Source organism: Pseudomonas sp. MWU13-3659, from assembly GCF_023757525.1.
Taxonomy (GTDB): Bacteria; Pseudomonadota; Gammaproteobacteria; order Pseudomonadales; family Pseudomonadaceae; genus Aquipseudomonas; species Aquipseudomonas entomophila_E.
In genome coordinates this window covers 1-57,671 of the sequence record NZ_JAMSHW010000012.1, presented here as the reverse complement: position 1 = coordinate 57,671, position 57,671 = coordinate 1, and the positions used below count along the sequence as shown (strand labels likewise).

Below are 57,671 nucleotides of genomic sequence, written 5' to 3'. Positions count from 1 at the left end.
ATTGAGCAACCAGCGAACCTTCTGCAAGGCCGCGTTGGAGGTGAACCCCAACGGCTTGTCGAGCAGGATGATGCCGCTGACGTTGCGGCGGATACGTTTGACCTGGGCCACCGCTTACTCCTTGGTGTCCGGCTCGCCGGCATCCTGATGCAGACGGTCTTCGGCCACCGCACGCTCGATCAGCGCCGACAGATGGACACCGCGGCTGACGCTTTCATCGAAGTGGAAGTGCAGTTGCGGCACGCTGCGCAGTTGCATGACACGACCCAGGTGCAGGCGCAGGAAGCTCGCGGCACTGGTCAGGGCCTTGAGGGTCTGCGGCACGGCGTCGGTGCCGTCCTGGCCCATCACGGTGATGAACACCTTGGCGTGGCCCAGGTCACGGCTGACGTCGACGGCGGTGATGGTCACCAGGCCGACGCGCGGATCTTTGACTTCACGGCGGATCAATTCGGACAGCTCGCGCTGCATCTGATCGCCGATGCGTTGGGTACGGCTATATTCTTTTGCCATTCTTGCTACCTGTAACGTAAAGCGGCAAACGCCCGGTCAGGCTGAAGCCTGACCGGGCGCTACCTTGTGAGGCGCCGCCAACCGCCTTGCGACGGGGCCTGCGCCACGCTCGCCCCTTACAGGGTACGAGCCACCTGGACTTTCTCGAAGACTTCGATCTTGTCGCCGACCTTGACGTCGTTGTAGCTCTTGACGCCAATACCGCACTCCATGCCGTTACGCACTTCGGAGGCGTCGTCCTTGAAGCGACGCAGCGATTCCAGTTCGCCTTCGAAGATCACCACGTCCTCGCGCAGTACGCGGATCGGACGGTTGCGGTACACGGTACCCTCGATGACCATACAGCCGGCGATGGCACCGAACTTCGGCGAACGGAACACGTCACGCACTTCGGCGACACCCAGGATGTTCTCGCGAACATCGCTGCCGAGCATGCCGGTCAACGCTTTCTTGACGTCTTCGATGATGTCGTAGATCACGTTGTAGTAACGCATGTCCAGACCTTCCTGCTCGACGATCTTGCGCGCGCCGGCATCGGCACGCACGTTGAAGCCGAACAGTACTGCGTTCGAGGCCAGTGCCAGGTTGGCATCGCTCTCGGTGATACCACCGACGCCGCCACCGATCACGCGCACCTGAACTTCGTCGTTGCCCAGGCTGCTGAGCGAGCCCTGCAGCGCTTCGAGCGAACCACGCACATCGGTCTTGAGGACGATGTTGAGGGTCTTCTTCTCTTCCTGACCCATGGTCTCGAAGATGTTTTCCAGCTTGCCGGCGTGAGCACGGGCCAGCTTGACCTCGCGGTACTTGCCTTGACGGAACAGGGCAACCTCGCGGGCCTTCTTCTCGTCGGCGACCACGGACATCTCGTCACCCGCATCGGGGGTGCCGTCCAGGCCGAGGATCTCGACCGGGATCGACGGGCCGGCTTCCTTCACAGGCTTGCCGTTCTCGTCGAGCATGGCGCGCACGCGGCCATAGTTGGAGCCGACCAGGACCATGTCGCCCTGACGCAGGGTACCGTCCTGGACCAGGATGGTAGCCACCGGGCCACGGCCCTTGTCCAGGCGCGACTCGACCACGACACCACGACCCGGTGCGGTCGGGGTGGCCTTGAGCTCGAGGATCTCGGCCTGCAGCAGGACGGCTTCGAGCAACTCGTCGACACCGGTACCCATCTTCGCCGAGACCTTGACGAACGGAGTGTCACCACCCCAGTCCTCGGAGGTCACGCCTTCGACGGCCAGCTCGTTGCGGATGCGATCGAGGTCGGCACCCGGCTTGTCGATCTTGTTCACCGCGACAACCAGTGGAACACCAGCGGCTTTCGCATGCTGGACGGCTTCGCGGGTCTGCGGCATCACGCCGTCGTCCGCCGCCACCACCAGGATGACGATGTCGGTCGCCTTGGCACCACGGGCACGCATCTGAGTGAACGCTGCGTGGCCAGGGGTGTCGAGGAAGGTGACCATGCCGCGGTCGGTTTCCACGTGGTAGGCACCGATGTGCTGGGTAATACCACCGGCTTCGCCAGCGGCAACCTTGGCACGACGGATGTAGTCGAGCAGCGAGGTCTTACCGTGGTCGACGTGACCCATGACGGTCACGACCGGTGCACGGGACTCGCTCTCACCTTCGAACTTCAGCGATTCGGCCAGGGAGTCTTCCAGGGCGGTGTCGCTGACCAGAGTGACCTTGTGGCCCAGTTCTTCGGCGACCAGCTGAGCGGTTTCCTGGTCGAGCACCTGGTTGATGGTGACCGGGGTACCCAGCTTGAACATGAACTTGACGACTTCAGCGCCTTTGACCGACATCTGCTGTGCCAGGTCCGAAACGGTGATGGTCTCGCCGATGGTCACGTCGCGGATGACTGGACCGGTCGGGTTCTGGAAGCCGTGCTGGTTGCGTTTCTTCGGCTTGCCCTTGCCACCGCGACCGCGACGGAAACCATCGCTCTCTTCGTCGGTGGTGCGAGGCGCGGCACGTGGAGTCGGAGCCTTTTCCTTCTCCTTGACCTTGACCTTGATGGACACACGCGGCGCTTCGCCACGGCGCTCGCCGGCAACACCACCGCCACGACGATCATCGTCACGGGTGCGGCTTTCATTGCGACGGGCTTCGTCCTTCTTGCGCTCGGCGGCACGGGCGGCGGCGTCTTCGGACACCGGCGCGTCAGGCACTGCAGGAGCAGCAGGCGCGGCGACAGCCGGAGCTGGCTCAGCCTTGGCCACAGGGGTGGCGGCAGGCGCTTGCGCTGCCTGGCGACGAGCCTGTTCTTCGTTACGCTGGCGAACGTCGGCTTCAACCTTCTCGCGTGCGGCGTTCTCAGCGGCGCGGCGCTCTTCCTGCTCGCGCTTCTGCTCGGCCTGGATCTCTTCCGGGCTGCGCTGCACGAACACTTTCTTCTTGCGTACTTCTACGCTGATGCTTTTGCTACCGGCGACACGCAGAGTGCTGGTGGTCTTGCGCTGCAAGGTGATCTTGCGCGGCTCTTCCGCCTTGCTCTTGTGGCTGCTCTTCAAATGAGTCAGCAGGGTCTGCTTCTCATTGTCGGTCACTACCTGACCGGCGTCGGTGTGCGGCAGACCTGCCTCACGCATCTGCTGCAGCAGGCGCTCTACCGGTGCCTCGACCTCTTGGGCCAGTTCTTTCACCGTGACTTGCGTCATGCACTTCTCTCCTCAGGCCGCGCCTAATTACTCGAACCAGTGGGCTCGGGCGGCCATGATCAACTTGCCGGCACGCTCTTCGTCGATGCCGTCGATGTCGAGCAGATCGTCAATCGACTGCTCGGCCAGGTCTTCGCGGTTAACCACGCCGCGCACCGCCAGTTCGGCCGCCAGGTCCTTGTCCATGCCCTCGAGGGAGAGCAGGTCGTCGGCCGGATGGGCGTCTGCCAGTTTTTCTTCGGTAGCGATGGCCTTGGTCAACAAACGGTCCTTGGCACGAGCACGCAGCTCATTGACGATGTCCTCGTCAAAGCCATCGATGTTGAGCATTTCTTCCAACGGTACGTAGGCAATTTCTTCGAGGCTGGTGAAGCCTTCGTCGACCAGCACCTGTGCCAGCTCTTCGTCGACTTCCAGTTCATCGATGAAATTACGCAGGATGTCGCCGGTTTCCGCTTGTTGCTTGGCCTGGATGTCCTTCTCGGTCATCACGTTCAGGGTCCAGGCAGTCAGCTGGCTGGCCAGACGGACGTTCTGGCCGCCACGTCCGATGGCCTGGGCCAGGTTATCCTCGGCTACCGCGATATCCATCGCATGGGCGTCCTCATCAACGATGATCGCAGCAACCTCTGCTGGCGACATGGCGTTGATGACGAACTGCGCCGGGTTCTCGTCCCACAGGACGATATCCACACGCTCGCCACCCAGCTCGCCGGATACGGCCTGGACGCGCGAACCACGCATGCCGATGCAGGCGCCTTGCGGGTCGATGCGCTTGTCCTTGGAGCGGACGGCGATCTTGGCACGCGATCCCGGATCACGGGAGGCGGCCATGACTTCGATGAGGCCTTCGGCGATTTCCGGCACTTCGATGCGGAACAGCTCGATCAGCATCTGCGGCGCGGTGCGCGACAGGACCAGCTGCGGGCCGCGGTTCTCGGTGCGGATTTCCTTGAGCAGCGCGCGCAAGCGCACGCCGACCCGGAAGGTCTCACGGGGGATGATGTCTTCACGCGCCAGCAGCGCCTCGGCGTTGTTGCCAAGGTCGACGATGACGTTGTCGCGGGTGACCTTCTTCACGGTACCGGAGATGATCTCGCCCACGCGCTCGCGGTAAGCATCGACCACTTGGGCGCGCTCAGCTTCGCGAACCTTCTGCACGATGACTTGCTTGGCGGTCTGAGCGGCGATACGACCAAACTCGATCGACTCGATCTTCTCTTCGATCACGTCACCGATCTTGGCGTCCGGGTGCGTGTCCTGGATCTTGCTCAACCAGGTCTCGATGGCCGGATCGTCCAGGTCATTTTCGTCGACCACGGTCCAGCGACGGAATGTCTCGTAGCTACCGGTGTGGCGGTTGATTTCCACACGCAGGTCGACTTCGTCCTCAAAACGTTTTTTGGTTGCAGTGGCCAGGGCCACTTCCAGCGCTTCGAAAATGACGCCGGGTGGTACACCCTTTTCGTTGGATACCGATTCAACAACCAGCAGTACTTCTTTGCTCATCGTACGCCTCGCCTTGCGCAAGCCATTGGCCCCGGAAAGTCCTCCGGGCCCGGCACGTCTCAGTCAAAACTGGGAATAATATTGGCCTTGTCGATCGAGTCGATCGGCAACAGGAACTCGTGATTGTCCACCTGGACCACCACATCCTGCTCCTCCACACCACGGAGAAGGCCCTGGAAGTTACGACGACCTTCGAAGGGCGTACGCAGCTTGATCTTCACCTGCTCGCCGGCATGCGAAGCAAACTGTTCAAGGGTGAACAGCGGGCGGTCCATGCCTGGAGAGGACACCTCGAGGGTATATTCAGAGCTGATCGGATCTTCCACATCGAGGATGGCGCTGGCCTGACGGCTGACAGCTTCGCAGTCGTCCACCAGGATGCCGCCTTCCTTGTCGATGTAGATACGCAGTACCGAATGTTTGCCCTGGGAGACGTATTCGATCCCCCAGCATTGGTAGCCCAGACCCTCGACAACCGGGGCCAACAAGGCCTGCAACTGTTCTAGCTTGCTCGACACCTGAACCCCCTCGTGCATGCTGTGCAAATAAAAAATGGGCGAAGCGCCCATCCCTGAAAGCGCCGTCGGACAACGGCGCCGAAAACTGTTCGGCTAGCAAAAAGCCCCTGAAAAGGGGCTCTGCTGAAGCTGGTTGCGGGGGCTGGATTTGAACCAACGACCTTCGGGTTATGAGCCCGACGAGCTACCAAGCTGCTCCACCCCGCGACAAAGCTGGGGCGAAAGTATAAGACTGAACCCTTTGCTGGGTCAATCCGACCTCCACCTGCAAGAAAGCCCGCTTAAAGCGGGCTTTCATGCTTCAATTGGTACCGAGAAGGGGACTCGAACCCCTACACCCTATGGGCACAACCACCTCAAGGTTGCGTGTCTACCAATTCCACCACCTCGGCAATACTACTTCTTGAAACCCGTTACTGCTGCTCTTTGGCGGGAGGAGGTACATCACCGGAGTGGGTGGTGTCACTCTTCTGCTGTTGGAGCACCGGTACATCATCATTGACTGCCGGCTTTGGCTCTTTGACTTCCAGCACTGCTGGATCTGGCAGACCAGCTTGAGTCAGCTGGTGAGCTTGCTGCTTGGCGAAGTATCCTAACCCAAGAGCAGTCGAAAAGAAAGTGGCAGCAAGTATAGCAGTAACTTTACTCAAAAAGGTAGCGGAACCTTGGCTTCCGAACACAGTATTTGAAGCACCTGCGCCGAAAGATGCACCTGCTTCCGCACCTTTACCCTGTTGCAGCAACACCATTACAACCAGTGCCAACGCTGCCAACAGATGAAAAACAACTACGACTGTTTCCAGCATTTGTTCAGTTTCCTGCGGCGCGACAAATTGCACCGAATTCGTCTGCGTTCAGGGACGCTCCACCAATGAGCCCCCCATCGATATCCGGCATGCCGAACAGTTCAGCCGCATTGGCCGCCTTCACGCTGCCGCCGTAGAGAAGTTGCACATTAGCTGCAACTTCGGCGTCCTTCGCCGCCAACTGCTTGCGGATGGCTGCATGCACATCCTGGGCTTGCTGTGGCGAGGCCGTCAAACCAGTACCGATGGCCCAAACAGGCTCATAGGCAATTACTGCATTGGCAAAAGCCTTGATACCGAACACGTCGATAACACTGCTTAGTTGACGCCCTACAACTTCTAGCGTCTCGCCCGCCTCGCGCTCTGCGAGAGTTTCCCCTATACAGAGCACCGGCGTCAAACCACTTTGCTGAGCCGCTGCAAACTTCCGGTTCAGCACTTCGTCGCTTTCACCAATAATCTGGCGACGCTCGGAGTGCCCGACCAGCACATACTTGCAACCGACTTCAGCCAGCTGACTCGGAGCAACTTCACCGGTCAGCGCGCCTTGTTCAGGCTGTACAGCAGAATTCTGTGCGCCTACGTTGATTCCCTTGCCTTCCAGGCCATCAATCACCTGATTGATAAACAGCGAAGGCGGAAACACCGCGACTTCCACACCGCTGGGCAGGGACATATTGCCCAAGCCCTGAGTCAGCTCTACGACGCTGGCGCGGGTACCGTGCATCTTCCAGTTACCAGCTACCATGGGGCGACGCATGCTTTACCTCGTCGGTCAAAGTGGGCGCAGATCTTACCCAACCCGATCTGCGCTGGCAAGCCTATTTCAGGCACAAACTTCAGCAACGAGCTTTGCCAGGGCTTCGGCATGGCCACGCACCTGGTTTTCGTCGTCGCCTTCGACCATCACACGCACCAGCGGCTCGGTGCCGGATTTGCGCAGCAGCACACGCCCCCGCCCAGCCATGGCCTCGGTCGCCTTGTCGCTCGCCTCTTTCACCAACGGGTTTTTCAACGGGTCGCTTTTGCCCGCCTCGAAGCGTACGTTGATCAATACCTGCGGGCACTTGCGCACGCCCTGACGCGCCTGGGCAAGGGTCTCGCCTTTGCGCTTGAGGGCCATCAGCACCTGCAGCGCGGCAATGATGGCATCGCCGGTCGTGGTGTGGTTGCAGCACACGACATGCCCGGAGTTCTCGCCACCCAGCAGCCATTCGCGCTCGAGCAGCTCGGCCATGACATAGCGGTCGCCGACCTTGGCCCGCACGAACGGGATGTCCAGCTCCTTGAAAGCCAGCTCCAGGCCCAGGTTGCTCATGAGCGTGCCGACCACACCACCCTGCAGCTTGTTGCGGTCATGCAGGTCGCGACCGATGATGTACAGCAACTCGTCGCCGTCGACGATGGCACCGGTATGGTCGACCATCAGCACCCGGTCACCGTCACCGTCGAAGGCGATGCCCAGGTCGGCATGGCCCACCAGCACCGCAGCCTGCAACGACTCGATATGGGTCGAACCGCAATTCTCATTGATGTTCAGGCCATCGGGCGCTGCGTGCAGCACCGTCACTTCGGCACCCAGCTCACGGAACACGCTCGGCGCGACCTTGTAGGTGGCGCCATGGGCGCAATCCACGACGATCTTGAGCCCTTCGAAGCTGGTGCTGGTCGGCACGCTGCTCTTGCAGAACTCGATGTAGCGACCCGCCGCGTCGTTGATCCGCGACACCTTGCCCAGCTTGCCGGACTCGACGACGGTCATCGGCTGATCGAGCAGCTCCTCGATCATCAGCTCGACTTCATCGGGCAGCTTGGTGCCACTACCGGAGAAAAACTTGATGCCGTTGTCGTCATGCGGGTTGTGCGAGGCACTGATGACAATCCCGGCTTCAGCGTGGAAGGTGCGGGTCAGGTAGGCGATGGCCGGCGTTGGCATCGGCCCGAGCAGCATGACGTCGGCACCGGCCGCAGACAGCCCGGCCTCGAGCGCGGACTCGAACATGTAACCGGAAATCCGGGTGTCCTTGCCCACCAGCACACGGCAATGCCCCTGCTTGCGGAAGGCCATGCCCGCCGCCCAGCCAAGTTTCAGCATGAAGTCCGGGGTGATCGGGAACTGGCCAACACGGCCACGGATACCATCGGTACCAAAGTATTTTCTGCTCATGGGAACTCCAATGTTCTTATTCGGCGCCCTGCACGGCGGCGATCATACGCACCACATCGACGGTTTCGGCCACATCGTGCACACGCAGGATGCTCGCACCCTTGGTCATCGCCAAAGCCGCTAACGCGAGGCTGCCATAAAGCCGCTCTCCTACCGGCCGATCCAGCGTGAGGCCGATCATGCTCTTGCGCGACACCCCCACCAATAGCGGGCGCCCGAGGCGGTACAGCGCCTCCATGTGCTTGAACAGACTGAGGTTGTGCTCAAGTGTCTTGGCAAAACCGAAACCCGGATCGAGGATGATGCGTTCAGCGCCGATGCCAGCCGCCGCGCAGGCGGCCATGCGCTGCTCGAGGTAGCGCCCCACATCGGCGGTCACATTTTCGTAATGCGGGTTGTCCTGCATGTTACCCGGCTCCCCGCGCATATGCATCAGGCAAACGGGCAGGCCGGTGTCGGCCGCCGCGTCAAGGGCGCCGTCGCGCTCCAAGGCACGCACATCATTGATCAGGCCTGCGCCGAGGCGGGCCGATTCGCGCATGACAGAAGGTGTCGAGGTGTCGACGGAAATGACGACGTCCAGCCGAGCATTCAAAGCCTCGACGATGGGCGCGACACGCTCCAGCTCTTCGGTGGGCGATACCGCTCGCGCACCTGGACGCGTGGACTCTCCACCCACATCGATCAGTGTCGCACCGGCCGCCACCATCGCTTCGGCATGGCGCAACGCTTCATCGCGCTGACTGAAGCGCCCGCCATCGGAGAAGGAATCAGGGGTGATATTGAGAATACCCATGACATGGGTACGGGACAAATCAAGAACCCGGTTGCCGCAAGGCAACCGGGTCGGGTACTGCTGTGAGGTCATAGAAACCCTTAGTGTTGAGCCGCTGGACCGCCAATAGGCGATTCAGGACGATCACCCTGGGATGCCTGATTACCGGAGGTACCGGCATCGTTGTCCCAGTCGCGCGGCTCGCGTGGCGTGCGACCTGCCATGATGTCGTCGATCTGGTCGGCATCGATGGTTTCGTACTTCATCAAGGCCTCGGCCATGGCATCGAGCTTGTCGCGATTTTCCGTCAGGATCTGCTTGGCCGTCGCATAGCACTGGTCGATGATGCTGCGCACTTCCGAGTCGATCAGCTTGGCGGTCTCGCCCGAGACGCTGGCATGCTGGCTACCCGCGCTGCGACCAAGGAACACCTCGCCCTCTTCTTCGGCGTACATCAGCGGGCCGAGCTTCTCGGACAGGCCCCACTTGGTGACCATGTTCCGGGCAATCTGGCTGGCACGCATGATGTCGTTGGAAGCACCGGTGGTCACACCGTCGAAGCCCAGGGTCATCTCTTCGGCAATACGGCCACCATACAGCGAGCAGATCTGGCTGATCAGCGCGCGCTTGGAGAGGCTGTAGCGGTCCTCTTCCGGCAGGAACATGGTCACACCCAGGGCACGGCCACGCGGAATGATCGAAACCTTGTACACCGGGTCATGCTCGGGCACCACACGACCAACGATGGCGTGGCCGGCTTCATGATAAGCGGTGTTCTGTTTCTCTTTCTCGGACATGACCATGGTCTTGCGCTCGGCGCCCATCATGATCTTGTCCTTGGCCAGCTCGAACTCCTTCATCTCGACCACGCGCTTGCTGGAGCGTGCGGCGAACAGCGACGCCTCGTTGACCAGGTTGGCCAGGTCGGCACCGGAGAAGCCTGGCGTACCACGGGCAATGACCGCTGCGTTGACGTTCTCGCCAACCGGCACCTTGCGCATGTGCACCTTGAGGATCTGCTCGCGACCGCGAATGTCCGGCAGGCCGACAACCACCTGGCGGTCGAAGCGACCAGGACGCAGCAGCGCCGGGTCGAGCACGTCGGGACGGTTGGTCGCGGCGATGACGATGATGCCATCGTTCATCTCGAAGCCATCCATCTCGACCAGCAACTGGTTCAGCGTCTGCTCACGCTCGTCGTGACCGCCGCCCATACCGGCGCCACGGTGGCGACCGACGGCGTCGATTTCGTCGATGAAGATGATGCACGGCGCGTGCTTCTTGGCCTGCTCGAACATGTCGCGAACACGGCTGGCACCCACGCCGACGAACATCTCGACGAAGTCGGAACCGGAAATGGTGAAGAACGGCACCTTGGCTTCACCGGCAATGGCTTTGGCCAGCAGGGTTTTACCGGTACCAGGCGGGCCGACCATCAGCACGCCGCGCGGGATGCGGCCACCCAGGCGCTGGAACTTGCCCGGGTCGCGCAGGAACTCGACCAGCTCGCCGACTTCTTCCTTGGCTTCGTCGCAACCCGCGACGTCGGCCAGGGTGGTCTTGACCTGGTCCTCGGACAGCAGGCGCGCCTTGCTCTTGCCGAAGCTCATCGGGCCGCCCTTGCCGCCGGCACCGCCTTGCATCTGGCGCATGAAGAACATGAACACGGCGATGATCACCAGGATCGGGAAGCTGGCCACCAGCAGCTGGGTCCAGATGCTCTGCTGCTCAGGCTGCTTGCCTTCGACGGTCACGTGGTTGTCGACCAGGTCGCCGATCAGGCCGTTGTCGGTGATGGCCGGACGGACGGTCTTGAAGTTGTCGCCGTCGGTGCGCTTGCCGGTAATGATGTAGCCGTCGACGGTCACGCGCTCGACCTTGCCATCCTTGACCTGCTGGATGAAGTCGGAATAGTTGAGGGTCTGCGGCTCGTTAGGGCTGGAGAAGTTGTTCATCACCGTCACCAGGACGGCGGCGATGATCAACCAGAGGATCAGATTCTTTGCCATGTCGTTCAATTCGCTACCCTCTGAGGCCGGCGCACGACGCAGCCGTGCCTCGCATGATATTCATCGCCCTAACTTACTACATTACCCACGCATCCGCAGGCACCGTCTGTAACCCTTTGTGAAAGCTAGACTACACGAAGTTCGGACGATCCAGACGGGGTGACCGATTGGTTTTAACTATCGGAGCCCCCGCAAAACGCCGCTCACGCGCCTTTGAAACCTTTGCCCAACAGGTACTGTTCACGGGAACGGTCCCGCGAGGACGACGGCTTGCGCATCTGCACCTTGTCGAACTTGCTGCGCACGTCCTTCAGGTACATGTCGAAACCTTCGCCCTGGAAGATCTTGATCAGGAAATCCCCGCCAGGCTTGAGCACGCGGGTCGCCAGATCCAGGGCCAGCTCACAAAGGAACATGGCGCGCGGCATGTCCACCGCGGGCGTACCACTCATATTGGGGGCCATGTCGGAAATCACAAGGTCTACATGCGAATCACCGACCGCCTGCAGGATCTGCTGGAGCACTTCGTCCTGGGTGAAGTCGCCCTGGATGAAGGTAACATCCGGAATCGAGTCCATTTCCAGGATGTCCGAGGCGATCAGCCGCCCCTGGCCACCGATCAGACGACTGGTCACCTGCGACCAGCCACCCGGCGCCGCACCGAGGTCGATCACGCTCATGCCGGGGCGGATCAGGCGGTCTTTTTCCTGGATCTCCAGCAGCTTGTAGCTCGCGCGGGAGCGGTAGCCATCCTTCTGCGCCTGCTTGACGAAAGGATCGTTGAAATGTTCTCGCAGCCAGTTTGCGCTGCTTTTGGAACGTTGTACCACGGGGCACCTCGATGATATGCGTCGTGTTTGACTGGGCGGAGCCACAGGCCCTCGGGTAAAATGCCCGTCAATTTTACAGAATCAGACGAAAAGGGTCAGATTATGCCGCTCAATAACGAGCAGAAGAAGCAATACAAGTCCATTGGTCATGACCTGAAGCCGGTCCTGATCGTTGCTGGCAACGGTTTGAATGAAGGCGTGATCGCCGAACTGGAGCGCGCCCTGGTCGACCACGAGCTGATCAAGGTCGAGATTCGCTCGGAAGATCGCGAAGAACGCGCCGAGACCATCGCCGAACTGTGCAAGGCCGGCCGCGCCGAGCTGGTGCAGACCATCGGCAAGAAAGCGCTGATCTACCGCAAGAACCCGCAGCCGAACAAGCAGCTGTCCAATATCCACCGCTACAAGTAATTTAGCGTATGGGACTGCTGCGCAGTCCTTTCGCGGCACAAGGCCGCTCCTACAGGGGATCGCGCCTCTTGTAGCAGCGGCCTTGTGCCGCGAAAGGGCCGCAAAGCGGCCCCGGCGATCTTGAGCTGTTTACCGGCGCGCCCTGACCGGGACCGGCTGGGCCACCAGCACGATGCCGGAAAAGCCCAGCACCAGGAAACAGAACATCTGCCAACGCTCGCCCACGGAGATCCCGTAGCGCAGCGTGTAGTAACTGACGCAGGCACCAAAGCCGAGCAGCAGCATCTGGCCGCGGAACTGCCGCCACCAGGCCGCCAGGCCGTCCACCCTCGCCAGCACCGCCAGCTGGGTCAACAACCCAAGCATGGCCACGCCAATCAACCAACGGTCGATCTGCGCAGCCACGTCATGCACCAGCAACGGCGCAAGGCCGCTCACCTTGAGCGCCGGCACCAGCCCCACGTGGAACACCCACAGGCCGCCGACCCAGAACACCTGGGCCAGCTGCCAGAGGATACCCTCGAGGGATGGCGCCCGCAGGCGCCGGTCAGATGTGCTTGACTTCGACAATCTCGTACTCGACCGTGCCGCTTGGCGTCTTGACGACGACAGTATCACCTTCTTCCTTGCCGATGATGGCACGGGCAATGGGCGCACCGCTCGAGAGCTTGCCCTGCTTCACGTCGGCTTCATCTTCGCCGACGATCTGGTAGGTCACCTCTTCATCGGTTTCGGTGTTGGCCAGCACCACGGTGGTGCCGAAAATCACCTTGCCGGTGTGGGCGATGGTGGTGACGTCGATCACCACCGAGTTCTGCAGACGGCCTTCGATGTCGCGGATACGCGCCTCGACCATGCCCTGCTCTTCACGGGCGGCGTGGTACTCGGCGTTTTCCTTGAGGTCACCCAGCTCGCGCGCCTCACCGATCGCCTGGCTCAGGCGCGGGCGCTCGGTCTTGCTCAGGAACAGATGCTCTTCTTCCAGGGCGCGAGCGCCCTGGACGGTCATCGGGTACTTGGTAATGCTCATGCTTTGAGTCCTGCATGCAGATCCTGCAGGCGACGAACGGTCTTTTCCGGACCGAATTTCAGCGCCTCGCAGATGGCTTCACCAGCCGCAATGGTGGTCGTGCAGTAGATCTTGTGCTGCAGCGCATTGCGACGAATCGAGTAGGAGTCGGCGATCGACTGGCGGCCTTCGGTGGTGTTGATGATCAGCGACACTTCGTCGTTCTTGATCATGTCGACCACGTGCGGACGACCTTCGGTCACCTTGTTCACACGGCGCACTTTCAGGCCAGCCGCTTCGATGACCTTGGCGGTACCGGCAGTGGCGACCACTTCGAAGCCCAGGGCGATCAGGTCGCGGGCAACACCAGCCACTTGTGGCTTGTCGTCATCGCGCACGCTGATGAACGCGGTACCGCCGGTCGGCAGCACTTCGCTGGCGCCCATCTGGGCCTTGGCGAAGGCTTCACCGAAGCTGTCGCCGACACCCATGACTTCACCGGTCGATTTCATCTCAGGGCCGAGGATCGGGTCAACCCCTGGGAACTTGGCGAACGGGAAGACGGCTTCCTTGACGCTGTAGAAGTTCGGGATGATTTCCTGGGTGAAGCCCAGCTCTTTCAGGGTTTTGCCGGCCATGACGCGGGCCGCGATCATCGCCAGCGAAGTGCCGATGCACTTGGAGACGAACGGTACGGTACGCGAGGCGCGCGGGTTGACTTCGATCACGTAGATCTTGTCGCCCTGCAGGGCCAGCTGCACGTTCATCAGGCCGACCACGCCCAGCTCCAGGGCCATCTTCTTGACCTGGACGCGGACTTCGTCCTGCACTTCCTGGCTCAGCGAGTAAGGTGGCAGCGAGCACGCGGAGTCGCCGGAGTGAACACCCGCCTGCTCGATGTGCTGCATGATCGCGCCGATCACCACGTCGGTGCCGTCGCAGACCGCATCCACGTCCATCTCGATGGCGCAGTTGAGGAAGTGGTCGAGCAGCACCGGGCTGTCGTTGGACACCTGTACGGCTTCACGCAGGTAGCGCTTGAGCTCGTCCAGCTCGTAGACGATCTCCATGGCGCGACCGCCCAGCACGTAGGACGGGCGAACCACCAGCGGGTAGCCGATGCCGCCAGCGGCGCTGATGGCTTCTTCCTCGCTGCGCACGGTGGCGTTTGGCGGCTGCAGCAGGTTCAGGCGCTGAACCATCTGCTGGAAGCGCTCACGGTCTTCGGCACGGTCGATGGCGTCCGGGCTGGTACCGATGATCGGCACGCCGGCTTCTTCCAGGGCGCGGGCCAGTTTCAGCGGGGTCTGGCCGCCGTAGTGGACGATGACGCCTTTCGGCTTCTCGACACGGCAGACTTCCAGCACGTCTTCCAGGGTCAGCGGCTCGAAGTACAGGCGGTCGGAGGTGTCGTAGTCGGTGGAGACGGTTTCCGGGTTGCAGTTGACCATGATGGTCTCGTAACCGTCTTCACGCAGCGCCAGGGCTGCGTGCACGCAGCAGTAGTCGAACTCGATGCCTTGGCCGATACGGTTCGGGCCGCCACCCAGGATCATGATCTTGTCGCGGGTCGACGGGTTGGCCTCGCACTCTTCCTCGTAGGTGGAGTACAGGTAGGCGGTGTCGGTGGCGAACTCGGCGGCGCAGGTGTCGACGCGCTTGTATACCGGGAACACTTCCAGCTTGTGGCGGTGACGGCGCAGGTTCTTGTCGGTGATGCCCAGCAGCTTGGCCAGGCGCTGGTCCGAGAAGCCCTTGCGCTTCAGGCGCAGCATGTAGTCCTTGTCGATCGCCGACAGGGCCAGGGTCTTGACCTTCTCTTCTTCCTTGATCAGGTCTTCCATCTGAACCAGGAACCACATGTCGATGCCGGTCAGGGCGAAGATTTCTTCGCAGGTCATGCCGGAACGCATGGCGTCGGCGACGTACCAGATGCGCTCGGCGCCCGGCACGGTCAGCTCGCGCTTGAGGATACCGGCGGCTTCAGGGCTGGCCAGGTCGACTTTCGGGTCGAGGCCGCAGGCGCCGACTTCCAGGCCGCGCAGGGCTTTCTGCAGGGACTCCTGGAAGGTACGGCCGATGGCCATGACTTCACCCACGGATTTCATCTGGGTGGTCAGGCGGGCGTCGGCTTTCGGGAATTTCTCGAAGGCGAAGCGTGGCAGCTTGGTGACGACGTAGTCGATCGACGGCTCGAAGGACGCCGGGGTGCGGCCACCGGTGATGTCGTTCTGCAGTTCGTCGAGGGTGTAGCCGATGGCCAGCTTGGCGGCGATCTTGGCGATCGGGAAGCCGGTGGCCTTGGAGGCCAGGGCCGAGGAACGCGATACACGCGGGTTCATCTCGATCACGACCATGCGGCCGGTGTTCGGGCAGATACCGAACTGCACGTTGGAACCGCCGGTCTCGACACCGATTTCACGCAGCACCGCCAGCGAGGCGTTGCGCATGATCTGGTATTCCTTGTCGGTCAGGGTCTGTGCCGGCGCCACGGTGATCGAGTCACCGGTGTGCACGCCCATCGGGTCGAAGTTCTCGATCGAGCAGACGATGATGCAGTTGTCCTTCTTGTCGCGGACCACCTCCATCTCGTATTCCTTCCAGCCGATCAGCGATTCGTCGATCAGCAGTTCCTTGGTCGGCGACAGGTCGAGGCCACGGGTGCAGATTTCTTCGAATTCTTCACGGTTGTAGGCAATACCGCCACCGGTGCCGCCCATGGTGAACGACGGGCGGATGATGCATGGGAAGCCGAGCTTCTCGAGGACTGCGTTGGCCTCTTCCATGCTGTGGGCGATACCGGAGCGCGGGCACTCCAGGCCGATGTCCTTCATCGCCTTGTCGAAGCGCGAACGGTCTTCAGCCTTGTCGATGGTGTCGGCGTTGGCACCGATCATCTCCACGCCGAACTTCTCCAGAACGCCGTGGCGCTCCAGGTCCAGGGCGCAGTTCAGCGCGGTCTGGCCACCCATGGTCGGCAGGACGGCGTCAGGGCGCTCTTTCTCGATGATCTTGGCCACCGACTGCCATTTGATCGGCTCGATGTAGGTGGCGTCGGCCATGGCCGGGTCAGTCATGATGGTGGCTGGGTTGGAGTTCACCAGGATGACGCGGAAACCTTCCTCGCGCAGGGCTTTACAGGCCTGGGCGCCGGAATAGTCGAATTCGCAGGCCTGGCCGATCACGATCGGGCCAGCGCCGAGAATCAGGATGCTTTTGATGTCTGTACGTTTTGGCATGGTTGTCACTCAAATCCGCGGGTCAGTCGGCAAGCCGTCTTGAACAATCTGGGTCAGGCGCTTCCGGGCACGGCAATCGCCGGCCCGGGGCCTTGCTGCAGGATGCTCAGCGGCGCTTGGCCATGGCATCGATGAAACGATCGAACAGTGGCGCGACGTCGGTCGGGCCTGGGCTCGCTTCAGGGTGGCCCTGGAAGCTGAACGCGCTCTTGTCGGTGCGCTCGATGCCCTGCAGGGTGCCGTCGAACAGCGACTTGTGGATGGCGCGCACGTTGCCCGGCAGTGTGGCTTCGTCGACGGCGAAACCGTGGTTCTGGCTGGTGATCATGACCACGCCGGTGTCCAGGTCCTGGACCGGGTGGTTGGCACCGTGGTGGCCGTGGCCCATCTTCACGGTCTTGGCGCCGGAGGCCAGGGCCAGCAGCTGGTGGCCGAGGCAGATGCCGAATACCGGGATCTCGGTGTCGAGGATCTCTTTGATCGCCTGGATCGCGTAGTCGCACGGCTCGGGATCACCTGGGCCGTTGGACAGGAACACGCCGTCAGGGTTGAGTGCGAGGACTTCGCTGGCAGGGGTCTGCGCGGGCACCACGGTAACGCGGCAACCACGGGCGACCAGCATGCGCAGGATGTTCAGCTTGACGCCGTAGTCGAAGGCCACGACGTGGTACGGCAGGTCGGCGGCCTCAATGGTCGGGTGGCTGTCGGTCTTCAGTTCCCACACGCTGGAGCGCCACTCGTAGCGCTCCTTGGTGGAGACGACCTTGGCCAGGTCCATGCCTTTCAGGCCCGGGAAGGCGCGGGCGGCGGCGATGGCCGCTTCTTCGCTGATGTTGTCGCCGGCCAGGATGCAGCCGTTCTGGGCGCCCTTCTCACGCAGGATGCGGGTCAGGCGACGGGTGTCGATGCCGGCGATGGCGACGACGTTGTGTTCTTTCAGGTAGTCGGGCAGGGACTGGGTGTTACGCCAGTTGCTTGCCAGCAGCGGCAGGTCGCGAATGACCAGGCCGGCAGACCAGACGCGGTTGGATTCGGCGTCTTCCGGGGTGGTGCCGGTGTTGCCGATGTGCGGGTAGGTCAGGGTAACGATTTGCTGGGCGTAGGAAGGGTCTGTGAGGATTTCCTGGTAGCCGGTCATTGCAGTATTGAACACGACCTCACCAACGGTCTGACCGTCGGCTCCAATGGCTTCACCGCGAAAAATGCTGCCATCGGCAAGGGCGAGTATGGCTGGCTTAGTCAAGAAGACCTCCCGTAAATCAAGCCTGAAAGGGCGATCGCAGGTTGCAAAAAAGCGGAATGACGTATGGACACGTCACCCCGCTTTTATGCTGAATTAGTCTGCGCGCTTTTAGTGGACACACTAAAGCTGTAGCTTACAGAAAAATGCGTTTTGGGTCTACCTGGAATGTGCCTCTAAAACGCAGGATTGCGACAGAGGGAATTTGCGCAATCCATTGCAGGAGCGGCTTCAGCCGCGATCACCCGCGAAGCGGGTGCCAGGCACCGCGTCGCCTGCATCGCGGCTGAAGCCGCTCCTACAAAGGCCCTAGCGCAGCTCGAGCACATCCTGCATGTCATACAGGCCAGGCTCGCGCCCATCCAGCCACAGCGCGGCACGCACCGCGCCCTTGGCGAAGGTCATGCGGCTCGAAGCCTTGTGGGTGATCTCCAGGCGCTCGCCTTCGGCGGCGAACAACACAGTGTGATCACCGACCACATCACCCGCACGCACGGTGGCGAAACCGATGGTCTTGCGATCACGGGCGCCGGTCTGACCCTCACGGCCGTACACCGCTACTTCCTGCAGATCACGCCCCAGCGCATTGGCGACCACTTCGCCCATGCGCAGCGCGGTACCCGACGGCGCATCGACCTTGTGCCGATGGTGGGCCTCGATGATCTCGATATCCACGTCGTCACCCAGCACGCGGGCCGCCATGTCCAGCAGCTTGAGGCTGAGGTTGACACCCACGCTGAAGTTGGCGGCGAAGACGATCGGGATCTCCTTGCCCGCCTCGGCCAGCAACTGCTTCTCCTCGACGCTGAAACCGGTGGTGCCGATGATCATCGCCTTGCCCGCCTTGCGGCAGAACGCCAGGTTCTTCAGCGTCACCGACGGGTGGGTGAAGTCGATCAGCACGTCGAACTCGTCGACCACCTTGGCCAGGTCGTCGCACAGCAGCACGCCGATCCGCCCCAGCGCCGCCAGCTCACCGGCATCCGCCCCGACCAGTGAGCTGTCCGGGCGATCGATCGCCGCGGTCAGCCCGGCACCCGGGGTTTGCTGCACGGCTTCGATCAGGGTCTTGCCCATCCGCCCAGCCGCGCCCATTACCGCAATACGTCGCATAGCCTGTTCCTTCTCAGAGATCGCCGAAGAAGCGCTTCACACCCTCGAACCAGCCACTGGCCTTGGGCGAATGGGAGCTGTCGCCCTCGAGCGAGTCGCGCAGCTCTTCGAGCAGCTCACGCTGGCGACGGCTGAGGTTGACCGGGGTTTCCACCGCCACGCGGCACAGCAGGTCGCCCGCCGCGCCACCGCGCACCGGCGCCACGCCCTTGCCACGTAGGCGGAACTGCTTGCCGGTCTGGGTGCCTTCGGGGATTTTCAGCTTCACGCGGCCATCGAGGGTCGGCACTTCCAACTCGCCACCCAGGGCGGCGTCGGTGTAGCTGATTGGCACTTCGCAGTACAGGTGCTTGCCGTCGCGCTGGAAGATATCGTGCTCGCGCACGTTGATGACCACATACAGGTCGCCGGTCGGGCCACCGTGGGTACCCGCCTCGCCCTCGCCGGACAGGCGGATGCGATCACCCGTGTCGACACCGGCCGGCACCTTGACCGACAGGGTCTTGTACTCTTCGACACGGCCTTCGCCATGGCACGAAGTGCACGGGTCGGTGATGATCTTGCCCTGGCCATGGCAACGCGGGCAGGTCTGCTGCACGGCGAAGAAGCCTTGCTGCATGCGCACCTGGCCGATACCGCCGCAGGTCGGGCAGGTCGACGGGGTCGAGCCCTTCTTCGCGCCGGAACCGTCACACGGCTTGCAGTTGACCAGCGTAGGGACGCGGATGCTGACCGTGGTGCCACGCACCGCTTCTTCAAGGTTCAGCTCGAGGGTGTAGCGCAGGTCGCTGCCGCGCTGGGCGCCGCCGCTGCGCGAACCGCCACGGCCACCGCCGAAGAAATCGCTGAAGACATCACCGAAGATGTCGGAGAAGTTGGCGCCACCGAAGCCGGCACCACCGCCACCCATGCTCGGGTCGACGCCGGCATGGCCGTACTGGTCGTAGGCCGCGCGCTTGCTGGCATCGGACAACACTTCATAGGCCTCGTTGGCCTCTTTGAATTTGTCTTCCGACTCCTTGTCGCCCGGGTTGCGGTCCGGGTGGAACTTCATCGCCAGACGGCGGTAGGCCTTCTTGAGATCACCTTCGCTGGCGCCGCGCTCGACACCCAGGACCTCATAAAAATCACGCTTTGCCATAGGTCATATGCACTCTTGGGGGCGTTCGGCATACCTCTGCGCATCTGTGCGCCATGCCGCCAGCACCTGCCGCCATACGCGAATGCGCCCAGACAGATGCTGTAAATAATTCTCGTGTTCCAGACACGCCAACGCGGGAGCAAGCCCCCGCGCGGCGACATCCTACCAGCTCACCGCCAAACGGCGGTGAACCGGCCGACAACATGCAGGAATTACTGCTTGTTGTTGTCTTTCACTTCTTCGAACTCGGCGTCAACCACGTCATCGTGCTTGGCTTCCGGCTCGGCCTGCTGCTGGGCGCCGCCCTGAGCCTGCTCGCCTTGCTCGGCATACATCTTCTGGGCTACTGGAGCCGAAACCTTGGACAGCTCTTCGACCTTGGCGTCGATGGCAGCCTTGTCGTCGCCTTTGACGGCGGCTTCCAGGGCAACCACGGCCGCCTCGATGGCAGTTTTCTCTTCAGCGGTAACCTTGTCACCGGCCTCAGTGACCATCTTGCGGGTCGAGTGGACCAGCGCGTCACCCTGGTTACGGGCAGCGGCCAGCTCTTCGAACTTGCGGTCTTCCTCGGCGTTGGCCTCGGCGTCACGCACCATTTTTTCGATCTCTTCGTCGGACAGGCCGGAGTTGGCCTTGATCACGATCGACTGCGCCTTGCCGGTGGCCTTGTCTTTCGCGCCGACGTGCAGGATGCCGTTGGCGTCGATGTCGAAGGTCACTTCGATTTGCGGTACGCCGCGCGGTGCAGGCGGGATGTCAGCCAGGTCGAACTTGCCCAGCGACTTGTTCTGCGAAGCTTGCTTGCGCTCGCCCTGCAGCACGTGAATGGTCACGGCGCCCTGGTTGTCGTCGGCAGTCGAGAACACCTGCGACTTCTTGGTCGGGATGGTGGTGTTCTTCTCGATCAGCGCGGTCATCACGCCACCCATGGTTTCGATACCCAGGGTCAGCGGGCTGACGTCGAGCAGCAGCACGTCCTTCACGTCACCAGCCAGAACAGCACCCTGGATGGCGGCGCCCATGGCGACGGCTTCGTCCGGGTTGACGTCCTTGCGCGCTTCTTTACCGAAGAAGTCGGCAACGGCTTTCTGCACCATCGGCATACGGGTCTGGCCACCGACCAGGATCACGTCGTCGATCTTGCTGGCGTCGATGCCGGCGTCTTTCAGGGCGATGCGGCAAGGCTCGATGGTACGGTTGACCAGGTCTTCGACCAGCGCTTCCAGCTTGGCGCGGGAGATCTTCACGTTCAGGTGCTTAGGACCGGTCGCGTCTGCAGTGATGTACGGCAGGTTGACGTCGGTCGACTGAGCCGAGGACAGCTCGATCTTGGCTTTTTCAGCGGCTTCTTTCAGGCGCTGCAGGGCCAGCGGATCGTTCTTCAGGTCCATGCCGGACTCTTTCTTGAACTCGTCGACGAGGTAGTCGATCAGGCGCATGTCGAAGTCTTCGCCACCCAGGAAGGTGTCGCCGTTGGTGGCCAGTACTTCGAACTGGTGCTCACCGTCGACTTCGGCGATTTCGATGACCGACACGTCGAAGGTGCCACCACCCAGGTCATAAACGATGACGGTGTGGTCGCCCTTGGCCTTGTCCATACCGTAGGCCAGCGCGGCGGCGGTCGGTTCGTTGATGATGCGTTTTACGTCCAGGCCAGCGATGCGGCCGGCGTCTTTGGTCGCCTGGCGCTGGCTGTCGTTGAAGTAGGCCGGCACGGTGATGACCGCTTCGGTGACCGGCTCGCCGAGGTAGTCTTCGGCGGTCTTCTTCATTTTCTTCAGGACTTCGGCGCTGATCTGCGGCGGAGCCATTTCCTTGCCGGAAGCCTCGACCCAGGCGTCACCGTTGGTGGCCTTGACGATCTTGTAAGGCACCAGCTTGATGTCTTTCTGCACGACGTCTTCTTCGAAACGACGACCGATCAGGCGCTTCACCGCGAACAGGGTGTTGTGCGGGTTGGTGACCGCCTGGCGCTTGGCCGACTGGCCAACAAGGATTTCACCGTCGTTGGCGTAGGCGATGATCGAAGGGGTGGTACGCGCGCCTTCGGCGTTCTCGATGACTTTGGCGGTGCCGTTTTCCAGCACGGAGACGCAGGAGTTGGTGGTCCCCAGGTCGATACCGATGATTTTACCCATGTTAACTCTCCCGAAACTTGAATTAGGTGGCAGCGGCTACATTGGCCAACTGCGGTAATATTTGAATGCTTGACACCTAGATGGGGATGCCCCGACGGATTTCAAGCCTTCTCATCGATAGAAGGTTGCGCCGGTGCCGGCGCCTTGCTGACCACCACCATGGCGGGGCGCAGCAGGCGGCCGTTGAGCAGGTAGCCCTTCTGGAACACGTTGACCACGGTGTTCGGCTCGACCTTGTCGCTTTCCTGCATGGCCATGGCCTGGTGGTGCTCGGCGTTGAACGGCTCGCCGTGCGGCTCGAGGGCCTCCAGGTTGTAGCGCTTGAGGGTGTCGTGGAACATCTTCAGGGTCAGCTCGATGCCTTCGCGCATCGGCTTGATGGTGTCGTCGTCGGCGTTGGACAGTTCCAGGCCACGCTCCAGGCTGTCGATGATCGGCAGCAGGTCGCCGGCGAACTTCTCGAGGGCGAACTTGTGGGCCTTCTCGACATCCTGCTCGGCACGGCGGCGGATGTTCTGCAGGTCGGCGGCGGCGCGCAGGGACTGGTCCTTGGCGGCGGCCAGCTGCTCCTCGAGCTCCTGGACGCGGGCATCGACGTTCGCTGCGCCGGCTTCTTCGGAATTCAGGTTCTTCTCATCCAGCTGTTCGTCAGCCATTAGGTTTCTCCTCCGCAATTTCTGTTGTACGAGCCAGGCTCGCCATGTCTTGCCGGCTATATGGGGCCGGAAAAACCAGGTTCAAGGGGCGAGGCGCTTTTCCACATTCATCGGCGGCTATTGGCAGAGCCGTCAAAAGCACTGTATAAATATCCAGACACGACCCTTCGGGAGCCGCCCCATGCTGGTGCACCTGTCCATTCACAACTACGCCATCGTCGAACACCTCGACCTCGAACTCGCCCGCGGCATGTCCGTGATCACTGGCGAAACCGGGGCCGGCAAGTCGATCATGCTCGACGCCCTCGGCCTGGCCCTGGGCGACCGCGCCGACAGCGGCGTGGTGCGCCCGGGCGCGGACAAGGCCGACATCCTCGCCACCTTCGACCTGGTCGACATCCCCGAAGCCCACGACTGGCTCGTGGAGCGCGACCTGGAAAGCGACGGCCCGTGTATCCTGCGCCGGGTGATCACCGCCGAGGGCCGCAGCCGCGGCTACATCAACGGCACGCCCTGCCCGCTGGGCGACCTGAAGGCGCTGGGCGAACTGCTGATCGATATCCACAGCCAGCATGAACACCAGTCGCTGCTGAAAACCGACACCCACCGCCGCCTGGTGGACGAGTACGCTGGCGCCACCGATCTCGCACGCCAGGTGCAACTGGCCGCCAAGCGCTGGAACCAGACCCGCCTGGAGCTGGAGCGGCTGAGCAATTCAGGGGATGAGCAGCGCGCGCGCCACCAGTTGCTCAGCTATCAGCTCGAAGAACTGGACAACCTGGGGCTGGGCGAACACGAACTGGAGCAGCTTGAGCAGGAGCACAAGAACCTGACCAATGCCGAGGCCCTGTTCGGCATCTGCCGCCAGGTCATCGACCAGTGCAGCGAAAGCGATTCGGGCAATGTACTGAACGCCCTGACCGTCAGCCTCAGCCGGCTCACCGCCGTCAGCAACGCCCCCAAGGCGCTGGGCGAGGCGGTCAACCTGATCGCCAGCGCGCAAATCCAGGTGGAGGAAGCGGTCGGTGAACTCAATCGTTTCCTCGACCATTTCGACGCCGACCCCATGCGCCTGCAAGCACTGGAAGAGCGGCTCGACACCATTTACACCCTCGCCCGCAAGCACCGCGTGCACCCCACCGAGCTGCCGCACTTGCAACAGCGCCTGATGGAAGAGCTGGAGAGCCTGAACGCCAGCGACGAGTCGATCGAACGCCTGGGCGAAGAGCTGGCAGCCTACGCCCACCACTATAAAGAGAAGGCTTGCGAGCTCAGCGCCCTGCGCCAGCAGGCCGCGAAGCAGCTGGCCACTGCCGTCGAGCAGGAGATCCAGCGCCTGGGAATGCCGGGCGGGCGTTTCTGCATTGCGCTCACGCCTTTCGACAACGGCGAGCTTTCACCCCATGGCCTGGAGCAGATCGAGCTGCTGGTCAGCGCCAACCCCGGCCAACCACTCAAAGGGCTGGCCAAGGTCGCGTCGGGCGGCGAGCTGTCGCGGATCAGCCTGGCGATCCAGGTGATCACCGCGCAGACCTCGCGCATCCCAACGCTGGTGTTCGACGAAGTGGACGTGGGCATCGGCGGCCCTACCGCGGAGATTGTCGGCCAGTTGCTGCGCCGGCTGGGTGAGCGCGGCCAGGTGCTGACCGTGACCCACCTGCCCCAGGTCGCGGCGCAGGGGCACCATCACCTGTTCGTGCACAAGGTGCGCAATAGCGATACCACCCACACCGCCGTCGCCAGCCTGGGCAAGCGTGAGCGGGTCGAGGAAGTCGCGCGGATGCTTGGCGGGATCGACCTGACCAAGGAATCGTTGGCCCATGCGCGCAAGATGGTGGTGAGCGGCAAGGCTTGAGACCTGTTCGCTTGTAGGAGCTGCTTCAGCCGCGATGCAGGCTACGCGGTGCCTGGCACCCGCTTTGCGGGTGATCGCGGCTGAAGCCGCTCCTACGGGGGGGCCGCTGCAGTTTTCCCCGAAAAGCACAAAGGCGACCCTAGGGTCGCCTTTGCTGTCGATAACGATCGAAATCGTTACTTCTTCTTACGCACATAGAGGACCAGATTGTGGTCCACCAGCTCGTAGCCGTGCTCGGCCACGATTTCTTTCTGACGGCGTTCGATTTCAGCATCCATGAATTCGATGACCTCACTGGTCTCCACGTTGACCATGTGGTCGTGGTGGCCGCCGTCGGCCAGCTCGAACACCGCGTGGCCGCCGTCGAAGTTGTGGCGAACCACCAGACCCGCCGCTTCGAACTGGGTCAGTACGCGATACACGGTCGCCAGACCGACATCCTCGCCAGCCTCCATCAGCGCCTTGTAGACATCCTCGGCGCTCATGTGACGCTGCTCGGTGGAGTCGAGCATCTGAAGGATCTTGACTCGAGGCAGGGTTACCTTGAGGCCCGCTTTGCGCAATTCGCTATTTTCAACCATGGTCAGCTTTCTCGCCGAAGCTGCTTCGCAGCTTCTCTTAATACGGGTATGATCGGGGTTTACGTTGTCCAGCCAAGATAGTGGAAGTCGCCCACCGATGCAAAACAACACCAAGCTCTTGCTAACCAGTTTCACTCTTGTGGGACTGCTCGCACTCGCCGGTTGCTCGTTTCCCGGGGTTTACAAAATCGACATCCAGCAGGGCAATGTCGTCACGCAGGACATGATAGACCAATTGCGCCCGGGAATGACCCGTCGGCAAGTAAGGTTTATCATGGGCAACCCGCTGATCCAGGACACCTTCCACACCAACCGCTGGGACTATCTCTACAGCCTGCAGCCCGGTGGCGGCCAGCGCCAGCAAGAGCGCATGAGCATCTTCTTCAACGAAAGCGACCAACTGGTCAGCCTGTCCGGCGACTTCATGCCAGGCGTGAGCCGCGACCAGGAGATCCTCGGCGGCAGCGGCGACACCACGGTGAGCCCAACCAAGCAGCCAAGCCAGCCGCAGGAAAAACCGGCCAAGCCTGGTTCGCTGGAAGACACCCTGCAGAAAGAGATCGACACCATCGAGACCACCCCGGTCCCGACGCCAGCACCGCTGGAAACCTCGCCGCAATAATCGCGGCGACAAAAAAAGCCCGGACTGGATCCGGGCTTTTTATTGCCTGCTCGACAGGTAAGAGGCATTCAACCTTCGCGTGCCGCCTTGGCTTTGGCCGCTCGCTGCCTGCGAATCTCTTTGGGGTCGGCCAGCAACGGTCGGTAGACCTCGAGCCGATCGCCTTCCTCTACCAGGCGCACAGCCGGATCACTCACCACTTTGCCGAAGATGCCTACCGGGCTGCCTGACAGATCCAGCCCCGGTACCTGCTCGACCAACCCGGACAAACGCAACGCTTCACTCACCGAAGTTCCGACCGGCACCTCGCACGCCAGCAGCCATTGCCGCTCAGGCGTGGCGTAGACCACCTCGATGCGAAGCGACGTTTCAGCCATGGAGCTGCTTGGCACGCTGGCAGAACGCGTCGACCATGGTATTGGCCGCCTGGTTGAACAGCGGCCCCAGGGTGGCGCGCACCAGCGCCCCGGCGTAATCGAACGACAGGTCGAGGCTGATCTTGCAGGCCTTCTCGCCCAGCGGCTTGAAGACCCACAGCCCGTGCAATTGGCTGAACGGCCCTTCTTCGAGGTTCATCTCGATCGACTGCCCCGGCACCAGCACATTGCTAGTGACAAATTGCTGGCTCATCCCACCCTTGGCCACTTCGAGCCTGGCGCGCATGTGCGTGTCGCTGGCTTCGATCACTGTCGAGGCCGAGCACCAGGGCAGGAACGCCGGGTAGCTGGCCACATCGTTGACCAGGTCGTAGAGCGCCTGGGCAGGGTATGGCAGCAGGGCGGAGCGTTGAATATGGGTAGTCATCCAGGCGTCACTTCCAATCTGGGCGGCGGCGCGTTGCAGCGCCTCGAATACGGTTCTGCACGGCAGAACGAGGCCTGTATTGTCCGGGATTCACACAACTGGCTCAAGCACACCTAAACCCCGTAGCCGAGGACGCGGAGTCTCCCTATAATGCCGCCCCTATGGCTAAGCAAAAGAAACATCCGACCGGGACCATCGCGCAGAACAAAAAGGCGCGACACGATTACTTCATCGAACACAAGTTCGAGGCCGGGCTGGTCCTGTCCGGCTGGGAAGTAAAGAGCCTGCGGGCCGGCAAGGCGCACCTGACCGACAGCTACGTGCTGCTCAAGGACGGCGAAGCCTGGCTGTTCGGCAGCCACATCACCCCGCTGACCACCGCCAGCACCCACGTCATCGCCGACCCCATCCGCACCCGCAAGCTGCTGCTGAACAAGCGCGAGCTGGAGCGCCTGGAAGCGGCCGTGGCGCAGAAGGGCTACACCTGCGTGGCGATGTCGCTGTACTGGAGCAAGCACCTGATCAAGTGCGAGATCGCGCTGGGCAAGGGCAAGAAGGAGTTCGACAAGCGCGACACCGTGCGCGAGCGCGACTCCAACCGCGAGCTGCAGCGCACCATGCGCAACAAGGGCAAGGAAGAGTAAGCCCGACCCGCGCGGTCACTGTAGGAGCGGCCTTGTGCCGCGAAAGGGCCGCGAAGCGGCCCCGACGATTTTGAATGATGCAGAGATCCTGAGGCCGCTACGCGCCCTTTTCGCGGCACAAGGCCGCTCCTACAACGACCGTGCATGCCGCAGGCTGGCGAGCTCTCAACGCCCGCTGCGCCGCTCCGCTCGCGCCACTCGCTGAGCTTGCTGCTGCGCCTCTTCCAGCACTTCCTGCACATACAGAATGTGCCGGCTCGACACCTCTCGCGCATCCTCCGCGCGCCCTTCGACAATCGCCTGGTACAACTCGCGATGCTGGCTGATCAGCATGTCGCGCGTTTCGCTGCGCTGCTGGTACATGCCGCCGATATTGGTCACCACGTTGCGCTTGAGCAGGTCGAACAGCCCACGGATGGTGTGCAGCAGCACGGCATTGTGGCTGGCCTCGGCAATGGCCAGGTGGAAACGCGCATCGGCCGCGCCCTCCTCCGCCCGGTCCACTTCGCCGACCCGGTTGTAGCAGTCCTGCAGCGCGTCGAACGCAACCTTCAACCGCTCGCGGTCAGGCTCGGTGGCGCGCTGTGCCGCGTAGTAGGCGCATGACGCCTCCAACGTGTGGCGGAACTCCAGCAGGTCGCGCTGGGCCTCCGGGTTACGCTCCAGCAACTGCAGCAACGGGTCGCTGAAGGTGGAGCCCAAAGCTTCGGCCACGTAGTTGCCGCCGCCCTGGCGGCTGACCAGCAGCCCCTTGGCCACCAGTTTCTGGATTGCCTCGCGCAGCGACGGGCGGGACACGCCGAACTGCTCGGCCAGGACGCGCTCGGCGGGCAGGCGCTGCCCCGACGTGAGCGTGCCTTCAAGAATCATCCCTTCCAACCGATCGACGATGTCGTCGGACAGGCGCCGTTGGCGGACCTGATCAAAAACCATTGCTTGCTCTCCACGTGCCCCGGCACCGATTTCGGGGGCGCTTATTCTGCGCTTATCCGCAGCGGGGCGACAGATGTTCCACCAGGCAGGTGCCGCCTTGCGCCCCGTTCGCGGCACAAGGCCACTCCCAAAACAGCCGCAGAAAAACCCGAATGCGCCACCACCGCGACCCCACTCATCCAAACGGCCGCTCATCGGCGCTCGACCAAAGTTTTGTGTAGGACAAATTGACACAGCCATGACCGGGCTCTTAACCTAGCGCCCAGCCATTGTAAATTGGTCTTACCAATTATCCAATGCCAGTGCCTTGACCAACAACAATTAGGGGCCACCCCATATGCAAACCTGGCAACAACTCTATACCCCGCTTGGTAGCCTTGGCCTGTCCGCGCTGGCGGCGGTCATCCCCATCGTGTTCTTCTTCCTCGCCCTCGCCGTGTTCCGCCTCAAAGGCCACGTCGCCGGCAGCATCACCCTCGCGCTGTCGATCCTGGTGGCGATCTTCGCCTTCCAGATGCCGGTCGACATGGCCCTGGCCGCCGCGGGTTACGGCTTCCTCTACGGCCTGTGGCCGATTGCCTGGATCATCGTTGCCGCGGTGTTCCTCTACAAACTCACGGTCAAGAGCGGCCAGTTCGAAGTGATCCGCAGCTCGGTGCTGTCGATCACCGACGACCAGCGCCTGCAAGTGCTGCTGATCGGCTTCTGCTTCGGTGCCTTCCTCGAAGGCGCGGCCGGTTTCGGCGCCCCAGTGGCCATCACCGCCGCCCTGCTGGTGGGCCTGGGCTTCAACCCGCTGTATGCCGCCGGCCTGTGCCTGATCGCCAACACTGCGCCGGTGGCCTTCGGCGCCCTGGGCATCCCGATCATCGTCGCCGGCCAGGTGACCGGCATCGACGCCTTCCACATCGGCGCCATGACCGGCCGCCAACTGCCGCTGCTGTCGCTGTTCGTGCCGTTCTGGCTGGTGTTCATGATGGACGGCCTGCGCGGCGTGAAAGAGACCTGGCCCGCCGCCCTGGTCGCAGGCGCAAGCTTCGCCGTCACCCAGTACTTCACCTCGAACTTCATCGGCCCTGAGCTGCCGGACATCACTTCGGCCCTGGCCAGCCTGATCGCCCTGACCCTGTTCCTGAAGGTCTGGCAGCCGAAGCGCTCGTTCGCCGAAGCCAAGGGCAGCGTCGGCGCCGCCGTCGTGCAATCGAATGGCAGCCAGCCAACGCCGTACAGCTTTGGCGAGATCTTCAAGGCCTGGTCGCCGTTCCTGATCCTGACCGTGCTGGTCACCATCTGGACGTTGAAGCCGTTCAAGGCAGCCTTCGCCCCGGGCGGCGCGATGTACAACTTCGTGTTCAACTTCGCCATCCCGCACCTCGACCAGCTGGTGATCAAGACCGCGCCGATCGTCACCGCGCCGACCGCCATGCCAGCGGTGTTCAAGCTCGACCCGATCTCCGCCACCGGCACCGCGATCTTCCTCTCCGCACTGATCTCGATGTGGGTGCTGAAGATCAACGCCAAAACTGGTCTGACCACTTTCAAAGAGACCTTCTGGGAGCTGCGCTGGCCGATCCTGTCGATCGGCATGGTGCTGGCCTTCGCCTTCGTCACCAACTACTCGGGCATGTCCTCGACCATGGCCCTGGTGCTGGCCGGCACGGGCGCCGCGTTCCCGTTCTTCTCGCCGTTCCTCGGTTGGCTGGGCGTGTTCCTGACTGGTTCCGACACCTCGTCCAACGCCCTGTTCAGCTCGCTGCAGGCCACCACCGCGCACCAGATCGGGGTCAACGACACCCTGCTGGTGGCAGCCAACACCAGCGGCGGCGTGACCGGCAAGATGATCTCGCCGCAGTCGATCGCCGTGGCCTGCGCCGCCACCGGCCTGGTGGGCAAGGAGTCCGACCTGTTCCGCTTCACCGTCAAGCACAGCCTGTTCTTTGCCACCATCGTCGGCCTGATCACCCTGATCCAGGCCTACTGGCTGACCGGCATGCTGGTTCATCACTAAAGTGAAGGGGCCGGGCGCCCTGGCGCCCGGCATCTCCCTCAACCCACGCTGCGAGAATCCATGATCATTTCCGCCTCCACCGACTATCGCGCCGCGGCCCAACGCAAGCTGCCCCCCTTCCTCTTCCACTACGCCGACGGCGGCGCCTACGCCGAGCACACCCTGCGCCACAACGTGTCCGACCTGGCCAGCATCGCCCTGCGTCAGCGGGTGCTGAAGAACATGTCGGACCTGAGCCTCGAGACCCGCCTGTTCGACGAAACCCTGAGCATGCCCGTGGCCCTGGCCCCGGTCGGCCTCACCGGCATGTACGCCCGCCGTGGCGAAGTGCAGGCGGCGCGCGCGGCGGCGGCCCATGGCATCCCGTTCACGATGTCCACCGTATCGGTGTGCCCGATCGAGGAAGTGGCCCCGGCCATCGACCGGCCGATGTGGTTCCAGCTGTACGTGCTGAAAGACCGCGGCTTCATGCGCAACGCCCTGGAACGCGCAAAAGCGGCCGGCGTGAAGACCCTGGTGTTCACCGTCGACATGCCCGTGCCCGGCGCCCGCTACCGCGACGCCCACTCCGGCATGAGCGGCCCGAACGCGCCGCTGCGCCGCGTGTGGCAGGCCATGACCCACCCACAGTGGGCCCTGGATGTCGGCCTGCTCGGCCGCCCCCATGACCTGGGCAACATCTCCAAATACCGTGGCAACCCCACGGGCCTTGCCGACTACATCGGCTGGCTGGGCAACAACTTCGACCCGTCCATCTCCTGGAAAGACCTGGAGTGGATCCGCGAATTCTGGGACGGCCCGATGATCATCAAGGGCATCCTCGACGCCGATGATGCCCGCGACGCGGTCAAGTTCGGCGCCGACGGCATCGTCGTCTCCAACCACGGCGGCCGCCAGCTCGACGGCGTGCTGTCCAGCGCCCGCGCCCTGCCGGCGATCGCCGACGCGGTGAAGGGCGATATCAAGATCCTCGCCGACTCCGGCATCCGCAGCGGCCTCGACGTGGTGCGCATGATCGCCCTGGGCGCCGACACCGTGCTGATCGGCCGCGCCTTCCTCTATGCCCTGGCCACCCACGGCGAGGCCGGGGTGAAGAACCTGCTCGAGCTGTTCGAGAAAGAAATGCGCGTGGCCATGGTGCTGACCGGCGCCAAGTCCATCAGCGAGATCACCCGCGACTCGCTGGTCCGCGAACTGGGCGCCTGAACGCGCCCGCCAACGCCTGATTGCCCGGGGCACGCCGCGCACAAGACGCCGCGGCCCCGCGAGGAGACTGCATGAGCCTGCCCGCCGCGTTCCTGCGTGATGCCGAGCGCCTGATCCCCGCCGAACGCCGCTTCGACGACCCAACCTCGACCCTAGCCTTTGGCACCGACGCCAGCTTCTACCGGCTGATCCCCAAGCTGGTGGTGCGGGTGGAGTCCGAGGACGAAGTGGTCGCCCTGCTGCAGCTGGCCCAGCGCGAGCGCGTGCCGGTGACCTTCCGCGCCGCCGGCACCAGCCTGTCGGGCCAGGCGATCAGCGACTCGGTGCTGATCGTGCTGGGTGATAACTGGAACGGCCGCGAGATTCGCGGCCAGGGCACGCAGATCCGCCTGCAACCCGGCGTGATCGGCGCCCAGGCCAACGCCTGGCTCGCCCCCTACGGGCGCAAGATCGGGCCGGACCCTGCCTCGATCAACGCCTGCAAGATCGGTGGCATCGTCGCCAACAACGCCAGCGGCATGTGCTGCGGCACCGCGCAGAACACCTACCACACCCTCGCCGGCCTGCGCCTGGTGCTGGCCGACGGCACCCGCCTGGACAGCGAAGACCCGGCCAGCGTCGCCGCGTTCGAGCAAAGCCACGCCGGCCTGCTGGACGAACTCGCCCGCCTTGGCCGCGAGACCCGCGCCAACCTCGCACTGGCCGACCGTATCCGACACAAGTACCGACTGAAGAACACCACCGGTCTGTCGCTCAACGCGCTGGTGGACTACGACCAGCCGCTCGACATCCTGCAGCACCTGCTGGTCGGTTCCGAAGGCACCCTCGGTTTCATCAGCGCCGTCACCTACGACACCGTGCCCGACCACCCGCACAAGGCCAGCGCGCTGCTGGTGTTCCCGAGCGTAGAAAGCTGCTGCCGAGCGGTGACCCTGCTCAAGCCGCAGCCGGTGTCCGCCGTGGAACTGCTCGACCGCCGCAGCCTGCGTTCGGTGCAGGACATGCCCGGCATGCCGGCCTGGGTGAAAGGCCTGTCGGCCAACGCCTGCGCCCTGCTGATCGAATCCCGCGCCGCCAGCCAGAGCCTGCTGCACGAACAGCTCGACCAGGTGATGGCGTCCATCGCCGAGTTCCCGCTGGAGCAGAAAGTCGCCTTCAGCGAAGACCCGACGGTGTACAACCAGCTGTGGAAGATCCGCAAGGACACCTTCCCCGCCGTCGGCGCCGTGCGCCAGACCGGTACCACGGTGATCATCGAAGACGTGACCTTCCCCGTCGAGCAACTGGCCGAGGGCGTCAACCGCCTGATCCAGCTGTTCGACAAGCACCGCTACGACGAAGCGATCATTTTCGGACACGCCCTGGAAGGCAACCTGCACTTCGTCTTCACCCAGGGCTTCAACAGCGCTGAAGAAGTGGCCCGCTACCAAGCCTTCATGGACGACGTGGCGCAACTGGTGGCGGTGGAGTTCGGCGGCTCGCTCAAGGCCGAGCACGGCACCGGGCGCAACATGGCGCCCTTCGTCGAGCTGGAATGGGGCAAGGACGCCTACCAACTGATGTGGCAGCTCAAGCGCCTGCTCGACCCCAACGGCATCCTCAACCCCGACGTGGTGCTGAGCAGCGACCCGGACATCCACCTGAAAAACCTCAAGCCGCTGCCGGCCGCCGACGAGATCGTCGACAAGTGCATCGAGTGCGGCTTCTGCGAGCCGGTGTGCCCATCGAAAGGCCTGACCCTCAGCCCCCGCCAGCGCATCGTCATGTGGCGCGACATCCAGGCGAAGAAACGCGCCGGCGCGGACACCCGCGAACTGCTGCGCACCTACCAGTACCAGGGCCTCGACACCTGCGCCGCCACCGGCCTGTGCGCCCAGCGCTGCCCGGTGGGCATCAACACCGGCGAGCTGGTGAAGAAGTTGCGCGGCCAGGCCGCCGAGCATGGCAAGGCCGCCGACTGGCTGGCCGAGCATTTCCACGCCACCCTGCGCGGCGCCCGCTTCACCCTGGCCGCCGCCAACGGCGCACGCAAGCTGCTCGGCGCCCCACGCATGAGCCGCCTGAGCGCCAACCTGAGCAAGGCCAGCAAAGGTCGCCTGCCGCAGTGGACGCCCGCCATGCCACAGCCACTGCGCGCCATCGAATTCAGCGCACCGAGCCACGATGCCCGCCCCCGCGTGGTCTACCTGGCCGCCTGCGTATCGCGGGTAATGGGCCCGGCTTACGCCGACCGTGAGCAAAGCTCGCTGCTGGACAAGACCCGCGCCCTGCTGGAGAAGGCCGGTTACCAGGTGGTGTTCCCGGACAACCCCGACAGCTTGTGCTGCGGCCAGCCGTTCGCCTCCAAGGGCTACCCCGAGCAGGCCGAGCACAAGCGCCAGGAGCTGATCACCGCGCTGCTGCACGCCAGCCGCGGCGGCCTCGACCCGATCTACTGCGACACCAGCCCCTGCACCCTGCGCCTGGTGCAGGACCTGGGCGAAACCCGGCTGGACCTGTACGACCCGGTGCGCTTCATCCGCACCCACCTGGTCGACAAGCTGGAGTTCACCCCCCAGGACGAGCCGGTGGCGGTGCACGTGACCTGCAGCACCCAGCACCTGGGCGAGAGCCAGGCGCTGATCGACCTGGCGCGGCGTTGCAGCAAGCAAGTGGTGATCCCCGAAGGCATTCACTGCTGTGGCTTCGCCGGGGACAAAGGCTTCACCACGCCGGAGCTCAACGCCCACTCGCTGCGCACGCTCAAGGACGCGGTGCAGTATTGCAGCGAAGGGATCTCCACCAGCCGCACCTGCGAGATTGGTTTGTCGAGCCATAGCGGCATCGACTATCACGGCCTCGTGTACCTGGTGGACCGCGTAACACGGGCCCGCGCGATCTAAAATCGTCGCAGAACAGCCTTGTGCTGGCTTTGCCAGCCAATTCGCGGATAAATCCGCTCCTACAGGTAAGGTGCCGACGCCAAGGCCGGCACGGCCCCTGTAGGAGCGGATTTATCCGCGATCACCGGCAAAGCCGGTGCCATCCCCCGCAGTGCCGGCTTCACGGCTAAACCCGCTCCCAAAGCCTTGCGAACTGCCCCCCTCGTAGGAGCCGGCCTTGCCGGCGAACCACCCTCAAGCCGTACGACATTTCCGAACCTGCAACAAAATGCTTCAAGCCAAACCAGCTTGGGACCTATCCTACGCACCTGTCGGAAGCCGTCACGTAGCCGGGGAAATACCCCAGGGATAACGTCACTCCGTCGCCACATTTGGTGACCGGGCGTGAGAACCCGAGGTGTTAGGAGTTCGGCAATCCTGTTATGGCAGCCGTGCATGGGCAGACTTCGGTCTGGCCGAGTTCCTCCTGCGCCTCGGTTTCTCACCCCATGCAAGGCTGCCACCCTTCGTCCCGTGAGAAAGGCACGGCTGGCAGCATTAATTCAATGCGCCGGAGTGTTCACCATGAAAAAGCTCGTCCCAGACCCACCCCACATCGCGTCCTACCTCACCATCTCCCCCACCCTCACCCGCGAAGACGCCATGGCCGCCGTCGTCGAGGTCGCCACCGCCATTTCCGATGTACTCGATGTCTATTTCAAGACCGAACCCGGCGCCTACCGCGACCGCCTGTTCACCGCCAGCGACTACCTCGGCCAGCTCGCCTGCGCGCTGCTCGAACACAAGCCAGGAGCGCAGCCATGACCGTTACCCCCGGAAAGACCCGCTGCATGGACATGTTCAGCGTGCAGCCCGACATCCCATTCGCAGATGCCTTCAGCGAGTTGTCGGTACTGCTCGGCTGCATCCGCCACCTGACCTGTGAAGCCGAGATGGAAGGCGACCTGCTCGCCGGCAGTTCAGCGCGCATCCTCAGTGCCATGGCCAAGGCCCTGATCGACGACATGGAGCTAGCCCTGGAAAAGTCCCCTCACTAAGCCACCACCTCTTCCCTGTGGGAACAATTGTCTTCTTTGTAGAAGCTGGCCCTGCTGGGATAAATCACAGAGTGCCCCTGGCCCGGCCTTGCCGGGCATCGCCAGCAAGGCTGGCTCCTACAGGTTTGCAGTGAGGCTCATGTTTACTGCGGTCCATGTAGGAGCGGCCTTGTGCCGCGAAAGGGCCGCAAAGCGGCCCCGGCGATCTTTGCTCAACACTGAAACCCGGGGCCGCTACGCGCCCCTTTCGCGGCACAAGGCCGCTCCTACAGGCCAGCGTGCTTCACAACTCCGATGGAACCCCCGCCAACACCGCACAGTCCACCAATCAGGCCCACCCTCCAGAGGCCTAACGAGGAGACACCCATGAAAGGCACTGCGCTATCCGCCCTGTTCGCGGCCGCAACCCTGCTGGCCTCGCCCGTCTTCGCCGCCGACGACCTGTGCGCCCTGAACCTGCAGAAAATCGACGACGCCATGGCCACCGCCGGCGCCACCTCCGAAGGCCTGGACAAGGCCCTCACCGAGCACGTGGACAAAGCCAAGGCCGCCCAAGCCTCCGGCGACACCAAGGAGTGCATCGCCATCACCAGCAAGGTGCTGGAGCGCCTGGAGAAAACCGAGAAAGGCGGCAACGGCACCTGAAACGGCCCGCCTGTCGACGCAGCCCGCGCAAAGGCGTATACTCCGCCTCACGTGCCGAAAGGTACGGTCAGCTAGAGCTGAGTGTGGGGCCGATTAGGATTCGACGCCGGTAGCGAAACTCTAGGTGCATGCCGAGTTGGTAACAGAACTCGTAAATCCACTGTTGCAACTTTCTATAGTTGCCAATGACGAAAACTACGAGGGCTACGCTCTCGCTGCGTAAGCAGCTGAGCCCGCTCTCCTGGTAGCTTCGGCTCCAGCAATCATCAGGGGATGCCTGTAAACCCGAAATGATTGTCATACAGAACAGGATCGTCGTGCAGCACGTTGGGGGCGAAGCGACTAAAACTTACCCAACTCATCCAAAGCACCCTGCCCGTCGGGCGGCTGCGGATTAAATCAGTAGACACGGCTAAGCATGTAGTACCGACAGCGGAGTACTGGCGGACGGGGGTTCAAATCCCCCCGGCTCCACCACCTTCCTTACACAAGCCCCATTTATGGGGCTTTGTGCTGTCTGAACCTTGCATTTTTGCTGGTGTGCCACTGAGGTGTCACATTCCTGTGGGGCATCACTCGGTGCCTAGCATGAAACCATCCCCTACCTACCTGACGCTTAACCGTCACGGAACGTTTTACTTTCGGATCGTCATCCCGCGCCCGCTTCGAGCCTTGCTCAAGAGGCAGCGTGAGGTCCGGCGCACTTTAAAAACCGACAGTTACCGCTTGGCCCAAAAACGCGCTCGGCAGTATGCTGCCCGGTATGAGGCGGCCTTCGACAAGGTGATGAGCGTGGTGGAGCATGACGACCTAGGTTTGACTGAAAAAGATTACCAAGAGATGTTGGAGCTTTTTCCAGACTTCTCCAGCCCCAAAAATGAAAGCAAATCTGCTGAGCCGATCCTTTCAAATGATGAGATTGAGGCTCGCCAACGCCGTAGGGAAGTAGAGCGACTACTAACCGGAGCGTATGGACGCCCGATCCCAGACGAGCATGAGGCATTGGCTAACCAACTATTGGAGCTTTCTCGCCCCTACCTCGCGACTCAACTTAGGACAGTCCTACCGAAGCTGCGAGATGAATTGGTGCTGTGCAGCCTCAGATCCACTCGTAACGAAGCTAGCAATGCAGATATCTCTCAGCCCCCCCCAAAACACGACCCTTCGATGTCCAAGTGGACTCTATATCAGGTTTGGCAACATCAACTAGAGCTTGATAGAGCCGACCTCTCCTCGAATGGCGGGCAAGCGAATCACGGCGGCACCTTGGAAGAACGGGAACGTAGAGCCCGCGTCATGACGGTTCTGACGCAGCACAAACCGGTGAGCCAGTTGAGCAAACAAGATTGGCAGTCCGCCTACAATGCCGCGCGCATGATGAAAGCCGGAGCGAATGCATCGATTGAAACGCCAACGCCGCTGAGTGAGCTTCTTACAGATAACCCTCAGCAGATGGCGGGGCACGAGCGGGTAAGCGCCCTCATTGCATCCATGAAGCAGCTACAAAATCATGCCAGACACCTCGACCTGACGTCAGTGAGAGTGGATGATTTGATTATCAAGCCTGTTCAGAAGAGAGAAAGCATTCGAAGCCGTGAGGGTGTACCATTTTCGCAAGAAGATGTCGAAGCCATTTTTTCTGGTTTTATCTACCAGGGCACAGTACCAAATGGCCGGACCAAAGCGTATCCCTACTGGTTCTGGTTACCCCTAGTCGCCTACTTTACCGGTGCTCGCACGAATGAGATTGCTCAGCTTGATACGAGCGACATTGAAGATGTGCGTGGCCATCCATGCTTCAATTTTTGCGCCGATGATCCGAAGACGCCACAAGCAAAGAGGATTAAAACCGGCGAGAACCGGTACGTACCAATCCATCCATGCCTGATTGAACTAGGCTTGCTTGAGTATGTGAAGAATCAGCGCCTTGAGAAACAGAAGAAATTGTTCGGCGATGGCTTAACTTACCTGCCCTCTCGAAATGGGAGCACTGAACACAACAAGGAAGGCTGGGCTAAAGCTGCCGGAAAATTTTTCAACGAACAACCTAAGGGCTATTTAGTCTCCATTGGTGTACATCGTCCTCATGATGGTAAAAGCCTATACTCATTCAGGCATACATTGGAAACATCTTTATGTAATGCAAAACGGGATGGCAAGCGCATTGATCAGTCGACGATTGACGCAATTACAGGCCATGCTCCTGCGAGCATTGCTGAAAAGCACTATGATGGCGGCGCTACTATTGAACAAATGCTTGCTGCACTACTGCTCCTACCAGTCCCGGCCGCAGTCAAGAAAATCACAAATTATAAAGTTAATTTTGAAGCTCGATTTGGGGATATTTTAACCAAAAGTATACTTTCCCACAGGAAACGGAACGGCCAGAAAACCTGAATAACAAGGGGCTATAAAAGCCCCTTTTTCTCACCGATCATTTTCTCGTTTAATAATCCGCTCAGCCTGCCTATCATAAGAGCCTGCTAGTTCTCGCAGTGCTGCAGCAAAACGAGGGTAGCCCGCATTTTCAACGTCGTTGGCTTTGTCTCGCCATTGGCTAGCAAGTTCTCTTTCCGGGGCACCTGTCGGGTCAACCCAATGGGCTCCTCTAGAGTTGAAAACTTCCGTGCAGAACCCACTTCTGATAGCTTCTCCATCCCGGGAGTTCAGCACCCTAGCAATATCTTCAACTATCCAGAGCCCACCAGGGTCGGCCGGACAATAAAGCAGAACCTCGCCAAGCTTTACCATGGCTACGTCAAGGTGGCCTGACTCACTACATTGCTGCTTGACTGCTTCAAACCACGTATCGAACTTCCTAGAAGAGAAAGTTCTGTCAGCTTGAAGACCCGGAGGCCACTCCCAGTCGTTTAAAAGCCGCCAAGCATTAGTGGCGATCGTCTTTTCTTTCTCAGTCAGTTCATCGCCATCATTACTCTGAGAGTTTTTCGATCTAAAAATCAGACGGATAATCTCACAGAAAAAATCCGGCTGAGCCGCCAGTCTTTCCTGAAGCAATCTTGGCTTTACCTCGCTGAACTTCCCGAGCATAGGCAAGTAAGCCCATTCGACACGAAATAGGTCATCTGCATTAGTGCTAGGATCGCTTTGTAACGCCTTGATGAGCTCAGCAATATCGTGTGAATCCGTTCCACTTGACTCTCCGTCTGCGACAGCATTTAAGAGAGCGGCAACAGTCCGCCCACTTTCAAAAGGAAGTTGCTTGTGAAGTCTGGCGCTTAGACATTCTATGGCCTGCTGAGGTCGTGAAACCCTTAGCAAATTATCAACAGCTATTATCAACTCACCATCTGACTGATAGGGATTCACAGGTACGCTCTCCCAGTAACGATCTTTCAGCGCACCAAGCCATTCATCTACCAAGGTCCAAGTGGTGGAGTCAAAAGGCAGGAAAATCAAAAACTGGCATAATTCCCCAGAGCTCCAGCTACCCCTTTGATCATCAAGGCTCTTAATCCACCCCGCCCCAGCTACATGTTTTTTCGTCCAGATATAGGACCCGATGAATTTTTTATAGCTATCAGAACCGTTAATAAGATATTTCGGCAACAGGAATTTATCGACATCAGCGCCAGCAACAAGAGCTAAAACGGAGCCAACCACGCCAGGGCTCTCGATGCATTCTAAAAAACTTATAACTCCTTCAACGCCTTGCGCATCAAGTATCTCTATAAGTGCTTGCTTCCGGCGCTCTTCAAGTTTTTTGCGTTGACCTTCCCAGTCGCCGTTCTCTTCGAAAAGATCAAAATCTCTTCCCGTAAAAAGTCGGCGGTAAAAAAAGTCTTTGCTAACAGGCGCGAGTTGTCGAGCTACATCGTCAATTTCAGAAACAACTTTTTCATCCAATGACCAGTCTGCGTCAGAGAAGCGGCGATGCTTTGCTACAAACTCAGTCAATGTGCCCCAAATCTCTTGGCGCTGCTCTTCTGAGAGCCCCCGCACTGCCTCTGAAGAAAGGTGAGCCAGAACTCGCTCGAATGAAGGAGGAGGTAAGTTATCAAGATTACGAACTAGCTCCTTGAGCCTATCTAAACTATCTATGGCCATTTCCACGGCCAACTGTGCGTACGCCGTAACTTGATCTCGATATTCTTGATGACTGACCTTCGGCTCCCAATCGTCCGGCACTACCTCTCGCCACTTAGGCTTAAAAGTACCAGTTGAGGTCTGGTGTTGATTTGGTAGCAATCCCTTCAGCACTTCCCATGCTACATCTGGAAATTCAGCTTTTAATGCCTTTACTGAGACTACTCTTTTTTCCAGACTAGCCAGTGTCTGAGGAAACCACGGTAGAATCATCGTCTTCAGCGTATTAACAGGTCTATTACTATGGCTACCACCGGGATCAATGGATGCTAACTCTCCCAAAACCACGACCACGCGCATGAAATTTTCTTCGGACCAACCCAGCGCCTCTAGCGCCCAAAGTAATCCTGCTATATAGCTTCTACTACCTAATCCTTCTTTTCCTTCAGAGAACAATCTTTGAAACGGCGCCTCTGAAGAGAGCAAAGCACCCTCAACGCAGTTTAGAAACTCATTTGGAGCAGCCTCCGCCATATCAGGCAGCAGATCATTCAAGCTCCCCCAAACCCTCCAATCGGCTTGGCCCAACACCTCATGAACGACATTTACCGCAATATTCTCTGGCTTGTGTTGAGAGCAGTTAACAAGAGCAGAACTCTCGGTACCTAAAAGTGCCAAAGTCTCTGACATGCCCCGCCTCAAATCAGCCGAGTACTTGAGAGCTTTTCCAAAGAGAATTGCAGATGCACGCTCATCGCCGATCAAATCAAATCGGGGATCAACTTCAGAAAGAATCGCGACCAAACCTACTCTCAGATTTTCTAAGTGGGCATCAAAAACCCTGCCTCCTGCGCTTTTCCAGAGCCCTTTGCGATTAACAACTTTCCAGTGACCGTTACGGACCTGTATCGGATTTTCATTTTCATGAACAAGAGATCTTAGATTGGAAATCCAGACATTAAAATCCATCGACCAGCCCCCGCACCATTTCGAGATCACAATCATTACCTTCGTTCCAGCTGCCCAGTAGGGCAGCTGCAGCCAAGGAAACTAATTGCTCATGATCTTTTATTATCGCAACCGGCCTTGGGGAATGCGGGACAGCCAAAGACGAAGGTATCCCCTCAATCTTTCGTTGTTTGAACACCAACAAAAGATCTTCGGGCAAACTATCAAAATAGATAGTCCCGGCATTTTGGTTGACCGCCTGTACCTCACCTACCAATCTCGCCCAAGTAGATTCAATATTATCGGCGGAATACAGCCCTATAAGAGAATGCAATAGCGCAAGCGTCACCCCCGCCTTTATGTCGAGATCATAACCTAGCAAATGAAAACGACACAGAAACTCAAACAATTGCTCCTGATCTAACTCAACTCCATCATTCGCCGCCTTCAAATGAAACTTGAAAGCTTGTAACTTTGCCCTCTTCGTTGCACTACTAAAGTGCGCCAGCTCGACCTTTTCGAAAAATTCTTTGGCATTTTCGGCATGCCTTGCCCAATCCAGAATCGTCCTTACGTCCCCTGTGTCCGTAGCACTCAGCGGGCCTGTGATGAGTGCTATAACGTCACCCTTTCTATCAAAAAGCTCGACATTATTGAAATCACACCAAGCTGCTTGAATCACCTCACCAAATACGGCATCCCCCTCAGTTATGGTTATGGAGTGCTTTACTTGACCGAGCAACTTGTATCCTTCAGTTCCGTTCAGCCCTTGCGTGAAAACGATTAAATCATCGGTGCTGTAACCTGCAAATTTTCCTTGCAGTTTAATTTTACTGATCGGTCGGCAGGGCAAACATGGTGCATACCCACCTGTCAGCATTAATGCTAGAAAGGAGGCCTGTACGTGAGACTCGAAATGGCCACCACCCCCTCCAGTTGAAAATGGGTTACTAAGCTTCTTGGCCTTGCCAGTCATATCCACCTCAACTTGAGGGCGGAGATGCCACAAGGAGTATGTAATCCGACTTCCGTGAAAACAGGCATGAGGCCTCCTTAGGACTATTCCTTCACACCAGCTTATCAGGGGTCATCGCTCCTCACAAAAACGCCCCAAACGGGATCAGAAAACGACCGTTAGATGACACCATTCTTGCACGTCAGATCACGGTATCAACAAATACGGGTTTACACGTTGATGACACCATGACAATATGATCCCACCTTTGATGATACCGGGATCATGAGATGAGCCGCCTTTTTGGATATGGTCGGGTCAGCACGACGGAGCAGCATACGGACAACCAGCTTGTTGCCCTTAATGCGAGAGGTTTCGATATCCAACCTAACCGCTGGTTCTCAGAGCAGATCAGCGGCGGTGTCCCAGCTCTACAGCGCCCACAGTTCTCGCGTATGGCTGAACGTATGGAAAAAGGCGACTCGCTGATAGTTCTCAAACTTGATCGCTTAGGCCGTGACGTTCAAGACGTGCTTGCCACGGTTGAGCATCTCGCTGCTGAGGGCATCCATGTCCGCTCCCTCGACTTAGATGGAGTTGACCTCACCAGCGCCGCAGGCAAGCTTCAACTCACTGTGCTAGCTGCCGTGGCGGCCTTTGAACGTGATCGCATCAAAGAGCGCACGAGAGAAGGTCTCGCCCGCTCTACCAAGAAAGCAGGACGTCCCGTAGCGGTAAACACTACCAAGGCCGTACAGCAGCTCAAGCTCGAAGGCATGACGCAACTGGAAGTGACTAAGAGGCTGAATATCAGCCTTCCTACCGTCAAACGCCATTGGAATAAACCCTGAATAGGAGGTGCGAGATGCCTGGTAAGAAGAAGACACCGGATCAGGCTGCTCAGGCGGTCATACTGCGCGAGGCTGGCTTCACGCTTCCAGCAATAGCAAGCAGACTGGACATCAGTGTGAGCACAGCGCAGCGCATCCTCAAAGCTAACAAAGCGATTCCGGGGGCGTCCACGCAGGCGCTGATTGAGAAGGCCAGGGAAGAGCTACTCACATCTGCATTCTCCCTGGACGCCGTACAGCAAACAGCAGCTTCACTGGTAGTAGAAGAGCTGGCGCTGAACCAGCAAATCCGGACCAAGCTTGCAAACGCTCTTGAAGTCCTCGACTCGGCCAACCCAATTGTCTTCCGCTCGCTTGCGGCGGCATCCACTGCACTCAAGCTGACGCAGGACGTGACGCGACGAGCGCTTCCCCTCGAAAAGTTAAACCAAGCCCTCGACATTGAGGAGCTTCCAGAGCTAAAGATTCACCTAATGACTGACGCGGACGTCGCAGAGATGCGCGCACAGCAGCGGCTAGAAGAGGCCGAACACGAGGGGAACCTTGAGGGCGTTGAAGACGAGCTGGAGACATTGCGCTGGCTCGACAGCAGACGCCTCGCACAGCTACAACAGCATGAAGATGACATCATCAGTGAAGGCTCTGACCTAATCTTGCCCGGATGATGACCGGGTAAGTGTCAAACCCTTAGAACGCGGTGTAAGTATCCAATCCCCTAGTCTCATCCAGTAGATCACAATTTTGAAAATCATCCTCGGTGAGAGGCCTGAGACCCCGTTATGAGCACGAAACGCGAAGTCGCCCCATCCCCTAGCCTGGAGCAGGCCCCCCTCCCAGACGAGCTCAACAGCAGCTTAGCGGCATCTCTTTCTCATGCTGCTCATGGTACGGAGGACTTCGACCTTTCTCTGCCCCTGGCGCAAAAACCCGTAAAACCACGCCCTGTCAAAAAGCCTTCAAGCGTAGGAGCGGCGGTATATACGAAGGAATTCGCCATGCCCAAGAGGAGTATCTTAACGAACGACTCTCCTCATATCCCTGAACGAAGAATGAGAGCCAAGACTCTCCTCAATCAACCTATCCCCGGTGATACCACGCTGAATGCATGGAAGCAGGCTGACGAATACGTCAAGCTTGCAGCAGCAGCGACCCCCTTGTATTGGATGGCGGAGAAAAAGGGGTGGGAGCTCAAGACCTTCACTCTCATCCTCAACAAGGAGCTCAGCGACCGCATCGACAATGGTGACGAGACCGCACTGCATTACATCCGGGATCAGCTCACCCGACTCATTCCAAAAGCAGTGGGTACTGGCGCGGAGTTTATGTATGGCATCGAAAAAGCGCCAGCGGCCCTTGCTGATGAGTCCAGCCGCAGACGCTGGCACCTGCATGGGTTGATCATCGGTCCAGCCGGATTCTCCGCTACGGGGAAGACACCTCTTCGAACGGCCCTACAAGCCATCAAAGGAGAGGCAGATTCTGACCTGATGTTCCAGGCGCCTGGTGAACAGATTGAGCGAGACCCACGACACTCAGCGATTCGCTGGAGCGTCTACTCTGTCAAAAACGGATTGTCACTCAAGATCAGCCCAGCATTAGCTGGCGCTTACGAACTGCCGCCAGGAAAACAGACATTTATTTCCGCTCGGTTGAGACGAGAGGCGAAACGATGGCATGAAGGTCGGCTTGCCGGAATGACATTTCAGGATCTGTTACATCGGGCTCCGGCAGACCTGTACCAGCCGGCTCGGTAACAAACTCAATGGAAACTCCCTCAGCGTGAGAGCGGGAGTCACTTCAAAATGAAGTCGTCCAGAGCCCGGATGTCTCGCTTAGCGTCACCAACCTGCCACTCACAAGCGCGCCTCTGACGCTCAATATCTTCATCTGTAGGTGACGGGATGCTCTTAATCCCTAGCCGCCCTATCACCTCTCCCTGGCGCTCGATCTGACGAATCAATGCACGCGCCTTAGTCGGGTCCACTCCGGGGTAAACGCTGAGCGCGTCCCTGAGTGATGTCAGGTACTCAGCACGCAAATCCTGTCGGTCGCATTCAATCAGTCCCCCCAAATTCTGCCCCGAGCGTTCAACGATATCCGAGACTGATTTTTTGGCCGCCGCTGATGGGGCGGCCTGGGTAACGTGCGAAAAAAATGCACACCCTACGATGGATAAAAATACTGCTGGAAATCTGCGCATCCGAATCCCTTCATCGAACTCTACCCGGAACGGGCGTGAGCGCTAACTCTAGTATGTAGAACCATGGTATGCAACGAACGACATTGGGCGCATGCCTATACCACCCAGCCAATGTCAGCTCGTCAAAGTTTTCGCTGCAAACGTGAGACGCAGACGTATGGAGCTTGGTATCTCTCAGGAAGAGCTGGCAGAGCGAGCGGGCGTTCACCGCACCTACATCGGCATGCTGGAGCGCAGCGAGAAAAACGCAACGCTTTACAGCATTGAGCGGCTCGCTTCAGCGCTGGAGGTTCCACCTTCAGATCTTCTGATTGGATAGTCTCAGCAATCTCTTCCCCCTGTCGGCAGCCCTTCAGACCATCTGCTTGTTCATTTACGGACGGCGGTTCAACTCCCTATCTCGCATTTTTTCATGCGCTTTCTTGTGGTACAGGGGCTGAGCACGTATGGTCAGCTTTCTACCATCACTTGACTCCACTAGGGTGTGACACTGCCGTTAGGACATCAGGGCTTAAGGCTTGGATTTCAGGAATTTAGGTGAAGTCGTATGGAGAGGTTTCCCATCCCCCCGGCTCCACCAAATCCGAAGAAGAAGACGCCCTCGGGCGTCTTTTTTTGTGCCTGGGATCTGATAAATGCACCGCTTCCAAGATGGCCAATCCATCCATTCCAGTGGCGTAGGCAAATTCCCGCAACGTTCATTGCCTTTTCCCAGCGCTCCTAAGCTTGCATAAGCAGACCCTAAGGAATAAATTCCCTCCGTCGCCGAAGCATAGGCGACGCGACCTTGGCCGGTCGGAATCGAAAGGCGCAGCAGCGCCCAGTCTTCATCGCAGGCGCTTTTTTTGTGCCCGCGATGTCGCGTCATGGCGGTGGTGCGCGGGACACCTTCGGGTGTGCCGGGCCCCTTTCGTCCCGGTCGGCCAACCCGCGTACTGCTGCCACCTAAACTTGCTTGGCCGCGAGCGGTGGCAGTTCCACAACGAAAGGAACGCATGCATGACCACCAAGATTCTGAGGATCCTCGCATCCGCTCTCCGCCGCCCAACACCTGCGGCCACCCCATCACCAACCTTTTACCCGATCGACAGTCAGTCCCTCGCCACCCGCACAAATCGGGAGGTGGCTCATGACTGACCATGAACGCCTGTCTTCCATCCAGAGCTACGTCTGGACCCTGGAACTGCTCGGTGAGGCGCTGGTTCAGCATGACGAGGTGCTGGAGTGCGAGCACAACCCGCAGTTGAGCTTTCGCAACACGGCGGGAATTCACCAGGCGATCCGGATCATCAGTCGGTTGGCCAGTGAGCAGTTCGGGAAGCTGGAACCGATGAAGGGGGAGGATTGAGCTGAAGTAAGCCTGGGAGAGTTGCCGATACGGTGATGGTGTTCGGGCTCACTGCTGAATCTACCCTTCACACATCCCGCCCAAGGTCTTAAGCCGTCTGGTCCATCTCGGACGTACCGATCCCTTGGGCGTTTTGCTATCTGGTGGAATGACAAGGGTGATGAGGTTTATTACGGAAGCCTTGTCATCGATGAAATTGGAAGCGGCGACTCCATCTTCTATCGGTGACAAGCACTACTTCAATCACTGTATATAAATACAGAGGTGAATGATCGCCGACTATCTTCATCAAAAATTTTTAATCTTGTTTACCATCGTCGACTGATCACGCTAATTTGTATGGATGCAGGCACAGTGCCGCTATTGGGGTGCCCAAATAGCACTCACATGCGCGCACCGATGCTCACCTGGTGCCTACCCTTAATCAGGGCGGGATCATTGATTGTGCGCAGCGACCGCATGAAAACTCTGCGGTTTCGTACTTGTGGGAAGTGTTATGGATGGCGTGAGCTTCAAGCAGGTAGACCAGTATGCTCTGTGTTGTGTTGAAGACTTTTCTGATGAGCTCAAGCTCGCGCTGAGGGAGAACCTCACGCGAATCTGTCACGGTGCCGACCAGGCTAGCAAGGACAGGGCAATCTACAAGTACCCTGCGACGATCAGGCATTTCTGGAACGAGCGCTACTGCAAAAAGCCCTGGGAAACCCGGATCGGCATGCTGGGCGAGCTTCTGTCGCACGTCATCATTCTGAAGCTTTTCCCCGATTTCGACGTCGTCTCGCCGTTCTTCAACATGGAAGAAAAGAGCATTCGGAAGGGCTTCGATCTCCTTCTGTATGAGACCTCAACCAACAACGTCTGGATCACCGAGGTCAAATCGGGTGGTCGAGGGGCTGACAAGACTTCTTGCTCGGCCACCAGTGCGCTACTGCGCCTGGCTCGGGATGATCTCAAGAAGCGCTTGGCTGAGCCGGAGCTCAACCATTGGCTCAACGCGATCAACGCCGCGAAAAACGCCATCCACAACAAATCCAACTACCGGGACTCCGTCATTGAGATCTTGGAGCTGGAAGGCGATTTAGCTGAAGAAGATGGGGCGACTGCTTCGGACAACAATGTGTTTCTGATCTCTGCCCTGTTCAGCGATGTGTCCCAGGCCATCGCCGAGAAAACCGTATCTAATTTCACCACGAAGCTGGTGGCGGAGGCGGTTTTCAAGACGGTGTGGGTACTATCCCTGCACAAGGGCACTATGGAAAAGCTGGAAGAGTTCTTGAAGCAGGAGGCGGAGCAGTAGCATGGAAGAGTTGACCATCAGGAAGCTGGGCAACACTAAGTTTAAGGATCTGTATTTCCAACTCCTCAAGGGAGACGAGCTGGGTAACACGCAGACCGTAAAACTACTGGCCATCGCCGTGCTGCTCCTTAACCACAAAACCCCCGAAATTCGGCGTCTTGGCTACCGCATCATCCTGTTTTATGGGAACGCTACGGGTCAGTACCAAGCGCTGTACGATGTGGCGCTCGACAGTGGCCTACATCCTGTCTCAGCGGTTATCAGCAGCTATTTTTCCGAAAACGACCACCGCAGCGAGTCGTTTATCCGAAACATCGTGGGCAGCTACGTCGATACCTTTCGTGATCAGGGCATCGTGCTCACCGAGCAACAGGACGCCCTGAGAACATTTGTGCAGTCGGAGTACCGTAAGTCGTCAGTCGTGGTTGCTCCGACCAGCTATGGCAAATCTGAGCTCATCATCCAATCGGTGAGAGAGAATCCGGGGCAGCGGGTGCTTATCCTCGTCCCCTCGAAGGCCCTGCTTGCCCAGACGAAGAAGCGGTTGATCTACGCGGACATCGAGGGCTTGGGCAAGGTGGTCACCCACCCCGAGATGTATTCGGTTGAGCGGAATAACAGGGCATTTGTCCTAACCCAGGAACGGCTCAACAGGCTCTTGAACGAGAACGCCGGACTGACCTTCGACATGGTCTTCGTCGACGAGGCCCACAACCTGCTGCAGAGCGACCGCCGAAGTGAGCTCCTGGCGGCTATGCTGTGCATTTTAGGGGCTCGTAACCCGGAGACGTCATTCAAGTTCCTGACCCCCTTCCTGTGCGATGAACTCAACGTCCGTGTGCGCTTCCTAGACATGATCCCGAGCGGGTTCAAAATCGACGAGTACATCAAATCTGAGCGCTTCTACATTAAGGATTTCAGGGCTGGGAGAGGCCGGACAAAGCTCAAGCTCTATGACCATTTCCTAAATGACTGGATGGAGTTTGACCGGAGGTATGCCAACTGCTTCGAACTCATCAAAGGCGAAGCGCTGTCCAAAAACATCGTTTATGGCAACAGGAAGAAAAGCATTGAGTCATTCGCGGTAGAGCTGGCAGCAGTGTTACCGCCCGTGAACTGCCCGCTTATACAGACGGCCTGTGACGAACTCGAAGAGCTTTTTGACCGACGCTACAAACTGATCGGCTGCCTGCGTAAAGGGGTGATGTACCACCATGGTTCGATCCCAGACACCATCCGCCTGTACCTAGAGAACCTGTTCAGCAGCTCCAAGCAGATGAGGTTTCTGGTCTGCAACTCCACGCTTCTGGAAGGGGTGAACCTGCCGATCGAGCGACTCTTCGTCTTTGATTATTTCAAAGGGAAGAAAACGCTGACGCCATCTCAATTCAAGAATCTAATTGGGCGCGTTAACCGATTCAGTGAGGTCTTTGCGCCTGGTGCTGAGGCTGCGTTAAGAAAGCTGGAGTCCAGCATCTACCTGTTGGGCGTGGATGGCTACACCCGCAACAATGCGGCGCTTGAGACCTTCTATGATAAATCGGTCAACGTCTCCAAAGTAGTCAAGGACACGGTTAGCAACGTTCTGCTTGAAGCCACTAAGATCATCGAAGGAAAGGTGTCAGTTCTCTACGACGACGCCGTGGCTCGTCTTGAGAATTTGCATCCTGGCGTGGTTAAAGACCGAGAGTGTCGGTATGTGACCACTCAGGTGGGCAAGCTACTCATCGCGAACAGCGTCAGTGAAATTGATGTATTCGCAGAAGAAGAGGCGATTGAACGGAAGATCAAGCGGGCCATCGAGGCAAACGGCGTTATCAATACCGTTGAAAGGCTGATGCTTGCCATCTCCAAATCGTTCGTTGATCACTTCGATAACAGCCGGGAGTACAGCGACCTCGTACGTCTCAAGCAAGAGCCTGCTCGGAATTTTTACGCCATGATCTTGGATTGGAAGCTGAAGAAACTCAGCGTCAAGCAGACGATCCGGCAGACTCTCGCGTACTGGAAAAAACTGGTGGAGACGAGCCATAGCGATCACGTGTTCGTCGGGAAATGGGGAGATACCAAGTACCGTGACAGCAAGTACGAGAATTGGGTAAGGATCTCCCAGAAGGATGACGCCGAGCGAATTAACCTGGCGATCGTCCGTCTCAAGGATGAGGACGATTTCTTCGACAACAAGATCTTCAAGTTCGTCGAGGTTCTGAATGGAGTAGGTGCACTGGACCCTGGTTTCTACAAGCTCATCAAATACGGCACTGCAGATGAAACCAAGATCAAGCTCATCCGGGATGGCTACAGCCATGGTTTAGCGGATCTGATGCTCGAACGCTACCCCGAAACCGTGCGTGCGACGCTAGCCGGTGACATCGAAGTGAGTCCTCGCCTGGTCAACATGATGATCAATAACGATGAAAGCGATCTGTTGATATTTGAAGCCAAGATGAACCTTAAACCAGCCTAATTGTGACCATAACCGGAAATTTGAGAAGGGCCAAATCAAAATTTGGCCCTTCCACAATCCAAGTCAGCTCCCCATTATGAGTGATTGGCGAGAACGCCCACTAAACTTCAGCATTAAGAACGATCGTACTGGGGTATTTTGCGAGCGCGATAGCCCTTATCTCCAGGATTCCCATGCGCTCTAACCAAATTAATACCCTGCGTAAGCGTACGGGAAATACAGCTTGTGCAGGTCAGCTAGCCAATGATGCAGCAGCAGTTGTTCGACCCTACTAGCCTTCTGCGTCAGCAACCGCGCCAGTACATACTTGATGTAGGCATACAGGTCATGCCCGTTCATGATAAGTGCCCGGTGAACACGACTACCGAACTCCAGCATTAAGGCCATGTTGTCCACCTATTAAGTGGACAACATGGCATTCGGCGGCAGGCTCGGGAAGGCGAGTTTGGCAGACGCTTACATATCTCATTGCCGGCAAAAGCAATGTAGCGGCTGGCGCTACAGCTTACGTTTCGCAATTATCAGTACGCGTATATAGGTGATGGCACTGTCGGGTAAGTCCGGTACACATGACGAAAAATACTTTCGGTGAGCGCCTTGATGTCATCCTCGCTGTAGTCGTCAACCGGAAGCCCTGTGCTGTCGTCGTACAGGAAATCAAAGATCTTCTGCTTCACGGCATCGCGCGTACTTTCCTTCTCTCGCCAATTCTCGACCCTAAGCCGTTCAGCTTTCAGGTTCTCCAGTAGCTCGGAGGCAACTTTCTTGATTTTTGTCCTATCGCCTCTGGTGAGAGGCTTTGAGAGTAGGTCGAACAACGCGAGAGTCTCCTCATCCAGCCCTTCCTCCATGGCGCGGCGTTCTTCCGCACTCAGCTCATCGACGAGCTTCAGCAGCGCCTCAAAAGTCTTTTCGATGGTGAGCCGATCTTTTTCGAGATTGTATACATCGACCAGCTTGTCGTAGTGGGCCTGGAGGTCGGTGCGCAGCGGATTCTTCATCAGCAGGATATTCAGACGTTTTTCGATGACGTCTTTTAACCCCTGTACGGCGGTGTGCTTGGCCGGAGATTTGGCAAACTCCAGACGCAGCCGCTCGAAATCAATCTTGCTGATGTCATAAACCCCAGCACCCTCGCCTGCAGAAGCACAGGTATGTATCGTTTCATCAACGATCCCGTGGAGCTGGCGAATGATGTCGCTGATGTCTGCGGCCTCGCGGTCGGCCTGCAAGCTCTTGTAGATGATATTGATGGCATCCCTGGCGTCGCGCTGCCCATTCACGCCGGGTACGTTGATGCAGGCTTTGAATTTCTTGAAGACCTCGCGCGCCATAATCTCGAAGCGCTTGCGAGTCTGGTCGTTTTCGTTGACGGCTTCCTTGGCTTCGACAATGGCTGCGTTTCGTGCAAAGCCAGTCTTCTCGATGATGTCTTCCAGGCGGAAACCTTGAATCTGCAGGAAGTCGCGCACAAAGCCAATGGCCTCGATGAGCTCTGCGAGAAGATCTTCCTTCGGCAAGGTAGGGTCGAGTTCGCCATCTTCGTCGCCATGCCCCTCATCCCCACGTCCAGCAAAGGTGGAGAGAGCCTGGCGGAGGTTTTTGAGGATGCCGCAATAGTCGACAATCAGGCCGTTGTTCTTGCCTTCAGCGACACGATTCGCGCGCGCAATAGCCTGCATGAGCGTATGGGCCTGCAGAGGCTTGTCGAGATAAAGCGTGGAGAGGGTTGGTACGTCAAAACCAGTCAGCCACATGGCACAAACGATAGCCACGCGGAACGGGTGCTCTGACTTCTTGAAAGCGCTCTCAAGGTCGAGGCGTTTTCCGTCGCCAAGCAGGAAGCCTTCTTTCATCAGGCGGCGATGCGGAGTGATATCGAGGTCCCATTTGCGGAACTTGTCCACCTCGCCTTGCTCTTCACTCACCACAACGGCGATCTGCGCTTCACGCATCCAGTCGATCTGGCGACGACGCAAGATGTCATCCTGCTCGTCAAGCGCGTTCGGTAGATCCTTTTCCAGCTGGGCGATGTGCTCTTGCCAATAGTCATCTATCAGCTTGTGCATCCGCACGCAGGTGATCTTGTCGATGCAAACCAGCATGGCCTTGCCGGTTTCCCAGCCATTGGCGTAATGCCTGACAAAATCCTGTGCAACCTGTTCGAGGCGGCTGGTACTGGTGATGATGTGGTAGTCGCGCTTTAGCTCGCGCTCCAGACGCTGCTGAACGTCGATATCATCGATCTCCAGCTCTTCAAGCTTGGCGGCGATCTTCTCGTTCAGGCCCTTCGGATCGGCAACACTATGTTCATCGCCACCCTCATCCACGAAACGCAATTGCTCGCCGCGCGCATCGTAATAGAGCGGTACGGTGGCGTTGTCCTCCACCGCCCGCTGGAAGTCATAGGTGGAGATGTATTCACCGAAAACCTTTTTGGTGATTTCGTCATCCTTGAACAGGGGTGTGCCGGTGAAGCCGATGAAGCTGGCACCGGGCATAGCGTTGCGCATGTTCAGGGAGAGCGTGCCGTACTGGGTACGGTGTGCTTCGTCAGTAATGACGATGATGTCGTCCCGCTCCGAGTAAGGTTTTTCGGGATCGACCTTCTTGTTGAATTTCTGGATCAGCGAGAAGACGAAAGCTTTGTGCTGACCCAGCAACTCCTGCAAATGCTCACCACTGGTGGCGCGGCAAGGATCGCGGTCGTTATCCACAACCCCGCATCCGCCGAAGGTTTTGTAGATCTGGGTATCCAGGTCATCGCGGTCGGTCAGGACAACAAAGGTGTAGTTGCCACCCAGCTTGCGATGGACCTTACGGGCGAAAAACACGATTGAATAGGACTTGCCGGAGCCTTGAGTGTGCCAGAAGACACCAAGCTTTCCTGCAAGGGCTTTCCGATCCTTCACTGCTCCGATGGCCCGATTAACGCCCAGAAACTGGTGGTTCCGGGCAACGATCTTGACCAGCTTCCCCGAGCTTTCATCGAAGAGGATGTAGTTCTCGAAGATGTCCATCAGGTTCGCTTTGGAGCATGTGCCTTTCAGCAGCGTCTCCATGTCCACGACGCCGGGACTGTCCTCATGCAGGCGCTTCCAGTCGTTGAAGTGCTCAAACTTGCTGGAGACCGAGCCGACCTTGGCATCCACGCCATTGCCCAGAACGATGAAGGCATTGTGGTGGAAGAGATGCGGGATGGTGTCTTTGTAGTCCGCAAAGTTCTTCTCGTAGGCTGCCTTGATGTCCTTGTGGACATTCTTGAGCTCCATGAACACGAGTGGGATACCATTCACGAAGCAGACGATATCGGCGCGGCGGCGATACAGGTCGCCTTTGACCCAAAGCTCCCGCACGACAAGGAAGTGGTTCTTGGATGAGTCATCGAAGTCGAAAAGGCGAAGGCGCTTTTTGACGCGCTCGCCCTTCTCATTGCGGAAGCTCACCTCAACACCGTTCTTGTGAAGATTATCCTTCTCGCGATTGGTCGCCAGCAGCACGGAGCTGCTGCTGTACTCATTCACAATACGCAGGGCGTCTTCATAGGCCTCCATCGGGAGGCCGGGATTAAGGTCAATGAGCTTCTGTCCAAGGTAGCGGTTTAACACCACCTCGGTTTCACTGGTGCGACCGAGGGTGCCTTCCTTGCCCAAAACCTCCTGCATGGCGTAGATCGACTCATCCCACTGCAGGTCATGCAGCAGGTAATTGGCAGTCGTCTCCTGCGCCAGGTGATCCTCGGTCATTGCGTTCATACAGCGATGTCTCCATTCATCAGTCGAGGTAAAAGCAAATCACGTGCGGCTACAAGCTTAGTATTTAGCTCTTCTAACTTTTCAATCTGGGCGCGGATTGGTTGAACTTCATTCAAAAAGCTTTCCAGGATGGATGAAGATGGGATTAAAATAGTCCTACCGTAAGCCACATCCCTATTTAAGCCAGGAACAGCAACGTCTGTATTTATGAACTGGACATACTGCAGCGCATAATACAAATACAAATCACACTCCTCTTTAGAGATAAAGTAGACAGTATCAATAGGCCAGTAATCCTTTGTACTCCAATGTATAGACCCTACATTGCCTTTCCGACCGACTATGATCCCTGGACCAGCGACAAGAGACTTACTGTGAGTTCCAACTACACCACTTGAACCATATACGGGAAATTCCCCCTCAACTCTATCGTTAGACTTTAAAGCCTTCCCGTAGTTAAGAGTCAAAATCTCACCAATTTTTTTTATGCTCCAACCAGCAGGAGCACCATCGGTTATCTTTACATGCTCATGCCCTGGAAACCTAAGATGTACAAACCATTCTTTATACAAAACCCTGGCAGTATCATCGAGCAACTTTATACGGCGATAATTGTTAGCTATAAAGTCATCGTAAGTTTTTATGAATCCAACCAGCTCTTTTTGCTCTTCGATACCCCTGTAAAATATTTTTAGTTTTCGTTGCGCAGTAATCCCGATGTATGGCCTTGTTGATTGCTGAGCTAAAGAGGCCATGACTTTTCGAAACCCGCTCTCTCGAAAGCAATACATCAAGTATTGATTATCTAGCAAATCTGGATTTACTCGATAATAGGTTACCTGCGGGGTAAGCATGACATAGGGCGAGACTTCTGGCACTATTGCTGTATTTCCAATAGTACCCTTATGCGTCAATAAAACATCACCTGATTTTGAGAACCCAATCCTCAGCTTTTCAGCAAGCCCTTCTGGTATTTTTGCCGTCGCAAGCGGATTTAAGATCCCTCTATTCAAGTCATTAGCCATCACAAAAGAAATCCCCTCATCCACATAGTCGGATGCCTTGGGATGTTTCTCCCCGTGATTTCCATCTTGAATCGCCAAGATTGCTTCAGCCTTTAACAACTCGCCAATCTCTATAAGGCCGGGCTGCAGACTCATATCCCCAACTCCTCAATATTTCTAGAGATTTGGGCAGCTAAAATTGCGGCTTCTTCATTGAGGCCTTTTAACTCTGTATGAATATCCCTTAATGTCTCCTCGAAATCGAATTCTTCATCAACTTCCTCCGGAGCCACTTCAACATAAACAGCAGGATTCAAAGCCCAGTTCGCCGATTCAATTTCTTCTATCGAAACTAGTTTAACCAGACCCTTGACATCACATAGTTCGCCATTTGGAAAGCGTGACAACAGCCAATGTGCTTGCTTGTAGAAATAGCGAACCAGCTTAAGTTGGTCCACTGCAGTTTTTCTCGCCTCGTCTGTAGCCTTCTTTAGGCTAGTACGACGAGTACCGTGTATACTAGCGTAATCCCAATGTTCACTATTTCTTGCCGCGTGCTCGTTCTCACAAAGCTCAATTAGCCGCGCGCTTAACTTGTAAGCATGATCAATCAGCTTGACCAAATCACGACCATTCTCCGCAAGATCTTTGAGACAGATGTCGCTCTCAGTGAAATCGGTCAAATCTTCTGCTGTGTCATACGGATGACGTCCCCACCACTCATGGAGGTCATTTTTCAGGACTCGGAAGTCAGACCAATCAGCATCAATTTGCTCAATAGCTTTCAGCAGCTCAGCATGGAGCGCGACGTGCAACTCTTCAGGATCAGCGCCCTTCTCTAACTGCTCCAAAAACGGACGCATAGCCGCGTAAAGACTTTTAAGTGCAGCAATAAAATCAGGCACCGGCTCTGCCAGCAGGCTCTCTGATTTTTCACAGGCACACGCCTCCAGCAGAGCGCTATCAATATAGCTCTGCACGAGCTCAATAAAGCGATCGGTTTGCCCCCGGTATAGCCAAACTATAGAAGTCAGATTTTTAAGCTGCTCAGGGCTAAAGTCATAAATCTTTCGCGTGACCTTGCGATAGACATTGCGCGCATCAACCATCAACACTTTGTCCTGATGCGCTTTGGGTTTGTCCTTGTTAAGGAACCAAAGCTGACAAGGCACAGGGCGTGTGTAGAAGAAGTTGCCACGAATGTCGATCATGGCATCGACATGGCCAGATTTCACTAGTTGTTCACGGACCTTGGCATCTTCCCGGCCCGCACCCGAAGCTTGTGAGGACATGACAAAGCCAGCGCGGCCTTTGTTATTCAGGTAGCTGTAGAAGTACTGAATCCAGAGGTAATTTGCGTTGGGAACCTTCTTGGTTTTGTTGATGCCTGGGATGCCAAACGGCAGGCGAGGATCATTCTTGATTTTCTCAGCGTCTACCTCATCTACGTTGAAGGGCGGATTCGCCATGACGTAATCAACGTTACCCCAGAGGTTTTCATGGGGATCGTTGTAGTAGGTTATGGCCTGCTCGCCGCCCACCACATTGCCTTCGAGACCATGAACCGCGAGGTTCATTTTGCACAGGCGGGTGGTTACCCGGTTCTTCTCATGTCCGTAGAAGGTGAGTTTATTCGGGTCATCCTTGTGGACTTCCAAGAAGTGGGCGCTCTGCACGAACATGCCGCCGGAGCCGCAGGCAGGGTCGAAGACGATACCGTGATCCGGCTCCAGCACGTTGGTGATGAGCTGCACCAAAGACACAGGGGTGAAGAATTCACCGCCGTCATGAGCCCCTTGGTCGGCAAACTCAGTCAGGAAGTACTCGTAAATCCGACCAAATATATCGCCGGTAGCCTTCTTCAGCTCGCCCGGGTTTAGGGTACGCAGGAGCTGACCCAGAACGTCGTTGGGGATGCTGCGATATTCGTTCTTGGGCAACTGGCCCGCTAGATTGGCGTAATCCTTCTCGATGGATTCCATCGCCTTGATGATGGCCTCAGCACGATCATCGGCATCGGTGAGCGCTACCAAGGCGTCAAATTCAGCCTTGGGGTTCAGGTAGATCGCACCTTTCTGTGAGAAATCTTCTTTAGTAAGGTCGCGGGTCTTGCCGCCCCGGCTGGGCAGGGTTGTGACAATCTCATCCTTCACAGCCAGGAAGCGGCTGTAGGCGTGGCGCAGGAAAATCAGGCCCATCACGGGCAAAAAGTATTCGTTACTGGCCAGTTCAGAGTTGCCACGGAGGGTGTCTGCTGCCTTCCAAAGCCGTCTTTCAATCGCCTCGATGTTCTCTAGCTGAGCCAAGTCTCTATCCTTTTGATTTTTCGGGGTTACGAGGACTGTTCATGGCGCTCCGGTCGGGTCGTTCCGCTCACCTGGAACGCCTAGCCTCTATCAACCGCTTATTCTAGATTTTTATCGTATGCATTGGTAGTCGGCAATATCTTTAATTATCAGCTAGTTAAGCGAATATGGCAGACGTTTTCGGCATTCAGAGCGCCCTTAACGATGACTGCGAGTTTGTACGATTCAGAGCCTCACTTGAGTACGGCTTTGGTCTGATGGATTCGCCACAGACTCGCCACAGCTTTGGAACCGACCTAACCACGCTGTCAATACGCTGCTGAAAAGCAACAATCCGATTGGAAAAATCTATCACGCCACGAAAGTCAGAACTCGGATGGGAGTCAGTATCCAAAGAGGTGCTATGCGCAAAGTCAGCAATGGGCTGGTATGTGGACAACGAAGCTTTCCACGCTCACGTGAAGCACAGGTCGTGAAATTAAAATAATGTGCTAGGTCGATCCCTTGTTTAGAGTTCGGGATTAGGTATTCCA

Annotated in this window: 46 protein-coding genes, 2 tRNA genes, 1 other RNA gene and 1 pseudogene (1 of these 50 running past the window's edge); 19 read left to right on the top strand and 31 right to left on the bottom strand. The window is 58.7% G+C overall.

The features are described 5' to 3' along the window. The 13 genes from truB to rlmE all read right to left on the bottom strand — a co-directional run. A protein-coding gene (gene truB / locus NGM28_RS16395; RefSeq protein ID WP_011532143.1) for a tRNA pseudouridine(55) synthase TruB crosses the window boundary here: on the bottom strand, positions 1 to 111 show its beginning. It extends 807 nt beyond the left edge of the window; 111 of the gene's 918 nt are visible here — the first part of the coding sequence; its start codon is at positions 109 to 111; the stop codon falls past the left edge of the window. Positions 112 to 114: 3 nt separating this feature from the next. Continuing rightward, on the bottom strand, positions 115 to 513 hold the full coding sequence (rbfA, locus tag NGM28_RS16390; RefSeq protein ID WP_240064613.1) for a 30S ribosome-binding factor RbfA: 399 nt from the start codon (positions 511 to 513) through the stop codon (positions 115 to 117). Between the two features lie 116 nt (positions 514 to 629). Next, positions 630 to 3,182, bottom strand: coding sequence for a translation initiation factor IF-2 (gene infB, locus NGM28_RS16385; RefSeq protein WP_240064614.1), 2,553 nt, complete (start codon positions 3,180 to 3,182; stop codon positions 630 to 632). 27 nt (positions 3,183 to 3,209) lie between these two features. After that, positions 3,210 to 4,691, bottom strand: a complete 1,482-nt coding sequence (gene nusA / locus NGM28_RS16380) for a transcription termination factor NusA (RefSeq protein ID WP_011532140.1) — start codon at positions 4,689 to 4,691, stop codon at positions 3,210 to 3,212. A 59-nt stretch (positions 4,692 to 4,750) separates the two neighbouring features. Then, positions 4,751 to 5,209: a ribosome maturation factor RimP gene (gene rimP / locus NGM28_RS16375; protein ID WP_044488659.1), complete on the bottom strand. Its 459-nt coding sequence runs from the start codon at positions 5,207 to 5,209 to the stop codon at positions 4,751 to 4,753. Positions 5,210 to 5,339: 130 nt separating this feature from the next. After that, positions 5,340 to 5,416: transfer RNA gene (locus tag NGM28_RS16370), tRNA-Met, on the bottom strand. Between the two features lie 99 nt (positions 5,417 to 5,515). Beyond that, positions 5,516 to 5,601, bottom strand: a tRNA-Leu gene (locus NGM28_RS16365). Between the two features lie 21 nt (positions 5,602 to 5,622). Then, positions 5,623 to 6,015 (bottom strand): preprotein translocase subunit SecG, encoded by a 393-nt coding sequence (secG, locus tag NGM28_RS16360; protein WP_252090780.1) that lies wholly within the window; start codon positions 6,013 to 6,015, stop codon positions 5,623 to 5,625. A gap of 4 nt (positions 6,016 to 6,019) precedes the next feature. Next, the gene (gene tpiA, locus NGM28_RS16355; RefSeq protein WP_240064616.1) at positions 6,020 to 6,775 is read right to left on the bottom strand and encodes a triose-phosphate isomerase; all 756 of its coding nucleotides are present in this window, start codon (positions 6,773 to 6,775) and stop codon (positions 6,020 to 6,022) included. Between the two features lie 66 nt (positions 6,776 to 6,841). Next, positions 6,842 to 8,182, bottom strand: a complete 1,341-nt coding sequence (gene glmM, locus NGM28_RS16350; RefSeq protein WP_240064617.1) for a phosphoglucosamine mutase — start codon at positions 8,180 to 8,182, stop codon at positions 6,842 to 6,844. A gap of 16 nt (positions 8,183 to 8,198) precedes the next feature. Beyond that, positions 8,199 to 9,050 (bottom strand): dihydropteroate synthase, encoded by an 852-nt coding sequence (gene folP / locus NGM28_RS16345; protein ID WP_252090779.1) that lies wholly within the window; start codon positions 9,048 to 9,050, stop codon positions 8,199 to 8,201. An 8-nt stretch (positions 9,051 to 9,058) separates the two neighbouring features. Further along, complete coding sequence (ftsH, locus tag NGM28_RS16340) at positions 9,059 to 10,966, bottom strand: ATP-dependent zinc metalloprotease FtsH (RefSeq protein ID WP_240064619.1); 1,908 nt, start codon at positions 10,964 to 10,966, stop codon at positions 9,059 to 9,061. Between the two features lie 203 nt (positions 10,967 to 11,169). Continuing rightward, positions 11,170 to 11,796 carry a 23S rRNA (uridine(2552)-2'-O)-methyltransferase RlmE gene (rlmE, locus tag NGM28_RS16335; RefSeq protein WP_011532133.1) on the bottom strand — a complete coding sequence of 209 codons (627 nt, stop codon included), beginning with the start codon at positions 11,794 to 11,796 and terminating at the stop codon, positions 11,170 to 11,172. 102 nt (positions 11,797 to 11,898) lie between these two features. Here rlmE and yhbY point away from each other — a divergent pair, with 102 nt between their 5' ends. After that, positions 11,899 to 12,207 carry a ribosome assembly RNA-binding protein YhbY gene (gene yhbY / locus NGM28_RS16330; RefSeq protein ID WP_003249945.1) on the top strand — a complete coding sequence of 103 codons (309 nt, stop codon included), beginning with the start codon at positions 11,899 to 11,901 and terminating at the stop codon, positions 12,205 to 12,207. A 129-nt stretch (positions 12,208 to 12,336) separates the two neighbouring features. On the opposite strand, the gene NGM28_RS16325 is transcribed toward yhbY, so the two are convergent. The 8 genes from NGM28_RS16325 to grpE form a co-directional block, all read right to left on the bottom strand. Then, positions 12,337 to 12,777 (bottom strand): hypothetical protein, encoded by a 441-nt coding sequence (locus NGM28_RS16325; RefSeq protein ID WP_011532132.1) that lies wholly within the window; start codon positions 12,775 to 12,777, stop codon positions 12,337 to 12,339. Next, positions 12,755 to 13,237: a transcription elongation factor GreA gene (greA, locus tag NGM28_RS16320; RefSeq protein ID WP_011532131.1), complete on the bottom strand. Its 483-nt coding sequence runs from the start codon at positions 13,235 to 13,237 to the stop codon at positions 12,755 to 12,757. Before greA ends, NGM28_RS16325 begins: the two co-directional genes overlap by 23 nt. Next, a complete protein-coding gene (gene carB, locus NGM28_RS16315) occupies positions 13,234 to 16,455 on the bottom strand; it encodes a carbamoyl-phosphate synthase large subunit (RefSeq protein WP_240064620.1) in 3,222 nt (1,073 codons plus the stop codon). Before carB ends, greA begins: the two co-directional genes overlap by 4 nt. A gap of 106 nt (positions 16,456 to 16,561) precedes the next feature. Then, positions 16,562 to 17,698 carry a glutamine-hydrolyzing carbamoyl-phosphate synthase small subunit gene (carA, locus tag NGM28_RS16310; RefSeq protein ID WP_011532129.1) on the bottom strand — a complete coding sequence of 379 codons (1,137 nt, stop codon included), beginning with the start codon at positions 17,696 to 17,698 and terminating at the stop codon, positions 16,562 to 16,564. A 306-nt stretch (positions 17,699 to 18,004) separates the two neighbouring features. Next, entirely contained in the window at positions 18,005 to 18,808 is an 804-nt protein-coding gene (gene dapB / locus NGM28_RS16305; protein WP_011532128.1) for a 4-hydroxy-tetrahydrodipicolinate reductase, read from the bottom strand. Between the two features lie 13 nt (positions 18,809 to 18,821). Continuing rightward, complete coding sequence (gene dnaJ, locus NGM28_RS16300; protein WP_240064622.1) at positions 18,822 to 19,949, bottom strand: molecular chaperone DnaJ; 1,128 nt, start codon at positions 19,947 to 19,949, stop codon at positions 18,822 to 18,824. Between the two features lie 212 nt (positions 19,950 to 20,161). Beyond that, positions 20,162 to 22,087 (bottom strand): molecular chaperone DnaK, encoded by a 1,926-nt coding sequence (dnaK, locus tag NGM28_RS16295; protein ID WP_252090778.1) that lies wholly within the window; start codon positions 22,085 to 22,087, stop codon positions 20,162 to 20,164. 101 nt (positions 22,088 to 22,188) lie between these two features. Continuing rightward, a complete protein-coding gene (gene grpE, locus NGM28_RS16290) occupies positions 22,189 to 22,743 on the bottom strand; it encodes a nucleotide exchange factor GrpE (RefSeq protein WP_252090777.1) in 555 nt (184 codons plus the stop codon). A 181-nt stretch (positions 22,744 to 22,924) separates the two neighbouring features. On the opposite strand from grpE, the gene recN reads away from it, so the two are divergent. Continuing rightward, positions 22,925 to 24,598: a DNA repair protein RecN gene (gene recN / locus NGM28_RS16285; protein ID WP_240064625.1), complete on the top strand. Its 1,674-nt coding sequence runs from the start codon at positions 22,925 to 22,927 to the stop codon at positions 24,596 to 24,598. A 176-nt stretch (positions 24,599 to 24,774) separates the two neighbouring features. Here the strand turns inward: recN and fur are convergent, their stop codons facing one another. Next, a complete protein-coding gene (fur, locus tag NGM28_RS16280) occupies positions 24,775 to 25,179 on the bottom strand; it encodes a ferric iron uptake transcriptional regulator (RefSeq protein WP_008096237.1) in 405 nt (134 codons plus the stop codon). A gap of 97 nt (positions 25,180 to 25,276) precedes the next feature. On the opposite strand from fur, the gene NGM28_RS16275 reads away from it, so the two are divergent. Next, on the top strand, positions 25,277 to 25,801 hold the full coding sequence (locus NGM28_RS16275; RefSeq protein ID WP_240064626.1) for an outer membrane protein assembly factor BamE: 525 nt from the start codon (positions 25,277 to 25,279) through the stop codon (positions 25,799 to 25,801). Positions 25,802 to 25,869: 68 nt separating this feature from the next. On the opposite strand, the gene NGM28_RS16270 is transcribed toward NGM28_RS16275, so the two are convergent. Both NGM28_RS16270 and NGM28_RS16265 read right to left on the bottom strand, forming a co-directional pair. Further along, positions 25,870 to 26,178, bottom strand: coding sequence for an RnfH family protein (locus NGM28_RS16270; RefSeq protein WP_240064627.1), 309 nt, complete (start codon positions 26,176 to 26,178; stop codon positions 25,870 to 25,872). Next, a complete protein-coding gene (locus NGM28_RS16265; protein WP_240064628.1) occupies positions 26,171 to 26,605 on the bottom strand; it encodes a type II toxin-antitoxin system RatA family toxin in 435 nt (144 codons plus the stop codon). The genes NGM28_RS16270 and NGM28_RS16265 overlap by 8 nt, the downstream gene beginning before the upstream one ends. A 161-nt stretch (positions 26,606 to 26,766) precedes the next feature. Here NGM28_RS16265 and smpB point away from each other — a divergent pair, with 161 nt between their 5' ends. Continuing rightward, entirely contained in the window at positions 26,767 to 27,249 is a 483-nt protein-coding gene (gene smpB, locus NGM28_RS16260; protein WP_011532120.1) for an SsrA-binding protein SmpB, read from the top strand. Between the two features lie 165 nt (positions 27,250 to 27,414). On the opposite strand, the gene NGM28_RS16255 is transcribed toward smpB, so the two are convergent. After that, complete coding sequence (locus NGM28_RS16255) at positions 27,415 to 28,182, bottom strand: FCD domain-containing protein (protein ID WP_240064629.1); 768 nt, start codon at positions 28,180 to 28,182, stop codon at positions 27,415 to 27,417. 337 nt (positions 28,183 to 28,519) lie between these two features. Between NGM28_RS16255 and NGM28_RS16250 the strand changes: the two genes are divergently transcribed. From NGM28_RS16250 to NGM28_RS16215, 8 genes are all read left to right on the top strand, one after another. Next, entirely contained in the window at positions 28,520 to 30,190 is a 1,671-nt protein-coding gene (locus tag NGM28_RS16250; RefSeq protein WP_252090776.1) for a lactate permease LctP family transporter, read from the top strand. A 60-nt stretch (positions 30,191 to 30,250) separates the two neighbouring features. Beyond that, positions 30,251 to 31,396 carry an FMN-dependent L-lactate dehydrogenase LldD gene (gene lldD / locus NGM28_RS16245; RefSeq protein WP_213659513.1) on the top strand — a complete coding sequence of 382 codons (1,146 nt, stop codon included), beginning with the start codon at positions 30,251 to 30,253 and terminating at the stop codon, positions 31,394 to 31,396. A gap of 71 nt (positions 31,397 to 31,467) precedes the next feature. Then, positions 31,468 to 34,278, top strand: coding sequence for an FAD-binding and (Fe-S)-binding domain-containing protein (locus NGM28_RS16240; RefSeq protein WP_252090775.1), 2,811 nt, complete (start codon positions 31,468 to 31,470; stop codon positions 34,276 to 34,278). 564 nt (positions 34,279 to 34,842) lie between these two features. Further along, complete coding sequence (locus tag NGM28_RS16235; RefSeq protein WP_252090774.1) at positions 34,843 to 35,082, top strand: hypothetical protein; 240 nt, start codon at positions 34,843 to 34,845, stop codon at positions 35,080 to 35,082. Then, entirely contained in the window at positions 35,079 to 35,315 is a 237-nt protein-coding gene (locus NGM28_RS16230) for a DUF3077 domain-containing protein (RefSeq protein ID WP_252090773.1), read from the top strand. Before NGM28_RS16235 ends, NGM28_RS16230 begins: the two co-directional genes overlap by 4 nt. A 366-nt stretch (positions 35,316 to 35,681) precedes the next feature. Further along, positions 35,682 to 35,960 (top strand): PA2433 domain-containing protein, encoded by a 279-nt coding sequence (locus tag NGM28_RS16225; protein WP_252090772.1) that lies wholly within the window; start codon positions 35,682 to 35,684, stop codon positions 35,958 to 35,960. Positions 35,961 to 36,045: 85 nt separating this feature from the next. Continuing rightward, positions 36,046 to 36,437: a transfer-messenger RNA gene (gene ssrA / locus NGM28_RS16220) on the top strand. Between the two features lie 111 nt (positions 36,438 to 36,548). Next, positions 36,549 to 38,357 (top strand): site-specific integrase, encoded by a 1,809-nt coding sequence (locus NGM28_RS16215; RefSeq protein WP_252090771.1) that lies wholly within the window; start codon positions 36,549 to 36,551, stop codon positions 38,355 to 38,357. Positions 38,358 to 38,387: 30 nt separating this feature from the next. On the opposite strand, the gene NGM28_RS16210 is transcribed toward NGM28_RS16215, so the two are convergent. Continuing rightward, on the bottom strand, positions 38,388 to 41,012 hold the full coding sequence (locus NGM28_RS16210) for a hypothetical protein (RefSeq protein ID WP_252090770.1): 2,625 nt from the start codon (positions 41,010 to 41,012) through the stop codon (positions 38,388 to 38,390). Then, complete coding sequence (locus NGM28_RS16205; RefSeq protein ID WP_252090769.1) at positions 40,966 to 41,931, bottom strand: hypothetical protein; 966 nt, start codon at positions 41,929 to 41,931, stop codon at positions 40,966 to 40,968. The genes NGM28_RS16210 and NGM28_RS16205 overlap by 47 nt, the downstream gene beginning before the upstream one ends. Positions 41,932 to 42,200: 269 nt before the next feature. Here NGM28_RS16205 and NGM28_RS16200 point away from each other — a divergent pair, with 269 nt between their 5' ends. The 7 genes from NGM28_RS16200 (at position 42,201) to NGM28_RS16170 (ending at position 50,073) form a co-directional block, all read left to right on the top strand. Next, positions 42,201 to 42,761, top strand: coding sequence for a recombinase family protein (locus tag NGM28_RS16200; RefSeq protein ID WP_252090768.1), 561 nt, complete (start codon positions 42,201 to 42,203; stop codon positions 42,759 to 42,761). Between the two features lie 14 nt (positions 42,762 to 42,775). Continuing rightward, positions 42,776 to 43,426 carry a helix-turn-helix domain-containing protein gene (locus NGM28_RS16195; protein WP_252090767.1) on the top strand — a complete coding sequence of 217 codons (651 nt, stop codon included), beginning with the start codon at positions 42,776 to 42,778 and terminating at the stop codon, positions 43,424 to 43,426. Positions 43,427 to 43,540: 114 nt separating this feature from the next. Beyond that, positions 43,541 to 44,515 carry a hypothetical protein gene (locus tag NGM28_RS16190; RefSeq protein WP_252090766.1) on the top strand — a complete coding sequence of 325 codons (975 nt, stop codon included), beginning with the start codon at positions 43,541 to 43,543 and terminating at the stop codon, positions 44,513 to 44,515. Between the two features lie 537 nt (positions 44,516 to 45,052). After that, entirely contained in the window at positions 45,053 to 45,280 is a 228-nt protein-coding gene (locus NGM28_RS16185) for a helix-turn-helix domain-containing protein (RefSeq protein WP_252090765.1), read from the top strand. A gap of 810 nt (positions 45,281 to 46,090) precedes the next feature. Beyond that, the gene (locus NGM28_RS16180) at positions 46,091 to 46,309 is read left to right on the top strand and encodes a hypothetical protein (protein ID WP_252090764.1); all 219 of its coding nucleotides are present in this window, start codon (positions 46,091 to 46,093) and stop codon (positions 46,307 to 46,309) included. Between the two features lie 496 nt (positions 46,310 to 46,805). Then, complete coding sequence (locus tag NGM28_RS16175; RefSeq protein WP_252090763.1) at positions 46,806 to 47,606, top strand: Hachiman antiphage defense system protein HamA; 801 nt, start codon at positions 46,806 to 46,808, stop codon at positions 47,604 to 47,606. A gap of 1 nt (position 47,607) precedes the next feature. Then, entirely contained in the window at positions 47,608 to 50,073 is a 2,466-nt protein-coding gene (locus NGM28_RS16170; protein WP_252090762.1) for a DEAD/DEAH box helicase, read from the top strand. Between the two features lie 189 nt (positions 50,074 to 50,262). Here NGM28_RS16170 and NGM28_RS16165 read toward each other — a convergent pair. The 4 genes and pseudogenes from NGM28_RS16165 to NGM28_RS16150 form a co-directional block, all read right to left on the bottom strand. Then, positions 50,263 to 50,412, bottom strand: a pseudogene (locus NGM28_RS16165) (transposase domain-containing protein); the annotation flags it as partial. A 182-nt stretch (positions 50,413 to 50,594) separates the two neighbouring features. Next, positions 50,595 to 53,828: a type I restriction endonuclease subunit R gene (locus NGM28_RS16160; RefSeq protein ID WP_252090761.1), complete on the bottom strand. Its 3,234-nt coding sequence runs from the start codon at positions 53,826 to 53,828 to the stop codon at positions 50,595 to 50,597. Further along, a complete protein-coding gene (locus NGM28_RS16155; protein ID WP_252090760.1) occupies positions 53,825 to 54,988 on the bottom strand; it encodes a restriction endonuclease subunit S in 1,164 nt (387 codons plus the stop codon). Before NGM28_RS16155 ends, NGM28_RS16160 begins: the two co-directional genes overlap by 4 nt. Beyond that, positions 54,985 to 57,138, bottom strand: coding sequence for a class I SAM-dependent DNA methyltransferase (locus NGM28_RS16150; protein WP_252090759.1), 2,154 nt, complete (start codon positions 57,136 to 57,138; stop codon positions 54,985 to 54,987). The genes NGM28_RS16155 and NGM28_RS16150 overlap by 4 nt, the downstream gene beginning before the upstream one ends. Between the last annotated feature and the right edge of the window lie 533 nt (positions 57,139 to 57,671).

Excerpts from the sequence above, each read along its gene's own strand:
- rbfA (WP_240064613.1), bottom strand. The coding sequence starts at position 513 with ATGGCAAAAGAATATAGCCGTACCCAACGCATCGGCGATCAGATGCAG.
- infB (WP_240064614.1), bottom strand. The coding sequence starts at position 3,182 with ATGACGCAAGTCACGGTGAAAGAACTGGCCCAAGAGGTCGAGGCACCG.
- nusA (WP_011532140.1), bottom strand. The coding sequence starts at position 4,691 with ATGAGCAAAGAAGTACTGCTGGTTGTTGAATCGGTATCCAACGAAAAG.
- secG (WP_252090780.1), bottom strand. The coding sequence starts at position 6,015 with ATGCTGGAAACAGTCGTAGTTGTTTTTCATCTGTTGGCAGCGTTGGCA.
- tpiA (WP_240064616.1), bottom strand. The coding sequence starts at position 6,775 with ATGCGTCGCCCCATGGTAGCTGGTAACTGGAAGATGCACGGTACCCGC.
- glmM (WP_240064617.1), bottom strand. The coding sequence starts at position 8,182 with ATGAGCAGAAAATACTTTGGTACCGATGGTATCCGTGGCCGTGTTGGC.
- folP (WP_252090779.1), bottom strand. The coding sequence starts at position 9,050 with ATGACCTCACAGCAGTACCCGACCCGGTTGCCTTGCGGCAACCGGGTT.
- ftsH (WP_240064619.1), bottom strand. The coding sequence starts at position 10,966 with ATGGCAAAGAATCTGATCCTCTGGTTGATCATCGCCGCCGTCCTGGTG.
- yhbY (WP_003249945.1), top strand. The coding sequence starts at position 11,899 with ATGCCGCTCAATAACGAGCAGAAGAAGCAATACAAGTCCATTGGTCAT.
- greA (WP_011532131.1), bottom strand. The coding sequence starts at position 13,237 with ATGAGCATTACCAAGTACCCGATGACCGTCCAGGGCGCTCGCGCCCTG.
- carB (WP_240064620.1), bottom strand. The coding sequence starts at position 16,455 with ATGCCAAAACGTACAGACATCAAAAGCATCCTGATTCTCGGCGCTGGC.
- dapB (WP_011532128.1), bottom strand. The coding sequence starts at position 18,808 with ATGCGACGTATTGCGGTAATGGGCGCGGCTGGGCGGATGGGCAAGACC.
- dnaJ (WP_240064622.1), bottom strand. The coding sequence starts at position 19,949 with ATGGCAAAGCGTGATTTTTATGAGGTCCTGGGTGTCGAGCGCGGCGCC.
- dnaK (WP_252090778.1), bottom strand. The coding sequence starts at position 22,087 with ATGGGTAAAATCATCGGTATCGACCTGGGGACCACCAACTCCTGCGTC.
- grpE (WP_252090777.1), bottom strand. The coding sequence starts at position 22,743 with ATGGCTGACGAACAGCTGGATGAGAAGAACCTGAATTCCGAAGAAGCC.
- recN (WP_240064625.1), top strand. The coding sequence starts at position 22,925 with ATGCTGGTGCACCTGTCCATTCACAACTACGCCATCGTCGAACACCTC.
- fur (WP_008096237.1), bottom strand. The coding sequence starts at position 25,179 with ATGGTTGAAAATAGCGAATTGCGCAAAGCGGGCCTCAAGGTAACCCTG.
- NGM28_RS16275 (WP_240064626.1), top strand. The coding sequence starts at position 25,277 with ATGCAAAACAACACCAAGCTCTTGCTAACCAGTTTCACTCTTGTGGGA.
- NGM28_RS16270 (WP_240064627.1), bottom strand. The coding sequence starts at position 26,178 with ATGGCTGAAACGTCGCTTCGCATCGAGGTGGTCTACGCCACGCCTGAG.
- NGM28_RS16265 (WP_240064628.1), bottom strand. The coding sequence starts at position 26,605 with ATGACTACCCATATTCAACGCTCCGCCCTGCTGCCATACCCTGCCCAG.
- smpB (WP_011532120.1), top strand. The coding sequence starts at position 26,767 with ATGGCTAAGCAAAAGAAACATCCGACCGGGACCATCGCGCAGAACAAA.
- NGM28_RS16255 (WP_240064629.1), bottom strand. The coding sequence starts at position 28,182 with ATGGTTTTTGATCAGGTCCGCCAACGGCGCCTGTCCGACGACATCGTC.
- NGM28_RS16250 (WP_252090776.1), top strand. The coding sequence starts at position 28,520 with ATGCAAACCTGGCAACAACTCTATACCCCGCTTGGTAGCCTTGGCCTG.
- lldD (WP_213659513.1), top strand. The coding sequence starts at position 30,251 with ATGATCATTTCCGCCTCCACCGACTATCGCGCCGCGGCCCAACGCAAG.
- NGM28_RS16240 (WP_252090775.1), top strand. The coding sequence starts at position 31,468 with ATGAGCCTGCCCGCCGCGTTCCTGCGTGATGCCGAGCGCCTGATCCCC.
- NGM28_RS16235 (WP_252090774.1), top strand. The coding sequence starts at position 34,843 with ATGAAAAAGCTCGTCCCAGACCCACCCCACATCGCGTCCTACCTCACC.
- NGM28_RS16230 (WP_252090773.1), top strand. The coding sequence starts at position 35,079 with ATGACCGTTACCCCCGGAAAGACCCGCTGCATGGACATGTTCAGCGTG.
- NGM28_RS16225 (WP_252090772.1), top strand. The coding sequence starts at position 35,682 with ATGAAAGGCACTGCGCTATCCGCCCTGTTCGCGGCCGCAACCCTGCTG.
- NGM28_RS16215 (WP_252090771.1), top strand. The coding sequence starts at position 36,549 with ATGAAACCATCCCCTACCTACCTGACGCTTAACCGTCACGGAACGTTT.
- NGM28_RS16210 (WP_252090770.1), bottom strand. The coding sequence starts at position 41,012 with ATGATTGTGATCTCGAAATGGTGCGGGGGCTGGTCGATGGATTTTAAT.
- NGM28_RS16205 (WP_252090769.1), bottom strand. The coding sequence starts at position 41,931 with ATGACTGGCAAGGCCAAGAAGCTTAGTAACCCATTTTCAACTGGAGGG.
- NGM28_RS16200 (WP_252090768.1), top strand. The coding sequence starts at position 42,201 with ATGAGCCGCCTTTTTGGATATGGTCGGGTCAGCACGACGGAGCAGCAT.
- NGM28_RS16195 (WP_252090767.1), top strand. The coding sequence starts at position 42,776 with ATGCCTGGTAAGAAGAAGACACCGGATCAGGCTGCTCAGGCGGTCATA.
- NGM28_RS16190 (WP_252090766.1), top strand. The coding sequence starts at position 43,541 with ATGAGCACGAAACGCGAAGTCGCCCCATCCCCTAGCCTGGAGCAGGCC.
- NGM28_RS16185 (WP_252090765.1), top strand. The coding sequence starts at position 45,053 with ATGCCTATACCACCCAGCCAATGTCAGCTCGTCAAAGTTTTCGCTGCA.
- NGM28_RS16180 (WP_252090764.1), top strand. The coding sequence starts at position 46,091 with ATGACTGACCATGAACGCCTGTCTTCCATCCAGAGCTACGTCTGGACC.
- NGM28_RS16175 (WP_252090763.1), top strand. The coding sequence starts at position 46,806 with ATGGATGGCGTGAGCTTCAAGCAGGTAGACCAGTATGCTCTGTGTTGT.
- NGM28_RS16170 (WP_252090762.1), top strand. The coding sequence starts at position 47,608 with ATGGAAGAGTTGACCATCAGGAAGCTGGGCAACACTAAGTTTAAGGAT.
- NGM28_RS16160 (WP_252090761.1), bottom strand. The coding sequence starts at position 53,828 with ATGAACGCAATGACCGAGGATCACCTGGCGCAGGAGACGACTGCCAAT.
- NGM28_RS16155 (WP_252090760.1), bottom strand. The coding sequence starts at position 54,988 with ATGAGTCTGCAGCCCGGCCTTATAGAGATTGGCGAGTTGTTAAAGGCT.